Origin of the sequence: Streptomyces sp. NPDC053750 (genome assembly GCF_044544295.1) — a bacterium.
Classification (GTDB): Bacteria; Actinomycetota; Actinomycetes; order Streptomycetales; family Streptomycetaceae; genus Streptomyces.
In genome coordinates this window covers 1-41,868 of record NZ_JBITXB010000031.1, presented here as the reverse complement: position 1 = coordinate 41,868, position 41,868 = coordinate 1, and the positions used below count along the sequence as shown (strand labels likewise).

47 protein-coding genes and 6 pseudogenes are annotated in these 41,868 nt (G+C 69.8%); 28 read left to right on the top strand and 25 right to left on the bottom strand.

The annotated features are described in order from the left end of the window. Positions 1–412: YeeE/YedE thiosulfate transporter family protein (locus ACIGO6_RS39295; protein ID WP_399885207.1), on the top strand; the 412-nt coding region annotated here is incomplete at its 5' end. A gap of 495 nt (positions 413–907) precedes the next feature. Then, positions 908–1,555, top strand: coding sequence for a pyroglutamyl-peptidase I (pcp, locus tag ACIGO6_RS39290; RefSeq protein WP_399885205.1), 648 nt, complete (start codon positions 908–910; stop codon positions 1,553–1,555). 203 nt (positions 1,556–1,758) lie between these two features. Here the strand turns inward: pcp and ACIGO6_RS39285 are convergent, their stop codons facing one another. After that, complete coding sequence (locus ACIGO6_RS39285; protein WP_399885203.1) at positions 1,759–2,286, bottom strand: RICIN domain-containing protein; 528 nt, start codon at positions 2,284–2,286, stop codon at positions 1,759–1,761. Positions 2,287–2,881: 595 nt separating this feature from the next. Beyond that, positions 2,882–3,088: pseudogene (locus tag ACIGO6_RS39280) on the bottom strand (IS701 family transposase); the annotation flags it as partial. Positions 3,089–3,243: 155 nt separating this feature from the next. Here ACIGO6_RS39280 and ACIGO6_RS39275 point away from each other — a divergent pair. The 5 genes and pseudogenes from ACIGO6_RS39275 to ACIGO6_RS39255 form a co-directional block, all read left to right on the top strand. After that, positions 3,244–3,648, top strand: coding sequence for a type II toxin-antitoxin system PemK/MazF family toxin (locus ACIGO6_RS39275; RefSeq protein WP_399885201.1), 405 nt, complete (start codon positions 3,244–3,246; stop codon positions 3,646–3,648). Positions 3,649–3,832: 184 nt separating this feature from the next. Next, positions 3,833–4,087: a transposase gene (locus tag ACIGO6_RS39270; protein WP_399885199.1), complete on the top strand. Its 255-nt coding sequence runs from the start codon at positions 3,833–3,835 to the stop codon at positions 4,085–4,087. Then, positions 4,075–4,434: a transposase gene (locus tag ACIGO6_RS39265; protein ID WP_399885197.1), complete on the top strand. Its 360-nt coding sequence runs from the start codon at positions 4,075–4,077 to the stop codon at positions 4,432–4,434. Before ACIGO6_RS39270 ends, ACIGO6_RS39265 begins: the two co-directional genes overlap by 13 nt. Positions 4,435–4,469: 35 nt before the next feature. Continuing rightward, positions 4,470–5,676, top strand: a pseudogene (locus ACIGO6_RS39260) (IS3 family transposase). A 43-nt stretch (positions 5,677–5,719) separates the two neighbouring features. Next, positions 5,720–5,821, top strand: a pseudogene (locus tag ACIGO6_RS39255) (IS5/IS1182 family transposase); the annotation flags it as partial. Positions 5,822–5,831: 10 nt separating this feature from the next. On the opposite strand, the gene ACIGO6_RS39250 reads toward ACIGO6_RS39255, so the two are convergent. From ACIGO6_RS39250 to ACIGO6_RS39220, 7 genes are all read right to left on the bottom strand, one after another. Continuing rightward, positions 5,832–6,329: a hypothetical protein gene (locus ACIGO6_RS39250; RefSeq protein ID WP_399885195.1), complete on the bottom strand. Its 498-nt coding sequence runs from the start codon at positions 6,327–6,329 to the stop codon at positions 5,832–5,834. A 949-nt stretch (positions 6,330–7,278) separates the two neighbouring features. Then, the gene (locus ACIGO6_RS39245) at positions 7,279–7,608 is read right to left on the bottom strand and encodes a hypothetical protein (RefSeq protein ID WP_399885193.1); all 330 of its coding nucleotides are present in this window, start codon (positions 7,606–7,608) and stop codon (positions 7,279–7,281) included. A gap of 277 nt (positions 7,609–7,885) precedes the next feature. Beyond that, positions 7,886–8,698, bottom strand: coding sequence for a GvpL/GvpF family gas vesicle protein (locus ACIGO6_RS39240; RefSeq protein WP_399885191.1), 813 nt, complete (start codon positions 8,696–8,698; stop codon positions 7,886–7,888). Then, positions 8,695–9,009: a gas vesicle protein K gene (locus tag ACIGO6_RS39235; RefSeq protein ID WP_399885189.1), complete on the bottom strand. Its 315-nt coding sequence runs from the start codon at positions 9,007–9,009 to the stop codon at positions 8,695–8,697. Before ACIGO6_RS39235 ends, ACIGO6_RS39240 begins: the two co-directional genes overlap by 4 nt. A gap of 76 nt (positions 9,010–9,085) precedes the next feature. Beyond that, positions 9,086–9,973 carry a gas vesicle protein gene (locus ACIGO6_RS39230; RefSeq protein ID WP_399885187.1) on the bottom strand — a complete coding sequence of 296 codons (888 nt, stop codon included), beginning with the start codon at positions 9,971–9,973 and terminating at the stop codon, positions 9,086–9,088. A gap of 34 nt (positions 9,974–10,007) precedes the next feature. Beyond that, complete coding sequence (locus ACIGO6_RS39225; protein ID WP_399885185.1) at positions 10,008–10,571, bottom strand: gas vesicle protein; 564 nt, start codon at positions 10,569–10,571, stop codon at positions 10,008–10,010. A 28-nt stretch (positions 10,572–10,599) separates the two neighbouring features. Beyond that, positions 10,600–10,920 carry a hypothetical protein gene (locus ACIGO6_RS39220; RefSeq protein WP_399885183.1) on the bottom strand — a complete coding sequence of 107 codons (321 nt, stop codon included), beginning with the start codon at positions 10,918–10,920 and terminating at the stop codon, positions 10,600–10,602. A gap of 44 nt (positions 10,921–10,964) precedes the next feature. On the opposite strand from ACIGO6_RS39220, the gene ACIGO6_RS39215 reads away from it, so the two are divergent. Next, on the top strand, positions 10,965–11,213 hold the full coding sequence (locus tag ACIGO6_RS39215) for a hypothetical protein (RefSeq protein WP_399885181.1): 249 nt from the start codon (positions 10,965–10,967) through the stop codon (positions 11,211–11,213). Between the two features lie 23 nt (positions 11,214–11,236). Here ACIGO6_RS39215 and ACIGO6_RS39210 read toward each other — a convergent pair whose 3' ends face one another. Beyond that, positions 11,237–12,430 (bottom strand): acyl-CoA dehydrogenase family protein, encoded by a 1,194-nt coding sequence (locus tag ACIGO6_RS39210; RefSeq protein WP_399885179.1) that lies wholly within the window; start codon positions 12,428–12,430, stop codon positions 11,237–11,239. Between the two features lie 152 nt (positions 12,431–12,582). Between ACIGO6_RS39210 and ACIGO6_RS39205 the strand changes: the two genes are divergently transcribed. Further along, positions 12,583–13,005, top strand: coding sequence for a DUF6003 family protein (locus ACIGO6_RS39205; protein ID WP_399885177.1), 423 nt, complete (start codon positions 12,583–12,585; stop codon positions 13,003–13,005). A gap of 230 nt (positions 13,006–13,235) precedes the next feature. On the opposite strand, the pseudogene ACIGO6_RS39200 reads toward ACIGO6_RS39205, so the two are convergent. Together ACIGO6_RS39200 and ACIGO6_RS39195 are read right to left on the bottom strand one after the other, a co-directional pair. Then, positions 13,236–13,969 (bottom strand): annotated as a pseudogene (locus tag ACIGO6_RS39200) (DUF1838 family protein). 181 nt (positions 13,970–14,150) lie between these two features. After that, the gene (locus ACIGO6_RS39195; protein ID WP_399885175.1) at positions 14,151–14,378 is read right to left on the bottom strand and encodes a hypothetical protein; all 228 of its coding nucleotides are present in this window, start codon (positions 14,376–14,378) and stop codon (positions 14,151–14,153) included. Positions 14,379–14,546: 168 nt separating this feature from the next. Here ACIGO6_RS39195 and lanKC point away from each other — a divergent pair, with 168 nt between their 5' ends. The 4 genes from lanKC to ACIGO6_RS39175 all read left to right on the top strand — a co-directional run bounded on the left by lanKC (position 14,547) and on the right by ACIGO6_RS39175 (position 20,977). After that, positions 14,547–17,129, top strand: a complete 2,583-nt coding sequence (gene lanKC, locus ACIGO6_RS39190) for a class III lanthionine synthetase LanKC (protein WP_399885173.1) — start codon at positions 14,547–14,549, stop codon at positions 17,127–17,129. A 52-nt stretch (positions 17,130–17,181) separates the two neighbouring features. Continuing rightward, the gene (locus tag ACIGO6_RS39185) at positions 17,182–17,310 is read left to right on the top strand and encodes a SapB/AmfS family lanthipeptide (RefSeq protein WP_018849360.1); all 129 of its coding nucleotides are present in this window, start codon (positions 17,182–17,184) and stop codon (positions 17,308–17,310) included. Between the two features lie 80 nt (positions 17,311–17,390). Continuing rightward, positions 17,391–19,181 (top strand): ABC transporter ATP-binding protein, encoded by a 1,791-nt coding sequence (locus ACIGO6_RS39180; RefSeq protein WP_399885171.1) that lies wholly within the window; start codon positions 17,391–17,393, stop codon positions 19,179–19,181. Further along, positions 19,178–20,977, top strand: coding sequence for an ATP-binding cassette domain-containing protein (locus tag ACIGO6_RS39175; RefSeq protein WP_399885168.1), 1,800 nt, complete (start codon positions 19,178–19,180; stop codon positions 20,975–20,977). Before ACIGO6_RS39180 ends, ACIGO6_RS39175 begins: the two co-directional genes overlap by 4 nt. Before the next feature lie 45 nt (positions 20,978–21,022). Here the strand turns inward: ACIGO6_RS39175 and ACIGO6_RS39170 are convergent, their stop codons facing one another. Continuing rightward, positions 21,023–21,622 carry a LuxR C-terminal-related transcriptional regulator gene (locus ACIGO6_RS39170; RefSeq protein ID WP_399885166.1) on the bottom strand — a complete coding sequence of 200 codons (600 nt, stop codon included), beginning with the start codon at positions 21,620–21,622 and terminating at the stop codon, positions 21,023–21,025. Positions 21,623–22,443: 821 nt separating this feature from the next. On the opposite strand from ACIGO6_RS39170, the gene ACIGO6_RS39165 reads away from it, so the two are divergent. The 3 genes from ACIGO6_RS39165 to ACIGO6_RS39155 all read left to right on the top strand — a co-directional run bounded on the left by ACIGO6_RS39165 (position 22,444) and on the right by ACIGO6_RS39155 (position 24,242). Further along, positions 22,444–22,968: a hypothetical protein gene (locus ACIGO6_RS39165; RefSeq protein WP_399885164.1), complete on the top strand. Its 525-nt coding sequence runs from the start codon at positions 22,444–22,446 to the stop codon at positions 22,966–22,968. A 335-nt stretch (positions 22,969–23,303) separates the two neighbouring features. After that, on the top strand, positions 23,304–23,762 hold the full coding sequence (locus ACIGO6_RS39160; RefSeq protein ID WP_399885162.1) for a Mu transposase domain-containing protein: 459 nt from the start codon (positions 23,304–23,306) through the stop codon (positions 23,760–23,762). Positions 23,763–23,891: 129 nt separating this feature from the next. Further along, entirely contained in the window at positions 23,892–24,242 is a 351-nt protein-coding gene (locus tag ACIGO6_RS39155) for an ATP-binding protein (RefSeq protein WP_399885160.1), read from the top strand. A 319-nt stretch (positions 24,243–24,561) separates the two neighbouring features. Here ACIGO6_RS39155 and ACIGO6_RS39150 read toward each other — a convergent pair whose 3' ends face one another. Together ACIGO6_RS39150 and ACIGO6_RS39145 are read right to left on the bottom strand one after the other, a co-directional pair. Next, entirely contained in the window at positions 24,562–25,041 is a 480-nt protein-coding gene (locus tag ACIGO6_RS39150) for an HIT family protein (RefSeq protein ID WP_399885158.1), read from the bottom strand. 121 nt (positions 25,042–25,162) lie between these two features. Then, a pseudogene (locus tag ACIGO6_RS39145) lies at positions 25,163–25,343 on the bottom strand (transposase family protein); the annotation flags it as partial. On the opposite strand from ACIGO6_RS39145, the gene ACIGO6_RS39140 reads away from it, so the two are divergent. After that, the gene (locus tag ACIGO6_RS39140; protein WP_399885211.1) at positions 25,314–25,829 is read left to right on the top strand and encodes a hypothetical protein; all 516 of its coding nucleotides are present in this window, start codon (positions 25,314–25,316) and stop codon (positions 25,827–25,829) included. The pseudogene ACIGO6_RS39145 and the gene ACIGO6_RS39140 overlap by 30 nt on opposite strands. A 649-nt stretch (positions 25,830–26,478) precedes the next feature. Here ACIGO6_RS39140 and ACIGO6_RS39135 read toward each other — a convergent pair. Then, entirely contained in the window at positions 26,479–27,285 is an 807-nt protein-coding gene (locus tag ACIGO6_RS39135; RefSeq protein ID WP_399885156.1) for a ribonuclease BN, read from the bottom strand. A 242-nt stretch (positions 27,286–27,527) separates the two neighbouring features. Between ACIGO6_RS39135 and ACIGO6_RS39130 the strand changes: the two genes are divergently transcribed. The 6 genes from ACIGO6_RS39130 (at position 27,528) to ACIGO6_RS39105 (ending at position 31,160) form a co-directional block, all read left to right on the top strand. Next, positions 27,528–28,169 carry a tetrahydrofolate dehydrogenase/cyclohydrolase catalytic domain-containing protein gene (locus tag ACIGO6_RS39130; protein ID WP_399885154.1) on the top strand — a complete coding sequence of 214 codons (642 nt, stop codon included), beginning with the start codon at positions 27,528–27,530 and terminating at the stop codon, positions 28,167–28,169. Continuing rightward, a complete protein-coding gene (locus ACIGO6_RS39125; RefSeq protein WP_399885152.1) occupies positions 28,129–28,365 on the top strand; it encodes a hypothetical protein in 237 nt (78 codons plus the stop codon). Before ACIGO6_RS39130 ends, ACIGO6_RS39125 begins: the two co-directional genes overlap by 41 nt. A gap of 39 nt (positions 28,366–28,404) precedes the next feature. Further along, positions 28,405–29,001 carry a hypothetical protein gene (locus ACIGO6_RS39120; protein WP_399885150.1) on the top strand — a complete coding sequence of 199 codons (597 nt, stop codon included), beginning with the start codon at positions 28,405–28,407 and terminating at the stop codon, positions 28,999–29,001. Positions 29,002–29,347: 346 nt separating this feature from the next. Then, on the top strand, positions 29,348–29,500 hold the full coding sequence (locus tag ACIGO6_RS39115; RefSeq protein WP_399885148.1) for a hypothetical protein: 153 nt from the start codon (positions 29,348–29,350) through the stop codon (positions 29,498–29,500). Between the two features lie 220 nt (positions 29,501–29,720). After that, positions 29,721–29,924: a hypothetical protein gene (locus ACIGO6_RS39110; protein ID WP_399885146.1), complete on the top strand. Its 204-nt coding sequence runs from the start codon at positions 29,721–29,723 to the stop codon at positions 29,922–29,924. Positions 29,925–30,113: 189 nt separating this feature from the next. Further along, the gene (locus ACIGO6_RS39105) at positions 30,114–31,160 is read left to right on the top strand and encodes an LD-carboxypeptidase (protein WP_399885144.1); all 1,047 of its coding nucleotides are present in this window, start codon (positions 30,114–30,116) and stop codon (positions 31,158–31,160) included. A gap of 13 nt (positions 31,161–31,173) precedes the next feature. Here the strand turns inward: ACIGO6_RS39105 and ACIGO6_RS39100 are convergent. Beyond that, positions 31,174–31,272: pseudogene (locus tag ACIGO6_RS39100) on the bottom strand (IS5/IS1182 family transposase); the annotation flags it as partial. A 47-nt stretch (positions 31,273–31,319) separates the two neighbouring features. Between ACIGO6_RS39100 and ACIGO6_RS39095 the strand changes: the two are divergent. Then, positions 31,320–31,883: a cysteine hydrolase family protein gene (locus ACIGO6_RS39095; RefSeq protein WP_399885142.1), complete on the top strand. Its 564-nt coding sequence runs from the start codon at positions 31,320–31,322 to the stop codon at positions 31,881–31,883. A 65-nt stretch (positions 31,884–31,948) separates the two neighbouring features. Here the strand turns inward: ACIGO6_RS39095 and ACIGO6_RS39090 are convergent, their stop codons facing one another. Continuing rightward, complete coding sequence (locus tag ACIGO6_RS39090) at positions 31,949–32,320, bottom strand: hypothetical protein (protein WP_399885140.1); 372 nt, start codon at positions 32,318–32,320, stop codon at positions 31,949–31,951. A 270-nt stretch (positions 32,321–32,590) separates the two neighbouring features. On the opposite strand from ACIGO6_RS39090, the gene ACIGO6_RS39085 reads away from it, so the two are divergent. Beyond that, positions 32,591–33,943 (top strand): DEAD/DEAH box helicase, encoded by a 1,353-nt coding sequence (locus ACIGO6_RS39085; RefSeq protein WP_399885138.1) that lies wholly within the window; start codon positions 32,591–32,593, stop codon positions 33,941–33,943. A gap of 517 nt (positions 33,944–34,460) precedes the next feature. Then, positions 34,461–34,949 (top strand): GNAT family N-acetyltransferase, encoded by a 489-nt coding sequence (locus ACIGO6_RS39080; protein ID WP_399885136.1) that lies wholly within the window; start codon positions 34,461–34,463, stop codon positions 34,947–34,949. 340 nt (positions 34,950–35,289) lie between these two features. Here ACIGO6_RS39080 and ACIGO6_RS39075 read toward each other — a convergent pair whose 3' ends face one another. From ACIGO6_RS39075 to ACIGO6_RS39065, 3 genes are all read right to left on the bottom strand, one after another. After that, the gene (locus tag ACIGO6_RS39075; protein WP_399885134.1) at positions 35,290–35,571 is read right to left on the bottom strand and encodes a hypothetical protein; all 282 of its coding nucleotides are present in this window, start codon (positions 35,569–35,571) and stop codon (positions 35,290–35,292) included. A gap of 344 nt (positions 35,572–35,915) precedes the next feature. Then, complete coding sequence (locus tag ACIGO6_RS39070) at positions 35,916–36,758, bottom strand: NAD(P)H-binding protein (protein WP_399885132.1); 843 nt, start codon at positions 36,756–36,758, stop codon at positions 35,916–35,918. Beyond that, positions 36,758–37,165 carry a nuclear transport factor 2 family protein gene (locus ACIGO6_RS39065; protein WP_399885130.1) on the bottom strand — a complete coding sequence of 136 codons (408 nt, stop codon included), beginning with the start codon at positions 37,163–37,165 and terminating at the stop codon, positions 36,758–36,760. The genes ACIGO6_RS39070 and ACIGO6_RS39065 overlap by 1 nt, the downstream gene beginning before the upstream one ends. A gap of 162 nt (positions 37,166–37,327) precedes the next feature. Between ACIGO6_RS39065 and ACIGO6_RS39060 the strand changes: the two genes are divergently transcribed. Then, on the top strand, positions 37,328–38,155 hold the full coding sequence (locus ACIGO6_RS39060) for a helix-turn-helix transcriptional regulator (protein ID WP_399885128.1): 828 nt from the start codon (positions 37,328–37,330) through the stop codon (positions 38,153–38,155). A gap of 186 nt (positions 38,156–38,341) precedes the next feature. On the opposite strand, the gene ACIGO6_RS39055 is transcribed toward ACIGO6_RS39060, so the two are convergent. Then, positions 38,342–38,902 (bottom strand): Tn3 family transposase, encoded by a 561-nt coding sequence (locus ACIGO6_RS39055; RefSeq protein ID WP_399885209.1) that lies wholly within the window; start codon positions 38,900–38,902, stop codon positions 38,342–38,344. A 70-nt stretch (positions 38,903–38,972) separates the two neighbouring features. Here ACIGO6_RS39055 and ACIGO6_RS39050 point away from each other — a divergent pair, with 70 nt between their 5' ends. Continuing rightward, positions 38,973–39,179 (top strand): hypothetical protein, encoded by a 207-nt coding sequence (locus ACIGO6_RS39050; protein WP_399885126.1) that lies wholly within the window; start codon positions 38,973–38,975, stop codon positions 39,177–39,179. 3 nt (positions 39,180–39,182) lie between these two features. Here the strand turns inward: ACIGO6_RS39050 and ACIGO6_RS39045 are convergent, their stop codons facing one another. From ACIGO6_RS39045 to ACIGO6_RS39035, 3 genes are read right to left on the bottom strand one after another with little or no spacing between them, the layout of a single operon-like run. Then, entirely contained in the window at positions 39,183–39,773 is a 591-nt protein-coding gene (locus ACIGO6_RS39045) for a TetR/AcrR family transcriptional regulator (protein ID WP_399885124.1), read from the bottom strand. Between the two features lie 5 nt (positions 39,774–39,778). Next, a complete protein-coding gene (locus ACIGO6_RS39040; protein WP_399885122.1) occupies positions 39,779–40,597 on the bottom strand; it encodes an ABC transporter permease in 819 nt (272 codons plus the stop codon). Continuing rightward, the gene (locus ACIGO6_RS39035; RefSeq protein ID WP_399885120.1) at positions 40,594–41,556 is read right to left on the bottom strand and encodes an ATP-binding cassette domain-containing protein; all 963 of its coding nucleotides are present in this window, start codon (positions 41,554–41,556) and stop codon (positions 40,594–40,596) included. Before ACIGO6_RS39035 ends, ACIGO6_RS39040 begins: the two co-directional genes overlap by 4 nt. Positions 41,557–41,868 lie beyond the last annotated feature (312 nt).

Below are 41,868 nucleotides of genomic sequence, written 5' to 3'. Positions count from 1 at the left end.
CTCCGAGCTGGTGGGCGCGCTCGGCGGTCACCCGGAGAACTGGACCTGGTGGCAGCGGCCCGGCAACGCCGAGATGCTGGCGGGTCCCGTGCTCGGCGACAAGACCAGCCTCACCGACATCGGCATCATGATCGGCGCGGCCGTCGCCGCCTCGCTCGGGGGCACCTGGGCGCTGCACCGCGGCATCCCCTGGCGCACGACGGTCGCGGCGGTGCTCGGCGGTGTGCTGATGGGCATCGGCGCCCGCCTGGCCGGCGGCTGCAACATCGGCGCCTACCTGGCGGGCATCGCCTCGGGCAGCCTCAGCGGCTGGCTGTGGGGCGCCTTCGCGCTGGCCGGCACCTGGGTGGGCCTCAAGCTGCGCCCCCTGTTCGGCCTGGGCAACCCCAAGCCGGGCGACGGCGTCTGCTGACGAGGATGCCCGTGCGGCGCAGGGGGCAGACCTGTGCCGCACGGACCGCCAGGGGGTGTCGGTTCCGTGGGCTGCGGGCCGGTCCGTGGTGGTGACCCGGGCGATGGCCTCCAGGGTGAGAGCCCGGCCATGCCGCTCACGGGCCAGAGCACGCTGCAGCGTCAGGCCTGCGATGAAGGCTTCGAACTGGCGGGCCATGCCCGGATCGATGCGCTCTCCAGGTGGACGCGGCTGCGGCGCATCCACTCGGGTGCGGCAGTCTTGAGGTCCTAGGAGCAGAGCGTTGGCTCTCTCGGCGTAGTCCGGCACGCGGGTGGTGTCATGCCGGAGTAGTTTCCTGTCCTGAGGGCTTCGCATGGGGCGAGTTTCCTCGTCCCTGTCGGTCTGGCGACCGAGGCGGGGCACCCGCCCGTGGTGTGGCTCGTAGCCTGCTGGGCAGCACGTGGCGCTCAGCCCAGGGATGACAGCTTCTTCACATGAAAGGGTTCCTTCGCCATGTCTCGTGTCCTTCTCACCGGATTCGAGCCGTTCCAGCAGGATACGTACAACCCGTCCTGGGCCGCGGCCCAACTCGTGCAGGAAAAACCCCCGTCGGGTCTGGAGGTCACCGCAGTCCGACTGCCCTGCACCTTCACGAAGTCAATTCCGGCGCTGCGCGAGGCCGTACTGGACACCGACCCCGACCTCGTGGTGTGTCTGGGCCTGTCCCCCCGACGAGGCATCTCGATCGAGCGTGTCGCGATCAACGTGGACGACAGTCCCGGGCTCGACAACGACGGTCGGCAGCCCGTCGACGAGCCGATCGTGCCCGACGGGCCCGCCGCGTACTTCTCCACCCTCCCCATCAAGCGCTGCGCCGCGGCCGTGCAGCAGGCCGGGATCTTTGCCGAGATCTCCCTGTCTGCCGGCACCTTTGTGTGCAACCACGTCTTCTACGGGCTGATGCATCTGCTCGAGACCGAGGCCAAGCAACGCCGCGGAGGGTTCATCCACGTCCCTCACACTCCCGAGATGCCCGCGGTCTCGGCGTACGGCGTTGCCTCCATGCCGGTGGACACCACTGCTGAAGGACTGCGCATCGTCCTGGCCACGGCCGCTGCGCACGACAGCGACATCAAGGTGCCCTGGGGCGCCACAAGCTGACTCGATTCAGACCCGGCGCAGGAACCGTGAGCTTGAGTCGATGGCCTGGTTCGGCGGCTTGCGGGCCAGGTGGACTTGTTGCGCACATACACGTGTCCGGGGTGGTTCCGGTCGGGCGTGTGGTGGTCACGTACCCCTGCGCCCGGCCGTGGCGGATCCGCACGGCCGGGCGCAGGGGGAGAGGAGGCGTGACTGATGCGAAGTCAGAAGCCGGTGAGGGACCACCAGTTCTTGGCATCGTTGCTGTCGGTTTCCAGGACGACGACCTGGTTGGGGCCGTTGAGGTAGGGAGTCAGGGCCTCATGGCTGGCACGGTTGACGATCTTGTAAAGGCCGGTGAAGGGGGACCGCTCCAGCCACCACTGGGACTCGAAGCTGTCGTTGCAGTTGCCCTGGGTGACGTAGGTCTTGCCGCCGTAGGTGTAGGGGGCGGGCTTGAGGCACTTACGGGTGACGTTGTTGCGGATGAGGTAGTAGCCGCCGGCCCGCTCCTCGAAGGTCCACTGGTCACTGCCGTAAGTGGGGCCGTTCCAGGCCCACATCCAGATGTCGTCGTTGTGGTTCGCGCCGAGGTCGTTGGGCACGAGGTGACCGCTGGTCGCGCCGTTGACGATGACGACGGGGCTGTACTGATCGCCTGGGGCCGCGCTGGCCGGGACCGCGGTGGCCCCCAGCAACGCGGCGATCAACGCGAACAGCATGGCCACGCGCGTCAGGAAGGTTCGGTGCACGGAAGTGGTCCTCCTTACAAGGATGGCCGTTCGGCATGCCGTGGGTGTCGCGAGCCCTTGGGCGATGCTGCAGCCTTGGGCCAGCTCTCCTGGAGCCGAAAGGCCAGGACGGTCTCGCACGGTAAGTGTCGGCAGACGGGGACCTGTGGAGGTGTTCTCAGCGCAGGAATCACTACATGAGGTGCAATGGGCTGCATAAACAAGAAACAGTGTTTTTGGCGCGTTTCCTGATGCCGGACGGCGGCGTGTTCTGCCGGCCCTGCCGGTTGCATCTGGCGCCCTGGCGTCCTGAGCAGGCGGTCCGGAAAAGCCGGCCACGGGAACGGGCGGGAGAGCCCAGCAGCGAAGTCCGGCCACCACTTCCCTCTTGCCGGCCACGTGGCCAGAAGGCCTGCTGGGCGTGCACCGCTGGTGGGTTCCCTCCCGCGCACGACGCGCACACTTCCATGTCCGTGGGCGCTTCAGACTCATCCGTTCAGCGCGTTTCAGCACAGGTGGGCATCAACCCGGTGGAGTAGGGCGTGTCCCGCTTACCGTCCCTGACAAAGCCGTTGCACGTGGCGGTATGTGATCACGCAGACGGCGAGACCGAGGAATGCTTCGTGGATGTCGTCGTCGCGTCTCCCCCGGTCTCGGCGATGCTCCAGCAGTTCTTGCGCGACAGGTCCGACAGCAGCCCCAGCACCAAGTCCCGTACCCGACGCCGGGGTTCAACCCGTGCGAACCGGCCCGCTGTCCGGGACATCAGGGCCTCGAACGCCTCCTGCCGGCGGGCAGGGTCTACGCTGTGACTCGCGGCCACCGCATGATCTTCAGTCTTCACACGCCGGTGATCAACGGTGGCCGCGCCCGTCTTCACCGCCCCTCGGTCACGACGTGCGAAGACGGGGCTGCATCCCTTCCGTGTCCCGCACAGGGCACGCAGCGTTCGCCCACCGTCTCGCGCCAGGAGGACACATGCAACGCGGTGAAGTCTGGTGGGGCGACTTCGATGAGCGACGCCCGGTCGTGCTGCTCTCGGACGAGGAGTCATCCGGGCTTCAGGCGATGCAGATCGTTGCGCCAGCGGGCTTCGACATCAGCGGCCTGGGCGTTGAAGTGGCCGTAGGACCCTCGGAAGGATTGCCCTTCGAAGGCGTGCTGCGGTTCGCGTTCCCGCGTTCAGGCTTTACTCCGTGCACATGGCTGACCACCGTGGCCCGGGACGACCTGATCGAGCGGGCGGGCGTATTGTCCTCCGTGAAGCTCAGCGAGGTTGGAGCAGCCCTCCGTATCGCTGGAGAGAGGAGGGAGTGGACCCCGATGACGGCTGCCAGGACAAGCGAGATCAAAGATGCCCGCCGTCTCGAAGGACTCGAGTAGCGGACGCGTGTGCTGCCCAGCTCGATCTCGTCGACGACTGACCGCCGCCCCCCTCTCCACCGCACTCCAGCAACAAGATCACGATCTACGGCTGGAGCACCAGGCCGTGTATCGAAAGTGGATCTTGGGCCGCGAATGATCACGGCTCACGGGTCGGGGAGATCTCACGGACGAGCAGTGGGCGGTGCTGGAGCCGTTGTTGCCGAAGGGGACGAAGGCGGGGCGACCGCCTGTCTGGCCTCGGCGGCAGCTGATCGACGGCATACGGTTTCGGGCCCGTACCGGTGTTCCGTGGCGGGACGTGCCTGTCGAGTACGGGCCGTGGGGCCGGGTCTACGACCTGTTCCGCCGGTGGCAGCGGAACGGCACCTGGCATCGGATCCTCACCCGTGTCCAGTCCTTGGCCGATGCGGAAGGTGTGCGACCGTGTGGGACCTGAGCGTCGACTCCACGGTCTGCCGCGCCCATCAGCATGCGGCCGGGGCTCGCAAGCAGGGTGATCTGCAGAAGGAACCGCCGGGTGGGGTGTTCACCGAGCCTCGTGATCACGGGTTGGGACGCTCGCGCGGCGGGTTCACTACCAAGCTGCACCTGGCCGTCGAGCAAGGTCAGAAGCCCATGGCCATCGTGGTCACGGCAGGGCAGCGTGGGGACTCGCCGCAGTTCGAACCCGTGCCGGCAAAGGTTCGCGTGCCCCGCATCGGGCCGGGCCGGCCACGCGTTCGTCCCGATCGGGTGCGGGCGGACAAGGCGTATGAGGCTGATCCTTCGGAGTGGACACCCTGACAATGGATCTTGATGGTCTAGGGAGGGATGTCCACGTGGGACGCAAGTCTCCGTATACGGAGGAGTTCAGGAAGGACGCGGTCGCGCTCTACCGTGCCGCGGCCGGGAAGCGGACGTACGCGGCGGTGGCCGCGGATCTCGCATCACCGCGGAGTCGCTGCGGACGTGGGTGCGCAAGGACGAGAACCAGGCCGTGCCCGGACGCCGTGACACGGGCGGCGAGGTGGATGAGCTGGCCCGGCTGCGGGCGGAGAACGCCCGGCTGCTGAAGGCTGAGAAAGAGTGGCACCTCGAGCGCGAGATCCTGCGCCGGGCGGCCGCGTATTTCGCTCGGGAGGTGAAGTGAGCCCTCGCCGCTGGGACTTCATCTCCGACCACCGCGCCGATTTCGGCGTCAAGCGGATCTGCCGGGTGCTCGGTGTGTCCCGCGCCGGTTACTACCGCCATCTGGCCACCGGGCAGGCCCGCGCCGAACGCCAGGCCGAGGAGAAGCGGACCGTGAGCGAGATCCGCGCCATCCACGCCGAGCACGATGGCGCCTATGGTGCCCCGCGCGTCCATGCCGAGCTGCGGACGAGGGGACGGCGGATCAACCGCAAGCGCGTGACCCGGCTGATGCGGGTCAACGACATCGTCGGCCGGCACCTGCGGAAGAAGAAGCGGACGACGATCGCGGACAGGACCGCGCCGCCCGTGCCGGACCTGGTGATGCGCGACTTCACCGCGGACACCCTGAACACCAGGTGGTGCGGTGACATCACCTACGTCACCGTCGGCACGACCTGGCTCTACCTCGCCACGGTGATCGACATCTGCTCGCGGCGCGTGGTGGGCTGGTCGATCGGCGACCATATGCGGACCTCGCTGGTCACCGACGCGATCGAGATGGCCGTGGCCGCCCGCGGCGGTCAGGTGAACGGCGTCGTTTTCCACACCGACAGGGGCGCCCAGTACAGCGCGGCCGCCTTCGCCGATGTCTGCCGCCGGCACGGCATCCGCCGAAGCATGGGCCGGGTGGGCTCGAGCTACGACAACGCACTGGCCGAATCGTTCTTCCAGAGCCTCAAACGAGAACTGCTTCACGGACGCCGCTGGACCTCGAAGGCACAGACCCGACTCGAGCTGGTCCGCTGGCTCTCGTACTACAACAGGCGCCGTCGGCATTCCGCCCTCGGCTACCTCACACCGGCCGAGTTCGAACAACGACTGATCACGTCACGTACTCTGTCACTCGCCGCATGAAACCCGGTGTCCACTCCCGGGGATCAACCTCAAGTGCGGGATCAACCGCCTCAAGAGACACCGGGCAGTCGCCACACGCTACGACAAGCTCGCCGTCCGCTACGAGGCGACCGTCCTCGCCGCTGCCATCAACGAGTGGCTGTGACCCGCGGTCATCACGCGGTGGGATCCACGTTCCACGCCGCGGGCAGATCGCTGCCACAGAAGACACAGACGAAGTCGTCCTCGCGCACGATGTTGTGCTCCTGGCAGTCGGGGCACCGCCGGAACACCACTTCGTGAGTAAAGCCGGAGGGCCGCCGGAGCCCTACAGCGTCCAGAGCACGAGCGACCTCCGCCCAGGAGGTGACGTCGGGGCAGTACCCGGTGGACTGGTTGCTGACCTCGCTGACAACCCACCGGTCCGCCTCGCGCACGAGGCTGATCTCGCCGGCACAGGCCACGTGCTCGCTTCGCCGCGGCGCCAGCCGAAGCACACCGTCCATACCGACCACGAAGGTGAACGGTTCGGCCAGCTCCGCCGCCGATTGCTCCACGAACCAGCCACCGAAGTCAGCCGCCGAGCCGATCCGACGCCCGCCGTCACCAGGCCGGACCGCAGCCTTCAGCTCGACCGGCCCGACATATCGATAACTCCGCCCCCGCCCACTCACGTCAGCCAACCTAGAGCACTTCCGACACACGCCCTAGGTGTCGTCCGATCCTCGCCTTCTGCTGTCACCTCGAAATGAGGACCATGCAGCGCGCAGCGCGTTGGCCAGTTCGGGCATCTGCTTCGCGAGGGACGTAAGCATGGTCACGGCAAGGCTCAGAATGCCGAATGCCCCGAGGACATAGAGGGTGATGGAGTTCCAATCCACCTGTTGAGTGCCTCCAGCTCCATGGGTCGAACTGGAAGCAGGCAGCCTCAGTCCGACCACTGACTTAGTGGTTGGTTCTGAGAGACTGCCGACGCGTGCAATCATCCGAAAGGGCGTTGCCGCGCCCGTTCCTTCAGCTCCCGTCAGTCCTTGGTCTGAGTGCCCTCAACAAAGTGAGTCAGGAACCAGGCCAGCTGCGCGCGTCTCGCGCCAGCCCGTTAGCTGACTCACGTAATAGCCGACCTCAACTGTCAGTCGGGCGGGGGTCACGGCGAAGTTGCCGTTGTATCCGCATGGGAAACGCTACACGAAAGCCGTCAAGGTCACGGGAGTTGAGGTGATTTGCTGCCTGGCCCGTACCAGACCGTGGCGTGGGACTCCTCGAAGGAGTCCGGGCAGGACGGAAAGCGACTCGACCCAGTTGCTCCAGACCGTCTGCAGCGCCTTCGAGTGGCTCCTCGTGGTCAAGGGTGATCCGCGCCGCGTGCGTATCGAGCTGCACGAGCCCGAGCCCGAGGAGCAGTCCGCGGCCGTGCTCGCCGTCGCCGACTACAAGAAGGGCCCCGGAGGCCTGAAGTGCCCGAAGAGAAGCCTGACGAAAGACCGACCGAGGAGAAGCCCGGTGAGACTCCGCCCGGCGACGAGAAGCCGGCAACACGGCCATCGCCAGCGGCAAGTCGGGAGACGAGCTGCCCGACTGGGCCCGCAAGGTACTCGGGAAGGTCCGCAAGGAGGCGTTCGGTTACCGCACTCGACGGCGGGACGCCGAGACGAAGCTGTCCGAGGCCACGGGTGTGGAGGCGAGTTCGGCGAGCGTACGGCGCACCCGGGCCTCGTCCGCCCGGGCGCCCTCCAGCACCCGGGGGGGCGCGCGGAGCTCCTCGTACAGCAGCCGGGGCGGCTCGGATGGCAGGGCGAGGGTCAGCGGAGGGCTGGCCGGGCAGTCGACGTCCCGGGGTTCCTCCCGCCACTCCGACGTGGGCGACACCCGCACCGTGAAACGGCGCTGAACGGCGACCTCTTGAGGATCGATCCAACCGCTGTACGCGGAGCTGGACGCGCGGACGACCACGTCGACGCCGTCCCCTTCGTGTGTCTCGAGGTATCCGTCGCCCGCAGCATCTCCACGCCGTCGATACCGGAAGCGGAGGACCCCACCTCCTCCGCCGTGCACGGACGCCGACCGTAGATGCGCTCGTCCGCAGCCGACGGTGAACAGCAGCAGCGGAGCGAGTGGACCCGGTCCGGTACTCGTATCGCACGGATGACCGTAGTCAGGGCGGCGGGCGGCGACCGGTCGTGGGCGCGCCCTCTCCATGCGGTTTCCGGTGGCGGACAGCGTGAGGCCGTCAGCCCGCCCCGTGCTCCGCCGGTTGCCGAGGTCGGGTCTCGGTGAAGGAGTACGGCGGCCAGGGACCGAGGAAGCGGATGCGCAGCGCGGTCTCGCCCGCCTGCGCCTCGCTCAGGACGGCGCCGACTGCGTCGACGTCCTGGTTCCGGACGAGCAGGGCCGCGGACAGGACGTCCGTCTCTCCGGGGACACGGTGGGCCGGTCCGCGGTCGCGAAGGTCCTCGGCGACCGCGAGCAGACGACGCCGGAGGCCGGCGTGGAGCGTGTCCGCGAGTCGTCCGGCCGTGTTCTTCTCCCGCTGCTCGCGCTGTTTGGCGAGCAGGCGCCGCATGCCGGGCGACCGGTCGCCCGCCTCCGTCCGCTCCGGAGCCGACGACGCTTCGCCGGCCGTGACGGCGGCCGCACGGTCCAGGACAACTTCCACGCGCAGCTCGCACCTGTCGGCGAGTGCCCTCAACTGGCCGGTGATATCGGCGTGCTGCTCTGCGACCCACTCCCCCAGTCGCTGCTCCGCGCTCCGTCCGGCCTCGGTGTCGTCGGCCACCAGAACGTTGAAAGTCATCGGCAGCAGGCTGCCGACGCGTTCCCAGACCGTGGTGACGGCCTCGTTCTGTTCCGCCACCCATCGCCGTACCTCGGCGTCGCCGCCTTGGTAGGGGGCAGGCCTCGCGTCGTGCACCAGTGCGGCGACGTCGGTGCCCGGGACTCTCGCGAGACGCAAGGGACGCCCGTCGAGCCCGGTGACGCCGTCGGCGGCGCCCTGCCGGTCGGGCAGCAGGGCATACACGTACAGTGCGGTGTTCTCGGTCATCGCCCGGCGTCCTCCGCCCAGCGCTGCGGGTTGATCAGTTTGTCCACGACGTCGTCGACCACGTCGTCGAGCCCTCGGTGCAGGTCGGCGACCGAGGCGACGATGCCGTGGTCCTCCTTGATCTGTTCCATCGCCTCGTCCAGTTCCAGCAGGGCGTCGGCGAGGCGTTCGGCCTCCTCCGGATCGAGGTCCCCGCCGTCAATGCGGCGCATGGCCTGGCGGTCCAAGGCCTCCTGGATCACCTCGACCAGGGTCACGACGAGGGACAGCACGCCGTGCTTGAGGCTCTTCTCGTCGACGGTCAACGGCATGTCGTCTTCTCCTCTTTCCGCTCTTTCCGCTCTCTCCACACTTCTCGCTGTGCTGTCCGGCCTGCTTCCGGGCCGCTCACGCGAGGGCCGCCGCGGGGCTCGTCGACGTGAGCCGCCGGGCCCAGCGGCCCGGGTCGTCGGCGGCGAGCCGGATCTCTTCGCCCGTGGTGGTGTCCAGCACCAGGACGCTCCCCTCGCCGCCGGGACCGTACCCGGGCACACGTCGCACCCCGGCCAGGTCCGTCAGGGGCAGCACCAGTGCGGGCCGCGCGTCCACGGGCGACTTCCAGGTCAGCCGGCCGGCCGTGAGCCGTGCCTGTCCGCCGCGCCACAACGGCCCGGACCTGCGCGGTTCCTCGTACCACACGTGTCCCTCGGCGATCGGCGGCTCCTCTTCGGGGGCGGCCCCGGGCGGGAGGGCGGGTGCGAGCCGTCCGGCGCGGACACGGCCGAGCAGGTCGTGCAGTGTCTCCGGCTCCCATGCGGAGAGCAACTCCCGGCGTCCGTCGGCCAGCGACACCTCCAGGCGCAGGCGTTCCTCGCCGCCGACCGTCCGCTCCGGTGCGAGACGCACGTCGCGTACGGTGTCGAGATCGGTCTCCCAGAGCATTTCCCGGGGTTCCCCGCGCAGGACGACGAGGCGCTGGTCGGTGAGGTACACGGTCCCGGGACGCCAGCCGTGGTACACGCCCTCGGTGAGCAAGTGCCCCCCGCTCATCCGGCGGATGATGCTCTCGCCCTCACGCAGGTCGAGGGCGCGCTGCACCGTGGAGCGCTCGGCCCACGCGCGCGTTGCCTCGTCCCAGTGGCGCATCATGCCGTATTCCAGCATCGTCTCCATCCCGGCGACGGCCGCGCGAACCGAGACACCGATCAGCGGGATGTCGGCGACGGCGACGATGAGGTCCAGGTGCAGGACCGCGCCCTTGTTGAGCAGGACCTCCACCAGGTCGTCCAAGGTCACCCGGGGTTCCCGCGTGGGCCGCATCGGAGTCCGGTCAGTCTCCACGCCGCTCGGCCTCCCGATCGGCGGCACCCTGGTCGTGAGCGCCGTCCGCCTCACCGTTCGCCTGATCGTCGGCCGCGCGGTGGGCCGTCAGGGCGGCCTGCCCGGAGTCGTCCTGCAAGCGGGACTGGGCGCTGCGCCAGCCGCACCACGGGCACCACTGGTTGAGCAGTTGCCCGACCAGGACGCGTTTGCCGCATGCCGGGCAGGTCTCCCTCTCCTCCCGGGTCTCCCGCCAGGCAGCGGTCTCCGTGTCCGTGCCGGAGGGGAACTCGAGTCCGTATCGGGCGGCCGTCTCGAAGGAGGCGAGGGCCGCGCGCAGCCGGATGCCCAGCAGTTCGACCCCGGCGACCGACACCATGATGTCGGCGTTCAGCACCAAGCCCTTGTCCAGCAGCGTCTCCACGACGTGCGCGAGGCTTCCCTCGCCGTCCCGCCGGGGCTGCATGGGGGCCGCGCCGACCGACGGCACCGTGCGCGCTGCCCGCTCGTGTCCGGGGGCGGTCGCCGGGAACCGGCCCTCGCTCGGAGTGGTCCTTCCGATAGAGCTGCTCATCCCAGCCGCCTTACCGGTCTTCCATCATTCACACACCGCGAAGTGGCACGCTGGGCGAGCGGTCGTGCTGCTCGATCGCCGGGTGTACGACGATGGCCGCGCACGGAACGCGTGCCCCTCGGTGCCCCCGGCCCCCATCCATGTGGACGGTCTTCCGGAGGTGCAGGCGGGCTCCGGCGGTGCTGGTCGGGCGGTGGATGATCAGAAGGGCGGACAGGCCCGAGGGGTCCATCGACGTCACTTCGGCGAAGTCGAAGCGGACTTCCGTCAGGTCCGGGTTCGACGCCAGGGAACCACTCACGGCGCCGACCAGGTCGCCGCTCGTGCAGTAGTTGCTGTCGCCCGCCACCTCCGGCGACGCAAGTCGTGCTCCCCGCCGGGTAGTCGGATTCCATGAGACGATCCAAGCCTCTCAAGTACGGGCTCCTCGTGGTCGTTCTGTACGCGGTGACGGTCGCGTACCTGAGGTTCGGTGCGTCCGACCGGGCCGGCTGGGGTTCGGCCTGCCTGCTCGCGCTGCTGGTCACGCCCGTCGTCCTTGCGTGGTGGCGGGTTCGCGAATGGCTGATGGGACGTGCTCGGGAGGCGGGCGAGGGTATGCGCGAGGCCCGGCGGGAGCGGCGGGCCCGCGGCCCGCGGTGAGCCCTCCCGCCGGGTCGGCGGGGTCAGACGAAGGCGCTCTGACCGGTGATCGCCTTGCCGACGATCAGGGTGTTCATCTCCCTGGTCCCCTCGAAGGAATAGATGGCCTCCGCGTCCGCGAAGAAGCGCGCGACGTCGTACTCCAGGACGATGCCGTTGCCTCCGAAGATCTCCCGCGCCCAGGCCACGACCTCCCTCATCCGAGCCGTGACGTGCGCCTTGGCGAGCGAGGAGTGCTCGTCCCGGAACACGCCGGCGTCCTGCAGCCGAGCGAGCCGGAGCAGCATGCCCCAGCTGGAGGTGATGTTCCCCAGGCTCTTGACCAGCAGATCCTGCACCAGCTGGAACCCGGCGAGCGGACGTCCGAACTGCTCCCGTTCGGTCGCGTAGCGCAGCGCCAGTTCGTAGGCGCCGATCATGACGCCCAGGGCCTGCCAGGCCACCCCGCTGCGCGTGTCGCGCAGGATCTGCGCGACATCGCGGAAGGAGGAGACGTTCTGCAGCCGGTCGGACTCCGGCACCCGTACGCCGTTCAGCGTGATGTCCGCGTTCTCCACTATGCGCAGCGATGTCTTGTGGGCGATGCGTTCCGCGCTGAAGCCCGGAGCACCGCGGTCGATCACGAATCCCTTGACCTGGTCGTCGGCCACGTCCCGGGCCCACACGACGACGTGGTCGGCGAAGGTGGCGTTGCCGATCCAGCGCTTGGCCCCGTCGATCACCCAGTCATCGCCCTCGCGACGGGCCGTGGTCCGCATGCCGGCCGCGATGTCGGAGCCGTCGAGCGGTTCCGTCAGCGCGAACGCACCCACGGTCTCCATCCTCGCCATGGCCGGAAGCCAGCGGTCGCGCTGCTCCTGGTCACCACCCGCCTGAATGGCGTACATCGCCAGTCCGTTGTGAACGCCGAAGAAGGTGGCCACGGACGCGTCGACGCGGCTCATCTCCATGGCCATCATCCCGGTCAGCAGATGACTGGCTGCTGGCCCTGGCTCGCCGTAGCCCTCGTACGGCAGCCCCACGAGTCCGCTCTCCCGGAAACGGGCGACCAGTTGCCGCGGGAACGTGCCCTCGGCCCAGTGCTCGGCCACCAGCGGCCGGACCTCGTCGCGCATGAACGTCCGTGTCCTGGCGAGGACCTTGCGCTCCTCCTCCGTCAGCGCGGACTCGAATTCGTAGAAGTCGGCGACGTTGTGCTGTTCCGTGAGTGCAGTCATGGGGCCCTTCTTCCACGGTCGCGCCGTGGGATGCCTGAGCGGCTGGCAAGCCGGACAGGGGCTCGGACGTCCAGGGGCCGGAGCGGTGAGAGGGGCGGCGGCGGGTATGGGGAGGCCGTCAGGACACGAACTTCGCCTGTGAGGAATTGGGGATGACCGACGACGCCTACCTCGTCCTACTGACCGAATCGGCCGCACCGCTCGGCACGCCGCTCGCGGCCGTGGGGGACGTGGCCTGTATGGACACCCCCGCGGTCCGCGGGTGGCTCGACGCGCAGGGAGTGACCGCGTCGTCTCCGGGGCTCCGTCTGGTGCCGCCGGAGGAGACGGCGGCCATCCCCGAGCACGCTGAGCGGCTCCCGGTCCCCCTCGGCGAGGAGGAGCTCAGTCGCCTGCGGCACACGGTCGCGCCGGAGAGCGTCGCCCGGCTGGAGGAGGAGCTGCTGGCGTACCGTTCCTGTGCGGACGGCCGTGAAGCACTGCTGGCCCGTGCGCTCGCGGCCGGTGTGCCGGCGCACCGCATCGCGGAACTGACGGGCGAGGAACTGAGCAGCGTCAAGGCCGCCGTCCGGTGAATGTCGGTTCGAAGAGCGTCTCGCCCCGTCGGTGGCCCGCGTCATCATGACGCGCGCGCCTGGATTCTGCCCGCGCCGCTCGTGCTGTGCGGCTCGCTGCTCGTGGCCGCGCTGGTCGCCGAGGGCGGACCCGTCGGGGCCGCGGCACTCGGCCGACCGCACACCGCCCCGACCCCCTCTGGGTACCCGAACGGTTTTCCCGCTCTGTGTGAGCGGCAGCGGACGGGCCGCTACTTCGGCGGGTGGAGCTTGCGGAAGTAGGTCCAGCTGGTCTCGTTCGGCTCGGTCCACGTCTCCGGGGCATGGGCGAGTTGCGTATGGTGGTCGGCGACGTATGCGCGGGTGCGCTCGGGGCACTTCGGCGTACGAGCCGAGCTTGCGGCCCCGGCAGTGGAACGTGAGACCGCCGGGCCGCTGCCCGCGCGCCATCCACGGGGACATCCGGGTCCACGACATGTTGGCCGGTACGCTGGGCCCCCCGCCAGGTCCGAACGGCGGGCGAAGAACTGGAAGCACTCCAGCGCCTTGTACGTGTCGCCGGACGAGTGGACGGGATACTCGGCGACCGGCAGCGGCGAGGGGTAGACGAGCGGGATCTCCAGGCTGAAACAGACCTGGTCACCGAGTTCGGCGAGCGGCACCGGGAAGGGACGCCACTTCTGGTTCGCCGGATCGTTCCACACGTGTAACTGGCCGGCCCCGCCAGGTTTCCAGGATCTCGCGGCTAGCGGGGTCCAGGTGGAAGGCGGCCTCGCGGGTGAGCAGCCGGTAGGCGCCCTGACCGTCCTCGGGGTCCTGGACGAGGCGGGCGACGTTGAGCCCTTCGAACCCGAAGACGCGCTCGTATGGCTCGTCGGGTGCCCAGGAGTACACGTCTCCGGTCCACCAGTACGTGACCTCCTCCCCGTCGAGCGAGGCCCTGGTGCGAGGCGACAGAACGGAGCGTTTCCGCGGGTGTCGTCATGTACGTGCCCTCCCAGTACCCGGGCTGCGATGCACCGTGGACCGTCTGGAGTCCTGGTGACATGGTGCTCACCCTGGCGATGTCGTACCCGCACCGCGACCCCGTCGACAGGATCCGTCCAGGGACGGGCCCCACATGTTGGGCTCCTTCTCGGTGGCCCGCCGGGCGGTCGGCGGCGCGGTCACGGACTGGACCTGAGCGGGGGGCGGCGGTCACGCCCGGTCCGCGGCACACGCCGTTCACCGCTCGAATGTCGGCGGGCGCGCAGGGCGCGGACCGCGGTGCGCACGCGTACCGCGGTGAACAGGAGGAACACCGCGGCGAAGCCGGCCGCGATCGCATCCTCGTCGTGGACAGCGAGATACGCGATGCGCGCACCGAGCAGGACCTGTTGCATGCGCCCCGTCAAGATCACCTCCGCTGTGACGGAAGCCGTAGTTCCGCCATCGCGCCGTGGAGGTGGGCGCCCAAGTTACCTGTGCGTTCCGCACGTCGGAGAAGTGACAGCTGTGACTGTCGCCGGTGACGCGGCCCGTGACAGCGTCTTACCCGTCACCGACCGGTGGAGGGAGAAGGCGTGAACAAGGGCTACGCCGTGTACTGCGACGCAGACCCGCACTTCTACGACGCGCCGCACCGTGCCGCTCCCGGTACGGCGACCGCCGGCACCCGCTACGCGGTCGCCGACCTGCCGGTGCCGCCGGGATGGCGGCGCACCGAGATCGGCGACTGGCTCGCACTGCGTCCCGTGGACGCCGTACTGCCGGCGCAGGGCTGGAAGATCCACCTGTCCGCCTGCCTGGACAACGCCGAGTCCGTCCTGGCGCGGGTACGCGAGTACTGCCTCGACCGCGCCGTCGCCTTCAAGTTCGTCCCGAGCCGCTACCTGCTGCACCAGCGCAACGCCAAGTACGCGGACCGGTCGGGCAGCGGGAAGTTCGTCACGGTGTACCCGGCGGACGAGACACTGTTCGAGCAGGTCGTGGGCGAGCTGGCGGCCCTGCTGGACGGCGAGCCCGGGCCGCAGATCCTGAGCGACCTGCGGATCGGCGGCGGCCCGGTGCATGTGCGCTACGGCAGCTTCACCCGCCGCGACTGCTACGACGAACAGGGGGAACTGCGGCCCGCCATCGCGGATCCCTCCGGCGAGCTGGTGCCCGACGTCCGCGGACCGGTGTTCCGCGTACCCGACTGGGTGAGTGTCCCCGGCTTCCTCAAGCCGCACCTCGACGCACGGGCGACGGTCACGATGACCGACGTCCCGTACACCGTCGAGTCGGCCATCCACTTCTCGAACGGCGGTGGCGTCTACCGTGCCCGTGACAGCCGCACCGGCGAGACGGTCGTCCTGAAGGAAGCCCGTCCGCACGCCGGACTGGCGGCCGACGGCGCGGACGCGGTGGCACGGCTGGACCGTGAACACCGGGCGCTCGAGCGGTTGTCGGGGCTGGCCTGCACGCCCGAGGTGCGGGACCGCTTCGCGGTGGGCGAGCACCACTTCCTGGTCCTCGAGCACCTGGACGGCAAGCCCCTCAACACCTTCTTCGCCCGGCGCCATCCGCTCATCGAGGCGGCACCGGACGACCGTCGGCTGGCCGAGTACACCGAGTGGGCGCTCGACGTCCACAGCCAGGTGGAGCGAGCCGTGTCGGAGGTGCACGCCCGGGGCGTCGTCTTCAACGACCTGCACCTGTTCAACATCATGGTCCGCGACGACGGACGGGTGGCCCTGCTGGACTTCGAGGCCGCGCACCACGTCGACGAGCCGGGGCGCCAGACGGTCGCCCACCCCGGGTTCGTGGCTCCTCCCGGTCGGCGGGGCACCGCCGTGGACCGGTACGCACTGGCCTGTCTGCGCCTCGCTCTCTTCCTGCCGCTGACGAGCCTGCTGGTCCTGGACCGGCGCAAGGCGGAGCACCTCGCCGACCTGATCGCCCGGCAGTTCCCCGTGCCCCGAGCGTTCCTGGACGAGGCGGTCGACGAGATCACCGGCGCATCCCCCAGGACACCGGTCGTCCGCCGCACCGGCCGGCGCTTCGTCCCGGTCCCGCCCGGCGACTGGCCCCGCAGCCGGGACTCGATGACGGCGGCCATCCGCGCCTCTGCCACCCCCTCGCGCGAGGACCGTCTCTTCCCCGGAGACGTCGCCCAGTTCGCCACCGCGGGCGGCGGGCTCTCGTTCGGCCACGGAGCGGCCGGGGTGCTGTACGCCCTGGCCGAGAGCGGTGCGGAGCGCGACGAGACCGCGGAACAGTGGCTGCTCGACCGGACGGCTCAGCCGCCCTCGGGGATGCCGCTCGGCTTCCACGACGGGATCGCCGGCACCGCCTGGGTCCTCGACCGCCTCGGTCACCGGGACCGGTCGACGGACCTGGCACGGATCCTGGTCGGGCAGCCGCTCGACCGGCTCACCACGGACCTCCACAGCGGGACGGCCGGGATCGGGCTCGCCCTGGACTGTCTGGCCGCCCGCACCGGCGACACCGCCTTGCGCGACGCGGTGATGCGGTGCGCCGAGCTGAGCACCCGCCACCCGGCCGAGGACGCGCCGGGCCGCCGCGGCCGGGCCGGACTGCTGTACGGCGCGACGGGCAGTGCCCTGCTGTTCCTGCGCCTGTACGAGCGCACGGGCGACGCCGGCCTGCTCGACCTCGCGCGCGACGCGCTGCGCCGGGACCTCTCGCACTGCGTGCGCGGCGCGGGGGGAGCTCTCCAGGTGGACGAGGGCTGGCGCACCATGCCGTACCTGGGCGCCGGGAGCGTGGGCATCGGCATGGTGCTCGACGACTACCTCGCGCACCGCGCCGACGAGCAGTTCCAGCGGGCGCGGACCGAGATCGTACGCGCGGCGCAGGCCATGTTCTACGCCCAGCCGGGGTTGTACCGGGGGGTGGCCGGCATGGTGCTCTTCCTCGGGCGCACGACCGCCACCGGTCCGGGAACCGGCTCCGCGGCGATCCGACGGCAGATCGACGCGCTGACTTGGCACGCCATGTCGTACCGCGGTCACCTCGCCTTCCCCGGTGAGCAGATGATGCGTCTGTCCATGGACCTGTCCACCGGAACGGCCGGGTGCCTGCTGGCCGTCGCCTCCGTGCACGGCGACCGGCCCGCCGGTCTGCCGTTCCTCCCCGCGCCGCGAACCCAGCGGCGCCCCTGAGCCGGCCCCGTCGGGGCCGTGAAGAGAACCCGTCGTACGGAAGGAAGATCACATGAACCTGTTCGAGCTGCAGTCGCTGGAGACCCCGAAGGAAGAGGCCATGGGCGACGTGGAGACCGGCAGCCGCGCGAGCCTGCTGCTCTGCGGCGACAGCAGCCTCAGCGTGACGACGTGTAACTGACGTCGTCCGGATCGGCCGGCACGGTGGACGCGACACACCGCGTCCACCGTGCCGGCGCCTACCACGAGAGGGGCAGACCGGTGGGAATCGCTCCGGTCCCGGGGCGGACGCCTCCGGTGGCCAAGCCGCCCGGCACCGGCCCGGGGCGCGCGCCGGAACTGCTGGTACTGGGGTGTTCGGTCACCGCGGCCGCCGCCGCCGTCGCCCAGCCCTTCGTCCTGGGCCGCACCCTCGACCTGCTGCTGGGCGGGCACGACGCCGGTCCCTGGCTCGCGGCGAGCGTCGCCCTCCTCGTCGGCGAGATCCTGCTCGACGGCCTCACCGCGTTCCTGTCCGGCCGGTGCACCGCCGACTGGACCGCCGCCATCCGCTCCCGCGCCCTGCGGGGCCTGCTGCACGCCGTGCCCGAGGCCGTCCGCGCGCACTCCCCCGGTGACGTCGCGACCCGGCTCACCCTGAACGCCTCGGACGCGGGCGCCGCGCCGACCGCCAGGGCCGCCCTCGCGGCCTCGCTCGTCACGCCGGCCGGCGCCCTGGTCGCCCTGGCCGTCGTCGATGTGTGGGTCGCCGCCTGCGTCCTCGTCGGACTGCCGGCCCTGGCGTCGGTACTACGGGCGTTCGCACGGGACACGGGGACTTCGGTCGGGGCCTACCAGCGGGTGCAGTCGGACATCGCGTCCCGGCTGCTGGAGGCCGTCGAGGGCGCGGAAACCGTCGCCGCCGCCGGCACCGCCGCCCGTGAACGCGAGCGCGTACTGCGGCCGTTGCCGGAACTGGGCAGGCTCGGTGAGCGCATGTGGAGACTGCACGGGCGGGCGCTGGCCACCGGCGGCGTGCTCGTTCCGCTGCTGACCGTGGCCGCCACCGCCGTGGGCGGGCTCAGGCTCGGAGCGGGTGCCCTCACCGCCGGCGAGTTGCTGGCAGTCATCCGGTACGCGCAACTGGCCGCCGGGATCGGTGGCGCCGCCACGCTGGTCGGTGCGGTGGCCCGGGGTCGCGCGGCCCGGGAGCGCACCCGCGGTCTCGAGGGACTGCCCGCCCTCTCCTACGGGCCCGGGACGCTTGCTCCGGGAGGGCCGGGCACGCTCGAGTTGCGCGGGGTACGGGTCTCGCGCGACGGTGCGGAAGTCCTGCGGGCGGACCTGCTGACGGTACCGGGCGGCCGGACCACCGCGGTCGTGGGGCGCAGCGGCTCCGGCAAGTCCGTCCTGGCCGCCGTCGCCGGCCGACTGCTCGACCCCGACCGGGGGCAGGTCCTGCTGGACGGAACACCCCTTACTTCGCTGACCCGGCCGTGCCTGCGCGCCGAGGTGGGGTTCGCCTTCGCGCGTCCGGAACTGGGCGAGTGCACGGTCGCGGAGGCGGTGGCCGCCGGCCCTCGCGCCGTCTCCGGCCACCAGGTCAGGTCGGCCGTCCGCCTCGCCGGTGCCGACGCCTTCGTGCACCGGCTGCCGCGGGGGTACGACACACCGCTCGCCGACGCTCCGCTGTCCGGCGGTGAGTACCAGCGGCTGGGGCTGGCCCGGGCGTTCGCGCACACGGGCCGGCTGCTGGTCATGGACGACGCGACCTCCAGCCTGGACACCGCCACGGAGCACGCGGTGGAGCGGGCACAGCGGCGCTCCCCCTCCGTCGTCACCCGTCTGGTCGTGACGCACCGGCCATCGGTGGCCGCACGGGCCGATCTGGTCGTCTGGCTGGAGGACGGCCGGGTCCGGGCGGTGGGCCCCCATCGGCTGCTGTGGCAGGAGGCCGCCTACCGGGCGGTGTTCGGTGCCCAGGAAGAAGATGCCGGAGCACCCTGTCACGACCGCGACGACGAGACCGCCACGGGGCGGGCCGGCTCGCTGTGGAGGGAGGCACGGCCGTGACCCCCGCGGAGGAGGACCGGCGAGGCACAGCGGACACCCACCGCCGATCGGGCGCCGGGCACCGGCTCAGGCCGTCCGCCCGTCGTTTCCTCGCCGAACGCAAGGCTGTGCTCGCACGGCTCGCGGCATGGTCGGTGGCCGAGTCGGTCCAGACCTTCCTGGTCGGCTACGGCGTGGCCCAGGCCCTCGACCAGGGATTCCTCGCCGGTGACACCGCGGCGGGGCTCGGCTGGCTCGCCGTGGCGGCCTGTGCGGTGCTGCTGGGAGCGCCGGTGATCAGAGGGGTCTTCGCCGAGCTGGCCGGGTTGACGGAACCGCTGCGTGACCGTCTCGTGCACCGGGCGGTGGACGGGTCCCTGGCCCGCGCCCTGGCCCGGCCCGGCGGCGGGGACAGGGCGGCCGTCTCACGGCTCACCAACCAGGTGGAGATGGTGCGGGACAGTTTCGCCGGGCTGGTGCTCACCCTGCGCTCGTTCGTCTTCACGGCGGCCGGTGCACTGGCCGGCCTGCTGTCGCTGCACCCGGCTCTCCTCCTGGTCGTCGTACCACCGCTGGCCGGGGGCACGGCGCTGTTCCTGCTGACGCTGCGTCCGATGGCGGCGGCCCAGCGGCGGGCCCTCGCGGCGGACGAGGCGCTGGGCGACCACGCCGCGCGGGTCCGGAGGTCGCTGCGCGACATCACCGCGTGCGGTACTCAGCAGGACGTGTCGAGGGACGGAGAACGCCTCGTCGCGAGTGCCGCGGCGACCTCCCGTGTCCTCGCCCGCTGGGCCGCGGTACGCGCCGTGTCCCTCGGGATCTCGGCCCAGCTGCCCGTGCTGCTCCTGCTGGTGACCGTGCCCTGGCTGCGCGCACGGGGTGTCACCACGGGCGCCCTGCTGGGGGCGTTCACCTACCTCGCGCAGGCGCTGCTGCCGGCGCTGCACACCCTCATGACCGCCATCGGCGCGGCGGGGAGCCGGCTGCTCGTCGTCCTGGAACGGTTCACGGCCCCGGCGACGAGCCCGTCCGTCACCGGCGCGTCCCCGCTCGCGTGGCGGGCGGCCATCCCCAGCCCGCCGGCTCCGGCCCGATCGCGGGCGGCTCCCGCGCTGGAGCTGTGCGGGGTGACCCTCCGGTACGGGGCCCGGGCGGAGCCGGTTCTCGACGCCCTGGACCTGCGTGTCGAGGACGGCGAGCACGTGGCCGTCGTGGGCCCCAGCGGCATCGGCAAGTCGACCCTCACCCGGATCGTCGCCGGCCTGTGCACACCGCAGACCGGTACCGTGCGGGTCGCCGGCCGGGAGGTCACCGGCCGCCTCCCGGCGGAGCTCCGCGCGCTGCGGGCCCTGGCCCCCCAGCAGGCGTACGTGTTCACCGGGACGGTCCGCGACAATCTGACATACCTGCGCCCCGACGCCTCCCGGGCCGCCGTCGAGGCCGCCGTCCTGGAGCTGGGCGCGGCGCCCCTCGTCGAGCGGCTGGGCGGGCTCGACGCGACCCTGCGGCCCGGTGCGCTGTCCCAGGGCGAGCGCCAGCTGATCGTGCTGACGCGCACGTATTTGTCCCCGGCCCGGCTGCTCCTGCTCGACGAGGCGACCTGCCACCTGGACGCCGCGTCGGAGGAGCGCGCCGAGGAGGCACTGGCCAGGCGTCCGGGAACACTGCTGGTCGTGGCCCACCGCATGTCCTCGGCGGTCCGGGCCGACCGGGTACTGCTGCTGGACGGCCGCCGGGCGGCGTACGGCACACATGAGGAACTGCTCGAACGCTCCTCCCTCTACCGCGACCTGGTGGGGCACTGGAGCCGTACCTGAGGGTGCGAGGTTCGCGAGCCGGGAGCCCGTACGCCTCGGCCGTCCTCACAACCAGCCGGCGTTCTGGACGATGCGGATCGCGTCCACGCGGTTGCGTGCCCCGACCTTCCGGATCGCGCTGGCCAAGTAGTTGCGGACCGTCCCCCGGGACAGGTGCAGGCCGACGGCGATCTCGGCGACGGACGAGCCCCGTGAGGCTTCGGAAAGGACGCTCAGCTCGCGGGCCGTCAGTGGCATCTCCGAAGCCCGCAACAGCGCGACCGTGAGCCGCTCGTCGAGGAAGCGCTCTCCTTTGGCCACCATGTGCACGGCGTCGATCAGCCGCCGCGCGGGCGCGTCCTTGTCCAGGAACCCGAGCACGCCGGCGTCGAAGGCCCTGCGCAACACCCCCGGCCGCTCGGGTGCCGCGAGGACGACCAACCGCGTCCCGCACCGGTCCCAGAAGGACGCTCGGGCCACTTCGTCCCGCGGGCCCTCCAGACAGTGCCCGTCGACCACGCACACGTCCACGGGTAAGTCGTGGTCGTCCGGCTCGTCACCCCGGGCCGGCATGGACGACACCTCGAGTCCGTCGGCGGACCGCAGCAGTTGTACCAACGCCGACCGCAACAGCGCGGCGTCGTGCACCACGAGAACACGGACCATGTGCAACCCCCTGCCTTCCCCGGTCGTCCCCACGGACCACCGGGCTCGTCCCCCAGTCCCCAAGCCGTCTGCCCCTGGGCGCCGCCCGAGAAGCACGCAGCGCGGTCTGACGGGGGCGAAGCGATGCCAACACGCCGTTCTGGACGCCCGGAACGCGGCCCCTGGCGATGCGGGATCAGGCCGGAACACGTCCGTCGCGCACCGGGGCACCGCGATGCCCGCGAGACGCGGGGTGCGCCTTGGCTGCTCCCGGGGAGGCCGTGAAGGCGGAGGCGCGACGGACGGGGCGGCACTTGCCGGAGCGGGCCGGTGTCGCCGGAGCGTCACAGACTCAAAACAGGCGAAGTGAATGTGGCTCGATCGGTCCGTCCGTTCCATCTCCCGGGCCATGCGCCGGTAGAGAGCCCGGCGGAGCACACCGGCGTACCGACGGTCGCCGCCGGGACAGCGGTCGTACGCCGCGGTACGGCGACAACGGCCCCGTCACTCGATCAGCGCCTCCATGGCGACGACGGCGAGCCCGATCAGCGGCCACTTCGGCGGCTGTGTCCTCGCTCCACCAGTGCGCCGGTGTGCCGCGCAGGATCAGCACGGTGGGAAGTACGGCGGCCGGCGACCACTCGTCGAGCACCGCCCCCGTGCAGACCTGTCGGCGCGAGCTGTTGGCCCGTATCGGTCCGGGCTCACGTGGTGGGGCGGCGTCAGCCCGGGCCCGCCGCCGTCGGTGAGCGCGCCCGCACACGGCCTCGATGAGTGGGAGAAAGCGGGGTAACCGGGAGGCGACGACACTGTCCCCACTCCCCTTCGAGGAGGCCTGCGCCGTGCTCTCGCTCAAGCGCTTACTCGACCGCAGTCTGACCGCGCAGGCGGCCCTCGTCTTCCTGCTGGTACTCGGCATCACAGCCCTGATCCGCAAGGACCAGCATCCGGCTGTCTGGGTGTTCCAGAGTGCTCTCTACACCGGGGTCGCCGTCGTGGTCCTGGCCGTCCAGCGCCGCCGGGCCGCCCGAGCCGCGGGCACCGACGCAGGTGGACTCGCCGAGCTGAACCGGAAGATCCGGCACCATGAGGTGCCGAAGACCCCCGAGGAGCAGGCGGTCATGCGACGGCTGGTCGCCGAGCAACTGGGCCAGATGGAGCGGGCGGGCAAGTGGCTGCCGTACTGGCTCGGCGCCATGGGCCTCGTCGCGGTCGGCATGCTCGTCCTCGGGGCCGTCACCGGGTCTTTGGCCTTCCCCCTTCTCTTCACGGCCGGCATGGTCGCGCTGTGCTCCTGGGTCCCGTGGATGCGCCGGCGCTCCCTGGACCGCCTCCGCCGGATGCGCGAGGCCCTGCGACTGGAGTAGGCGGCCGGGAAAGGCGGGCCCCGTACACCTCCGCACCGACATCCGTCGAACAGATCGGCCGAGTGGCCTTGCGCAACTGGCCCGCAACCACGTGCCCTGGGCAAGTTCACGGAGGAGAGCCTGGTCCTCCAGGACCTGGTGGCCCTGAGCGACAAACTGGGACCGCCCCGTTGTGCACGTGAGCACCCGGGTCAAACTGGCACGCAGCCTCCGCGGCCTCGGCGCCACCTTCGCCGGCACGGATCGGACACTCGGCGTGATCCACAACTCCACACCGTCGATTCGCCTCCCTCTGCCCCAGCGTGATCACACCTAACGGCCGCTACAAGGAGTCTGTGACGGCCGAGCTGGAGGTCGAGCGCACCGTCAGCCCGCAGAGCCTGGTCGCCCTCGACGGCAACTTCTACTCCGTTCCGCCCGGCCTGCCCGGCGTCACGGTCAAGGTCCTGTACCGGCTCTGCGAGGACGACCTGCGGATCGTCACCGCTGGCCGGGCCGTCGTCACCTGCCATCGCCGGGCCCCACGAGGCGCCGGGCAGACCGTCCGGGACGACGGACACGTCATCGCGCTGGAGAGGGCGGTGCTGTCCTCGTTCTCCGACCGGGCTCCCTGCAAGACCAAGGTCCGTAAACCGCCGTCAGCCGCAGCTCTGGCGGAAGCCGAGCGTCTGCGCGAAGGGCCGGCCGCTGGCAGTTCGGCCGAACGGGTTGAGATCGACCTGACCCACTATGCCGCCGTGGCCGACCGGCTGCGGAGTGTCCCCTCACCGAAGCAGGAGGAGAGTTCGGAGTGAGTGCGTCACCGATGCAGGTGAGCGAAGCCCGCCGATTCCAGCAGCTCAGAGGCCATCTGTCCTACCTCAAACTCAACGACGCAGCTGAGGCGTTGAACAGGGTCCTGGAGCAGGCGCGCACCCGAGCGGATGTCACTGACCGCAGCCCTGGAACGACTTCTGGAGATCGAGGTCGAAGCCACCGAAGCCCGCAAACTCGCCGCCCGGGGACGGTTCGCCTGCCTGCCCGAGCCGTGGACCCTGGCCGACTTCGACTTCGCCGCCCAGCCCGGCGTCGATGAGAAGCTGATCCGCGACCTGGCTACCTTGCGCTTCCTCGACGAAGCCTCCAACGTGCTGTTCGTCGGCCCTCCCGGCGTGGGCAAGACCATGCTGTCCGTCGCCCTCGGACGAGCGGCCGTCGACGCCGGCCACCGCGTCTACTTCACCACCACCCTCTCGACTCCGCCAGATCTACTGCTCGCCCGAATGCCGTCGTGAGTCGGAAAGACAACGCAACCGGACCCGCGACGAAGAACGGGCACGACGCCTCGGCGAGCATCCCCGAACCCTTCCGCCCGCTTGGCAGCCGACGGCCCCCGGGACCATCGACCCTCTGGCACCAACGGCCGTCCGGAACTGCCCGCACTGCGACCAGCCCGTCACGATCGTCGCCCTGCTCGCACCCCAGGAAGCCGCCCGCCCCACGATTACCAACCGCGTCACCGACATCGTCCCGCTCAGACGCCTCCAGTGAGCTTCGGCTGACCGTCACCGATCAACGGGCCCGCTGACCTGGCGGTCGGCGGGCCCGCAACACTCAGGTCACCGAGCGCAGTTGGTCCAGTTCACTGCTGATCGCATCCCGCAGCACGTCATGCTGCGGACCGAGCCTGAACTGCTCGTCACTCCAACGGTCACGCGGATAGAGCCACACTGGCTTGCCCACGACATCGGCCGGCTCCCACTCGAACCGCGGCCAGACATGCGCATGCAAGAACGGGTCCGTGTTCCCCAGGATCTCCAGGTTGACCCGGCGGAAAGCCGGGTCCAGCCGCCGACAGGCACGCTCGACCGCCTCACCGAGCTGGTCCATGTCAGACAGGAACGACAGCCGCGTCGCCCTCGGCAGGTCCGACAGCCGCTGCACATCCGGCTCGTCCACGAGCAGAACCGAGTAACCCGGCAGGAACTGCACATCCCCGATCACCGCGAACCCCGACGTCAGCCGTCGCAGCACGGTCGGGTTCTCCCCTCTCAGCGCAGTCCTGATCCGGTCCATCCGCCAGTCATCACTCATGGCCAGAACCTACATTTTGGTGATCAAGGACCGCTCTTCAATCCCCACCTTCCTCACACAGGTCAAGGACCAAGCAAGTGGGGCGAGGAGCGGCCCCGGCCGTTTTCAAAGATCCTCATCAGCATGTGGCGCCAGCGTCCGTGAGTGTGCGGACGACGCCGTGTTCACGGGCGGCCCGGACGTCGTGGACGGCACCGGGCAGAGCCGAAGAGGCCCACAGCAGCAGGCCGGACGGATCGGCCAGGACCTGTACGTTCATCCCGTGCTTTCTTGTGCTCGCCGGAGTAGAAGGGGCGGTCCGCGCGGCCTACTGCCTCTACCTGCACCACCTCGCGCTGGGGGAACGGAACACGGCCGAGTGGTGGCACCGGCAAACCGACGACGTCCAGCCCGCACCCGAGCCCCCGGCCTGGGACGACGGCACCTGTTGGAATCCCGCGGACCACCGGATCACCAGTGCCTCCACCACCCAGTTCATGCGCATCCTGCGCCACCTCGCCAAGCAGACCGTGCGGTCGCGGCCCGCCGCGGTCAGCAAACTGATGGCCTACCTGCCCGCCGCCGTCACGGCCGGCTACCTCCGAGAACCGGACACCGAGCTTCCTTTGCTCGGAGACGAATTCGCCCACCGCATCAATCGCCTGCTCGCAGCGACAGACCGTCCACACACCTGGCAGAGACGGCCCAAGCAACCGACTGCAGACCACTGCGAGCCCACCACCACAGAGCCTGTCGAACGTGCCTACCTGCAGACCGTTCCCGAACAGATGGGCACCGCCAGACGCTGAACACCGTGCAGGCCGCCCGCGGCAGACGGCGCGGCCCGCAGCCGTTAGGGCGCCCGCGCGAGTCCGAGGGCCGCCAACGCTTGGTGTTCTCCACTGCGAGCCGTGGCACCTTGCGGGCGGACCGGCCGCCGGCCAGGCACCCCTTGCCGCAGGAGCCCCTGGACGGGTGGGCTTCAGCGCGACTGCCGCCAGGTCCAGGTGCGTCGTGCCGGTAATGGAAGCGGCCGACGAGGTACACGTGTCCGAACCCGGGCTGGTCGTGGTCGCGCGGTGGGCAACGAGGTCTGTGGAGCGCAGCCCTCGCCGTCCGGCATCTGACAGCGACTCTGATCACCTCGCCATCGTCCTGTACCGACACGACCCGCCAGGAAGAGCAGCCCTTCCAGCCGGAGCAGTGCCCCGCGCACAGCCCAGAACCATCAGCCGAACGCGGTCGGCACCGGCAGTTTCCAGATTTCGCGACACCTACCAGCAAACCCGGCAGCAGGGAGCATGCACATCACAAAAGCCGGACGAGAACCCTTCTCGTGCAGCTCCCTGGCGGCAGCAACCCCAGTCGTCCTGCCCTGCCGCGTGCCACAGCGGTGCGGCCGTCGCCGGATGGCCGCACCGCTCAACTACCGGGAAGGGCCGGCCCTGCCGCCGGGGCTCAGCTCAGCTCGCGTCCCACGACTGCCCCCAGGTGGATGACCACGCCGACCGCCACCAGCCACGACAGGATGACCATGACGACACCGATGGGGCCGTAGTCCTGTTCGTTCGCCACGATCGTCGCGGAGAAGTAGTGGGCGGAGAACACCCCGAGGCCGGTCCAGCACACGCTGGTGATCAGGGCTGGAGCAAAGAGGGCTCGCCGGGGCACCGCCCCGGCGAGCAGTACGTACATGCTTCCCCACCAGAAGACGACCGCCCAGAGGAAGCCGGTCAGGCTGAGCAGCAGCCACCCGTCGAACACACGGCCGAACGCGGCCTGCGCGGCGGCGTAGACAAGCAGCCCCGCAAGCCAGGTGAGTCGGGCCGCGGTGTTCCGCCATCCGCCTCCAGGAACGTCGAACAGCAATCGGTACCAGCTCTGGAGGGTGCCGGCCACGGCCACGGCTCCGAGCAGGAGCAGGACGACGCTCGCCATGGTGAGGGTGTACGAGCCAGTCGCGGGGGCGAACAGGGATGCCACGGCCTGGGCCGCCTGCTGATCCAGCCCCAGCCAGCCCGCGACGACTGCGGCGGCGTCACGGTCCGCTGCCGCGGTGATGACGATCAGGAACGGAAAGAAGCACAGGAACGCGAGCGAGGCCAGCTGAAAGGAGTGCCCGAAGAAGTCGACCGCCGAGAGCCGGCCCCACAGCCGGCCCACCCCGCTCTCCTCGAACCGACGGACCGTGGCCCGCCACCGCCGGCGCACGCACCCCTGGTGCGTGGGCCGGCGCCGGTGGGATGTGTTCTGACCATCGTCCATGCAATGAAGTGAACCCTGCCGCCGCGCACGGCGAAGGCTTGTGGGCGCGCTGCGGCGGCGGGCGCCACCGCGACGGCGGAGCGGTGGGACGGCCGGTGGATGATCACCAAGTCGACACGCAAGGGGGCGGTGCATGCTGAGGCGCGCTGCGGCGGCGGCTGCCGTGCTTCTGGCGGCAGCAGCCGTCCCCGCCCACGCCGACGGCGACGGTGACGGCCGCGGCGACTCAGACGGCCCGGCTCATGGACGGCATTGGCCTCGCCCGACGCATCGTCGACGAGGCTGCTGCCAGGGCGGCGGAGATCTCACGACGCACGGGGACCAGTCCTTGTCTGGCGACGGTGCTGGTGGGAGAGGATCCCGCGTCGGCCACGTACGTCCGCATGAACGGGCGCGGTGCGCGAAGGCAGGCATCCAGTCCCGGCATATCGGTCCTGCCCGCCACGACCACGACCACGACCACCGAACTGATCGACACCCTCGCCGACCTGTCCCCAGATCCGGAAGTGCACGGCATCCTGCTCCAGCACCCGTGCGGCCGGCACATCGACGAGCGGGCAGCGTTCGAGGCCATCGCTCCGCAGAAGGATGTCGACGGCGTCACCATGCGTTCCTTCGCCGCGATGAGCTTCGGCCTGCCGGGCTTCGTGTCCTGCACTCCGAACGGGATCCAGCGGCTGCTGGAGTCCTACGACGTCGACCTCGCCGGCAAGCACGCCGTCGTGGTGGGACGCAGCGCGATCCTCGGCAAGCCGGCCGGGATGCTCCTGCTGGCCAAGGACGCAACGGTGACCTACTGCCACTCCCGGAGACCTGTCGGCGGTCGTCCGGGAAGCGGACATCGTGGTAGCGGCTGTGGGGCGGCCCCGGCTGATCCGCGGTGAGGACATCAAGCCCGGCGCGGTCGTGATCGACGCCGGATACAGCCCGAGCAACGTCGGCGACGTCGACTTCGACACCGCCCTGGCCCGGCCTGGTCTGATCACTCCGGTGCCCGGCACTTCGTCGGCCGTCAGACGGAGCCGAGTCAGCTCTCAGAGCGATGCTCAGGGCCCCCGTGACTGGGATCTTCATCACTGAACGGGCTGACCAGCAGTTCACCGAAGCCGAGGACCGCCCATGCCGCAGCTCCAGCACGCCAAAGAACCCACCACCGTCCATCCCGGACGACTACGCGCCGCATGGCGGGCGGCCCATGAGCCCGTTGCCGGAGTGTCACGACGGATGCGGATGGTGGCCTACGCCGTTCCGCTGACCGTCCTTCCTTCCGGTATCTGGCGGCTTCCGGCCGCGTTCGGCGACGGTCTCGGACTCGGCGAACGAGCCTATGTCGTCTTCCTGTCGGTCCTGTCCGAAGTCTTCGCGTTCACCGCGATCGGTCTGATCGCCCGCTGGGGTGAGGTGTTCCCGCAGAGGATCCCGTTCCTCCGAAGCCGCCGGGTCCCGCGAAGGGCAGCCGTTGTCCCGGCCACCATCGGAGCTGCGGGCCTCACTCTCCTGTTCACCCTCTTGTTCATCACCTCCGAGCTCGAGGGCACCACTATTCGAGGCGGCGACCTGCCGGCCGACTACCCAAGCCAAGCCGGCGGCTGGGAAGCTGCCTGGTTCTATGTCTGCTACGGGCCGCTGACTCTGTGGGGGCCGCTGCTGGGCGTGCTGACCGTCGCGTACTGGAAACGCCGTTCCGCGGCCGAGAGGACACCTGCGACGGCGTGAGATCGCCCTCGGCTTCTGATGCTCGCGCCGGAGAACAGGGCCATAGGCGAGCAGTGCCGAGGACTCGCTTCGGAAAGCAGCCTCTGCCGGCGGATCACTTGTTCCCCGGCCGCCCTGGGCATGACATCCGATGACCGCCGCCAGCCAGCCTGACGGGCGGCCGGCTGTCCCGCTTCCGCAGCCACGACAGTGCCGTCGTTTGTCCTCGACATTCATGATCTCGCTGATCACCAATTGACTCCGGAACCCGTCGACAAGCGCTGCTTCCAAAGATGATCGAAGCCACACGTACTGCCCGTCGGGCAGCCACAGGGCTGGCTTCGTGTGCTGGCGCGCCACAGCCCGCATGCTCGGCTTCACCCGCGACCGGCACCTGCCCCAGCCGGGCCGCCCCACCGCCCAACTCGCCGAAGGCTTTGCCGCCACCGTTCCCTGGGGATCCGAGCTGGGCGCCTTCATGACCACCAACCACCTCCCCAGAGACCTCCTGACCCGCTGACCCACCCCGTCCCGGCCGTCCCTGTGCGGCGTACCGAGAGGAAACTCGAGGACGGCCGGCTCGCTGCCGACGGTGGGGAGACTGCAGGCAGCGCCCGGCTGCCGGATGACCAGTGGGAGCAGTACTGGCGGCTGCTGGACGCGCCGGAGCAGGTGCAGCACAGGGAGGTGACGAGCGAGCGGCGTAGGATCCCGGGGCGGCACACGCGTTTGAAGATCTCGTGGAGCTGGAGCGGCAGGCCGAGGCGGCGCGCGCCCGCTGCGTGGAATCCCCCGACGGTGAGACGCGCGCGGCCTGGCGGGACGTGGCCGACGTCTTCCAGACTGCCGTCACCGAGTACGCGGCAGCCGAAGGGGAGAGCCGCATCGACGTGGGGATGGCCGCGAAGAAGACCGTCTGGCATCCGCAGGCCGAAGCCGCCTGAAGACAGCGCGCCCGTCTGCGTGATCAGACGGAGGGTCTGGCTTCGTAACTGACGGGCGACACCGCTTGTCACTGAGTTTGGACAGCGCTTGGTGATCACAGGGCAAGAAAATGAGCCCTTTCCAACCTGGGGTGGGAGCCGATCGGTGAATGTGTCGTGCGTCGTTGCAGGCACCGGGATACTTCCTCGGTGACTTTCACCGCACTGCCCCAGCCGTCCCAACTGCTGCGGCCTCGGGCCCTCATGCCCGGAGACCTTGTCGTCGTCGCGGCGCTGTCCGGGCCGCTCGATGCCAGATACGCGCCCGCTCTCGAACGGGCCGTGGCCGAGATCGAACGGATGGGATTCCGTGTGCGTCTCGCGCCGCTCCTCGAAGCTGGACGGCACCACTGGTGGAGCGCGGCGCGGCCGGACGAGATCGCCAAGGAGTTCAACAGTCTGCTGCGTGACCCCGAGGTGCGCGCGATCGTCGCGCACGATGGTGGCCAGACAGTATTCGGATACCTCGACCTGATCGACTTCGACGCGATCAGGGCCGACCCCAAACCGATCCTCGGCTACAGCGACATCTCCCTGCTGCACCTGGTGCTCTACGCGCGCACGGGCCTGGTCGGATTCCATGCCGACATGGCCACGCCCGGTCTCGGCGGGCACTGGCAAGGAGCGTCCGCGGCCCGCCGGACGGAGTTGGGGAGGCTGTACGCGACGCTGCTGACCGACACGGAGCCGATCGGTGCGCTGCCTGCCAGTCCGTCGTGGGAATGCTGGCGTGCCGGGCGTGCCGAAGGTCCGCTGATCGGCGGGGTCATCAACCGCATCGTGCTGGCGCAGGCGACGCCCTCCGCACTGTCGTTCGAATGCCTCGACGGCGCGGTCCTGTTCTGGGAGGAGGCGGGCGGCCAGGCATCGTACGTGTGGAACTACCTCCAGGTACTGCGGCACAGCGGCATCCTCGATCGAATCGCCGGCATGGTCGTGGGAGTTCCGGAGGCGATCGATGGGCTCGACTCACCAGACGGCTCCCCGACCCTGGCCGAGATCCTCCTCGACGTCCTCGGAGACCGCGACATCCCCATCCTGGGCAACTTCGAGGTCGGGCACGCAGGCCCGAATCTGTTGATGCCGGTCGGCATCCGCGTCGCCCTCGACGCGGAGGAGAGGACGTTGTCGCTTCTCGAACCGGTAGTACATGCTCGTGGCCACGGAACCGGTCGGTTGAGCAACGCGGATCAGTGAGAATCTTGCATCCTCAGGCTGGGCCGGTCAGCTCCAAGGTGAGGGCGGCCTTGACCAGGTCGGTGATGCGGGTGGTGCTGCACCGGAGCTTGCGCAGGAGCCGCCAGGCTCGGTTGCTCCACCAGACTTGCTTTTCCCAACGGAGAAGGGACGGCAGGCATGGCGAACAGCGCACTTCTGGTGATGGACGTCCAACGCGACGTCGTGGCCATCGCCGACGACGGTTCCGGATATCTGCCGCGGTTGCGCCGGGCGATCGACGGTGCCCGGGCTGCCAGCATCCCCGTGATCTACGTGGTGATGGGGTTACGGCCGGGCGACCCGGAAATCAGCCCTCGCAACAAGGTGATGACCAATGTCGTGCGGGCCGGCCTGTTCACCGAGGGGGCCCCTGGCACCGAGATTCATCCTGATGTTGCGCCCCAGCAGGGCGACGTGGTGGTTACCAAGAGGCGTGGGAGCGCGTTCTCGGGCAGCGACCTCGACTTGGTACTCAGGGCTCGCGATATCGACAGCCTTGTTCTCACTGGCATCGCCACTAGCGCTGTAGTGCTGTCCACCCTGTGGCGCGCCATCGACCTGGACTTCGGCCTCACCGTCCTGGCGGATGCCTGCCTCGACACCGACCCCGAGGTGCACCGGGTCCTCACCGAAAAGCTGTTCCCGCAGTGGGCAGATGTCGTCGCCGTCGAGGACTGGCTCAAAGCCATCGCACCGCAATAGCAGGAGGCAGTCCGGGCCCTCGCGAGCGGGGCAGGACGGCATCGCCTTCCGCCGGCCGGGTGAGGTCAGTCGGCGGCGTTCTGTGCTGCTGCCCGGGCCTGGGTGAGGGCCAGGCGGTAGGAGTCGGTGCCGGTCTCGAGCCAAGGGTCTGGGCTCGGTGCCGGCCAGGGCTGATGCGGGTACGGGTCTACGAGGGCCGCTGACAGGGCCGGGGCGGCGCGTCGACAGGACGTAGGGTCCCGGGCCCGTTGTGCGGCGGGGGCCGGGGGCAGGAGGTGGGCGGGGATCTGGTTGCCGTGGCGGCGCATGATCTGCCGCTTGGCGCGGCTCTGGAGTGAAGTCGCCCAAGAAGAAGTGAAGTTGGTCCGCTCCTGGTCCGGATCTTGGTGGCGGGGACCGCGGTGGGCGTCGATGCTGTGGGGGTGTCCTTGGATCACCACATGGCTCCGCACACGCAGGTCCGGCTGTCGTCCCTCGGCTGAGCGGTGCGGCGCGGGAGGCTCCGGAGGGCGTGCCCCGTGCTAACGTTGTGCTTTTGCTGTGTCGCTGCTCGGTGCTCCGTTGGGTATCTCTGATCGGCGGCCGCTACCCTGCCGCGCCTTCCTCGGTACGGTCCCTTCGGAGGAAGGCTTTCTGTGAGCGAATCAGCACGTGCCGGTGCTTGGCAGCAGGACTGTGTGTCCGAGGCGTCGGGCGCAACTTCGGCGATGCCCGCCGTGGCTTCCTTCGCACCGCTGGGACTGCCGACCGAGGTTCTGCAGGTGCTCGACGAGCATGGTGTCACTGTGCCCTTCCCCGTCCAGGCGGCGGCGCTGCCGAATGCGCTCGCGGGACGGGACGTCCTGGGCCGGGGCCGCACGGGATCCGGCAAGACGCTCGCCTTCGGCCTGGGGATGCTCGCCCGGACGGCCGGGCGGCGCGCGCAGCCCAAGGAGCCGCTGGCGCTCGTTCTGGTGCCCACCAGGGAGCTGGCGCAGCAGGTCGGTGAGGCGCTCACCCCGTACGCCGAGGCGCTGCGGCTGCGGCTCGCGACCGTGGTGGGCGGCGTGTCCATCGGACGGCAGGCCGCCGTGCTGAGGGATGGCGCCGAGATCGTCGTCGCCACGCCCGGTCGGCTGCATGACCTCATCGAGCGCAAAGCCTGCCGAGTGGGACGGGTGCGCATCACGGTCCTGGACGAGGCCGACCAGATGTGTGACATGGGGTTCCTGCCGCAGGTCACAGAGATCCTGGACCAGGTGCGTCCCGACGGGCAGCGCATGCTGTTCTCCGCCACCCTCGACCGCGACGTCGACCAGCTGGTGCAGTGCTACCTGCGCGAGCCCGCCGTCCACTCCGTGGACCCCTCGTCCAGCGCGGTCTCCTCGATCGAGCACCACGTCTTCGTCGTGCACGGCCCGGACCGGTACGCCCTGACCACGGAGATCGCCGCCCGGGACGGCCGCGTCCTGCTGTTCCTGGACACCAAGCACGGCGTCGACCAGCTCACCCGGCATCTGCGGGCCAGCGGCGTGGCCGCCGCCGCCCTGCACAGCGGGAAGTCCCAGCCGCAGCGCACCCGGACCCTGGCCCAGTTCAAGAACGGGCAGATCACCGCGCTGGTAGCGACGAACGTCGCCGCACGCGGCCTGCACGTCGACGACCTCGACCTCGTGGTCAACGTCGACCCGGCCACCGACCCGAAGGACTATCTGCACCGCGCGGGCCGCACGGCCCGGGCCGGACGCTCCGGCACCGTCGTGACACTCGTCGTCTCGGGACAGCGTCGCGAGACGAGCCAGGTCGTGGCGGACGCCGGCGTCGCCCCCAAGGTCACGAAAGTGCGGTCCGGAGAGGCGGAGCTGAGTCGGATCACCGGCGCCAAGGCCCCCTCCGGAAAGCCTCTCGACGGCGGGTCGGCCGTACCGCGCCCCAAGAACCACAACGTGCCGTTCGGCGGCCTGGGCAGTACCAAGGACGCGAAGAGCGGTTCCGGTGGCAGGTCGTCGTCCCGCAAGAGCAGCGAGGCCCGCAAGCTCGCGGAGGCCCGCAAGGCGGCCCGGGTGCGGCGCGGCGGCTGAGACCGGCTTCCCGGGACTGCCTGGCGGTGTCTTCGTCTACGTTGCTGGACGGATACGCGAGAGCGGAGCTCGGCCGGGGTGCACCGGACGGCGTCACGTACGAGTGACCGCGCGCAGGGGGAGGCGTGCAGCGATGGTGAACGGCGCGGACCTGCCACGGGGATCGCCGTCTACACCCGATGTCCCGGGCCCCGGGGACGGCGAGGGTGTGGCTCACGCCGCCGGGGCCGGCGAACAGGTCGAGGATGATCCGCCTCATGAAGCTGGCTCGAAACTTTCCTGTGCTGGCTCGGCTTCGCCACGGCAGGCCCGGGGAGAGCAGCCGTCGACCACACCGTTCTCCAGCTCCTCCGCGCCGATTCGTGCGTCCAGCGGCTGCTTGGGGGCGGCCGATTCGGCGACAGTGACGTGGCCGCTCAGGGCCCGGGCAAGCGGTTACCGGGAGCGGTGCAGGAACGCCTGCCCGAGCAGTCGACCCGCCGCACGAAGACACTCCCCGGTGCGAAATACTCTCCCGATGAGTTCACGCACATCCCCGATCAGCCAGCCGATCACGATACGGAGGGCCGTCGCGCGGGATGCCAAACGGCTCACGCGGCTTGTGCGCGGCTCAGGCGCCTACGAGGGTAAGTACGCAGCCGCAGTGGCGGGCTACCGGGTCGGTCCTGATTACATCGAGGCCCACCGCGTCTTTGTGGCCGTCGCCGCCGACGAGCATGGAGGCCGGGTCCTCGGGTTCTACTCGCTCGTCCTCGCTCCACCGGAGCTCGATCTGCTGTTCGTCGCCGACGAAGCGCAAGGACGGGGTATTGGACGGCTGCTCGTGGCGCACATGCAGTCCGAGGCCCGTGCCGCCGGGCTCGACCGTCTCAAGGTCGTGTCGCATCTTCCCGCCGAGGACTTCTACCACCGTGTTGGTGCGGTGCGGACCGGGACCGCGTTCGCGAACCCACCCGCCGTGCCGTGGGACCGTCCCGAATTCGAGTTTCGCATTCCTTCGGCATGACGCGGTGTGCCGGTCCGCAGGGCACCGGCTTCGCCTGCATGGTGACCGCATGCAGGAGCCGCTGGACGCCACGCGCTTGGTGTGTGTCGTCCCCTCTGCCCTGGCGGGGTGATCGCTTGCGCGAGCGGCCTCCCGTGGCTGCTTCCTTGCCTCCGGCACTCCCTCGAACACGGCAGCCAGGGCGTCCGACGCCGCGTCCACCTCCTGCGCGGACAGAGCACTGTCGACGAAGCGGAGCGCTATCGCATCCGGGTTCTTCGCTACACGTGCCTTCCAGGCAGCCACGAGCGAATCGTGCACCGCAGCCGTTCCCGCACCGGACCCGGCGAGGGACGCCACGTCACGCCAGGGTTTCTCGTCCACCGTCATGTGCTGTCCTTCCCGTCCGCATCGACTCGGACGCATAGAACGCACGCCGGGTGCAGGGGAAGGCCAACGGCGCCCGGCCGCGTATGGACAGTGCGCGGTTGACGGTGGCGACGTCCATCTCGTCTGACCGCGCTGCCGCCAGCTCGGCCAGGGCCTCCGGCAGTGTCGGGTCGTCGATCGCGGTGACGGGGAAGACGGGCGGCTCCGCGCCTCGGCGGGCGGGTCCGGTCGGCGCGGGTTCGCCGGTGAGCATCCATACCCATGTCGTCAGCGAGATCCGGTAGATCCGTGCGGAGGACTTCGCGATGCCCGCGCCCGTGAGGTACCGCTCGACCGCTGCGGTGTACGACGTACGGGGCGGGCAGGGGCATCACCCGGGCGTGCGGCAGCCGGAGCGCACCCCCCGCTCCCGGGCTCGGTCACCGGTTCGATCGTCACGTTCGTCCCGCCTCTCCGGCTCTGCCGCAGTAAATCCGGCATTTACTGCGGCAGGCACAGGCGGGCCGTCTCCAATCCGATGGAGCGTCAAATCATGTGACGCCAAACTGCACTCTCTGCGTGGTTCCTACTCGACCGCACATCGCTGCTGTTCAGGCACTACTGCGTCCACTCGTACGCGTGATCGGAGACGAATTCGGCAAAGGCGCGCGGCGGACGGCCGGTCAGTTCGAGCACCGCAGTGCTGACCTGGTCTTCGCGTCCCTCCTCGATTCCGCTCTCGACGGCGGCAAGGGCGTCTGCGAACTCGGTCGGCATGCCGGAGGCACGGTAGGCGGCTGCCTGTTCCTCCTCCGTAATACGCTCCACCCGAACCTGTCTGCCGGTCTGCGCGGTGATGATTTGCGCGGCCTGTGGATAGCTCATCCCGTGCGGCCCGGTGATCAGGTAGTCGCTTCGAGCGTCCACCTCCAGGTCAGCCAATAGCGCGGCAGCACTGGCCGCGATGTCCCGCGCATCGACCCACCCCAGTTTGCCGTCACCGGCTGCGGTGCGGATCTCACCGTGTCGATGGATGTGCTCGGCCAGTGGGTGCGGGCGCAGGAAGTTCTGCATGAAGCCGGACGCGCGGAGTACGACACCTCCGGGATGAGCCTGGACCTGAGCGGCCATTTCCACAGCGCTGTGCGCGTTCGGCAGCACAATCGCGGAGCCGAGCATCACGAGGCGCTGGATACCGGCCCGCTGTGCTTGGCGCAGGAAGGGCTCGACGAGCGGCAGCGGGTCCACACTCTCCACCGGGGGAAGCAGGAAGACCCGGTCCATCCCGTCGAGCGCACGTCCATATGTGGTCGGGTCGCTCCAGTCGAAGCGGATCGCATCAGGATCGGCTGCGGCCGGGTTCCGGCTGGCGACCCGAGCCTGCACACCTGCGCTGCGGAGCACTTGCACCAGCGTCTTACCGGTCTTGCCGGTCCCTCCGGTCACGAGCACTCCGGACATCAGGCGTCCTTCCTTTCAAGCGAGTCGATCAGCCCGGCGAGACCCCCGGCAGCGGCGGCCGCCGCCAGCGGGCTCCAGTAATCCCGGAACAGAGCGATCAGCCCGTCGCGGACCGTGAGAACCACGATGTAGTCCAGGAGGTAGGGCTGGGAGGTGGCCACGGTGCGGCCGGTGGCCGTCCACTCCACCACGACGGTGTCCGTTTCATCCGTGGGCCGCACGGTAAGCGCGGCCACCTCCCTCATGTCCATCAGCTCCGGATAGTGAGCGAGATAGGCGCGTACCTCCTCACGTCCGCGGAGAACGCGAGGGGAGCCCCCGGATGCGAAAGGGAATTCCGCAATTCCGTCAGGCGCCCACAGATCTGCCACGGCATTCATGTCTTTGGCCAGCATCAGGTCGATCATGCGGCGAAAAGTCTCCTCAGGAGTGCTATACACCATTCCTCCTCGTAGTCAACAAACCGACCGGACCACCATGCACAGCAGATTTGTGGGCGCGGAACGGACAACTAAGCCCCGGACCAACAGTACGAGGCTCAGCTGTCCCTCCTGTGACAGCATGGAGGAGTGAGCAGCCAGGAACTCGCAGACTTTCTCCGCCGCCGCCGCGAGGACCTGCGACCAGAAGATGTGCCGGCCGAAGCGACGCTTCCACCAAGCCGGCGCGCCCGTCGCACACCCGGACTGCGCCGCGAAGAGGTAGCCGCCCTGGCACAGGTGTCGGTGAGCTACTACGAACGACTGGAACAGGCACGGGCACCCAGGCCCTCACCGCAGGTGCTGTCTGCACTGGCGACGGCTCTTCAGCTCACTGAAGCAGAGCGTGACCATCTGGCCCGCCTGGCCGGACAAGTGCTGCCGGCAGAGAACGTCGGCACGCCAGAGCACGTACCCAAGGATGCCCAACATCTACTCGGCAGACTTGACGGCATCCCTGCCTACATCGTCAACCACCGGCAAGACATCGTCGCCTGGAACGCAGCAGCCGCAGCTCTGATTACAGACTTCTCCCGTCTCTCGCCTGACGAGCGCAACCTCACGCGCATCTCGACGAGATTCCGTGACACCCTCTGCACCGGCGCACCCGGTTCGGAGTCCGATTTCTCTCAGCAGACATCCGCTCAATTGCGCGCAGCCAGCGTTCTGTATCCGACAGATAACGTGCTCGCAGAGCTAATCAACGAGTTCGCAACGCACGATCCGGATTTTGCGAGCAGCTGGCGCAATCACGCTGTGCGCCCCATACCCAGCGTGCGAAAAAACCTACATCACCCCACACTAGGCGAGCTCGAAATCGACCGGCACACCCTCAGCCTGCCCGGCTCAGGTTTCTCCTTGGTGATGTACACGGCAGAGGCTGGCAGCCCCAGCGCCGCTGCACTGAAGAGCCTCTGACCGCTGCCACCACGGAAGCCACCGTGTCCGCCGAGGTCGGGCCGCGCGGGAGGAACCGTAGCCTCGGGACGGAGAACTGCCCACTCTGGAACTTCACGCACCTGTTTCGAGTAGGCCCAGGGCAGCCGCGTGCCGGTGCCGCGCCACGCTGGCGCGGTCCGATCGACGTGCCGTACCTGCGCAGGTTCATACTTTCTCCACGGTGGAACGTACAGCCTTGCCGTCTGCGGCCCGAGGGCCGGGAACTGTCGCCGCGGTGAGGTTGAGGCGGGTGCCCATGTCGAGGTTCACCTCACCGTAGCGTCGGACGTGCGACCAGAACAGCGGGGCCGGGCCGCGCCGGTCGGCGGGTGTGAGGAGGTCCTCCCACTCTGGTTCGCCGAGGACGTCCTGGAGCATCAGGGTGTTCACGTAGACCAGGGCGAAGTGCAGGATGCGCAGGCACAGGACGAATATCTGCTGCTCGTCGCATCGATCTCTCCTCCCCTGCCGTAGGCGATCACGGAAGTTGGCGCCGTTGGAGGACTCCATGACATTCAGGCCCTCCTCGATCTCCCGCTGGAGGTCCCGATGCCACAGGTAGCGGGCCACGAAGATGGCCTTCTGCGCGCGGCCGACCTCCAGCATGGCTGCGTAGGTGAGGTGGGAGGCGTTGCGGGTGAAGCGGCGCAGAATCGCCTCGGTCGACGCGGTCCTGGTACGGATCGCGGTGGCGTACTTGCTCATCTGGTCGTACTGCCGGGCGATGAGTTCCCAGCTGATCGCGCGGGTCAGCGCCAGGGTGAGCTGCGGGTAGGCGTCCGGGTCGCCGGAGCTGATGGAGCTGACTGTCGGCTGTCATCGGGCCAGCACAGACGACGGCACCGGCCTGGTCCACCACCGCTTGGTGAGCAAGGTCATCAAGGCCCGCCGCTGGGGCGGCGAGGTCGGCCGTCGCGGCGTAATCGATCAGGCGACGGCCGCACTTCCCCTGGGCGACCTCAGCTCTTCAAGCACGCGGCCTGGCCGGATGCTTGAGGGCTGAGGTTCAGGTCAGGGGGTCTGGGCCAGCCCCTCGCAGGAAGAGGTCGACGACGTCCTGGGCCAGGCGGTCGGCGGACGCCTGAGTGCAGTCGTCCTGCAGGGGATGAACAGTGGCGGCGAGCTCCATGAAGGCGGTGGCGAGGAATCCTGGGTCGGCTTGCCGTAGTTCGCCCGTGGCCACCGCCTGGGCCATGAGGTCGGTGACGGGCTGGATGAGGCCGCGCACGTACGCGTGGGAGACCTCGGCGCGCTGGTCCTCCTCGAGATGGCGGGAGGCGTAGTAGATCTGGTTGCTGAGCGCGGAGTTGTAGGTGCCTTGGGCGTAGGAGGCGGCGAGGGCGAGGAGCTTGTCGCGCAGGGCGCCGGGAGTAGCGAGTGCGCTCTGGAGGAGTGCCGAGGCTTCCTTGGTGTAGTGGTCGGCCACCTCCATGAACAGGGCGGGCTTTCCGCCGGGGAAGTGGTGGTAGAGGCTGGCCTTCTTCACGTCGACTGCTTTGGCGATGTCGTCGAGGGAGACGCCGAGGTAGCCGTAGTCGGCGAGTCGGCGGGCGAATTCGTCGCGGGCACGGGTGCGGGTGTCGCTCTGGCGGGGCATGGTGGTCAGACTCCTGTACGGGTACGGCGGGTCAGGGTGAGGTGGGCCGCGGCGGCGCCCGCCACCAGGAGGGCGAGAGCGACGAGGGTGCCCGGCAGCAGGTTCTGCTCGTTCCAGGGTGCCGTGAGCAGGCTGCGCATGGCTTCCAGCGGCGGGGTGAGCGGGTTGATGTCGGCAGCGTGGGCCATCCAGCCGCCGAGTTGGTCACGCGGGACGAAGGTGGCGGTGAAGAAGGAGAGCGGGAAGAAGACCAGGGTCACGGAGCCGACTGCCGAGCTGTTGCCGGTGTGGAGGCCGACCGCGGCGGCCAACAGCAGGAACCCTGCCCCCAGCAGGACGGTGGCGCCGATGAGCGCCAGGACGGCGGGGGTCCCGGAGACGGGGTTCAGGCCGAGCAGCAGGCCGAGTCCGGTGAGCGCGGCGGCCTGAGCGGTCAGGACGACGACGCCTGCCAGGACGGGGGCGCTGATGAGGGTCCAGCGTCCGACGGGGGTGAGCCAGAGCCGTGCGTGGTAGCCCGAGCCAATGTCGCTAACGAGCAGTTGCCCCGCGGTGGCGCCGCCGGTGAAGGCGGTGGTGAGCAGACACAGCGGCAGGACCACGTCGATGTAGCGACCGCCGGGAGTGGCCGCGGCCGTGACCGAGGACAGCTGCCCCTCATAGATGATCATGAAGAACGCGCTCGTGAGCAGCGGCGAGAGAAGCAGCGAGGGCGTGCGGAGGCAGGACTTGAGCGAGCGGGCGGTCAGTGGTCCCAGGGCCGCCAACGACTTCGGTGCTGCGGGCGGGCCTGCGGGGCCGGCGGCGGTGGTGATCGTGCTCATGCGGCGATGCCTTCCGGGGTGAGGGCCAGGCGGAGGAAGACGTCCTCCAGGCTGGGTTCGTCGACGGTCAGGGATTCGGCGTGCAGGCCGGCGCAGGCAAGGGTGAGCAGCGTCTCCCCGTCGACTCCAGGGCGGGCGAGCCGGATGCTCACCGCGTGAGGGGCGGTTTCGGCCGTGTGGAGCTGCTCTCCCTTGGCGGCGAGCAGCTCCCGGGCCTGGCCGGCGGCGGAGGCATCGCGGAATCGCAGGGTGAGGACACGGTCGCCGACTTCGTCCTTGAGGACGTGCGGGGCGGCGGAGGCGATGAGGCGTCCGGCGCGGAGGATGCCGACGCGGTCGCAGAGCTGGTCGGCCTCTTCCAGGTACTGGGTGGTCAGCAGGACGGTGACGCCGTGGCTGGCGGCCAGTGCGCGGATCTCGTCCCACAGGTCCCGGCGGCTGGCCGGGTCGAGCCCTGTGGTGGGTTCGTCGAGGAAGAGGACGTCCGGGCGCTGGACCAGAGCGACGGCGAGGTCGACACGGCGGCGCTGGCCCCCGCTGAGCTTGCCGACCGGGGTGTCCGCGAAGTCCTGTGCGTCGAAGGCGGTGAGGAGCTCGGCGCAGCGTGCGCGTGCCTGCCGGGCGGTGAGCGACTGGAGCTGTCCTTGCAGGCGCAGCAGTTCGCGGGCGGACATCAGAGGGTCGAGGGCAGTGCCCTGGAGGACGACTCCGGTGCGGCGGCGGACCGTTCCAGGGTCACGGGAGACGTCGGCTCCGGCGACCTGGGCGGCGCCCCGGGAGGGGCGGAGCATGGTGGTGAGCATCCGGACGGTAGTGCTCTTGCCTGAGCCGTTGGGGCCGAGCAGGCCGTAGACCTCTCCGGGTTTCACCTCCAGGTCGAGCCGGTGCACCGCGGTCTGCTCGGCGAAGTCCCGGCCGAGCCCGATGGCACGGATGGATGGGCTGGCGACGCTGTCCATACTTGAAACCTACCTATCGATAGGTAGGTTAGCAAACACGAGTCCCTCAGCCACCGGGACTCCGGTCATCAGATGCATCCGCAGCGGTGTGCCGAGTCGTTCTGACGGCCATACCCCGAGCTTCCCCGGTCCGGAAGAAGGTCAGGGCATGCGCGGAGGCGGAGGGTGTCGGCTCGCCCTTGCCGTCGGCTTGATCGCCGTCATGATGAAGTGTCCCGAGTGGGGGGCCGGGGGGGGGGGGGGCCGGGCCCCCCCCCGCCCGGGGGGGGCGCCCCGGCCGAGTCCGGACACCACCCCCCCCCAGGACAAAAC

What these genes read in the sequence shown, in the direction of transcription:
- pcp (WP_399885205.1), top strand. Translation starts at nt 908, where the DNA reads ATGTCTCGTGTCCTTCTCACCGGATTCGAGCCGTTCCAGCAGGATACG.
- ACIGO6_RS39275 (WP_399885201.1), top strand. Translation starts at nt 3,244, where the DNA reads ATGCAACGCGGTGAAGTCTGGTGGGGCGACTTCGATGAGCGACGCCCG.
- ACIGO6_RS39240 (WP_399885191.1), bottom strand. Translation starts at nt 8,698, where the DNA reads ATGACCGAGAACACCGCACTGTACGTGTATGCCCTGCTGCCCGACCGG.
- ACIGO6_RS39235 (WP_399885189.1), bottom strand. Translation starts at nt 9,009, where the DNA reads ATGCCGTTGACCGTCGACGAGAAGAGCCTCAAGCACGGCGTGCTGTCC.
- ACIGO6_RS39225 (WP_399885185.1), bottom strand. Translation starts at nt 10,571, where the DNA reads ATGAGCAGCTCTATCGGAAGGACCACTCCGAGCGAGGGCCGGTTCCCG.
- ACIGO6_RS39215 (WP_399885181.1), top strand. Translation starts at nt 10,965, where the DNA reads ATGAGACGATCCAAGCCTCTCAAGTACGGGCTCCTCGTGGTCGTTCTG.
- ACIGO6_RS39210 (WP_399885179.1), bottom strand. Translation starts at nt 12,430, where the DNA reads ATGACTGCACTCACGGAACAGCACAACGTCGCCGACTTCTACGAATTC.
- ACIGO6_RS39205 (WP_399885177.1), top strand. Translation starts at nt 12,583, where the DNA reads ATGACCGACGACGCCTACCTCGTCCTACTGACCGAATCGGCCGCACCG.
- ACIGO6_RS39185 (WP_018849360.1), top strand. Translation starts at nt 17,182, where the DNA reads ATGAACCTGTTCGAGCTGCAGTCGCTGGAGACCCCGAAGGAAGAGGCC.
- ACIGO6_RS39170 (WP_399885166.1), bottom strand. Translation starts at nt 21,622, where the DNA reads ATGGTCCGTGTTCTCGTGGTGCACGACGCCGCGCTGTTGCGGTCGGCG.
- ACIGO6_RS39155 (WP_399885160.1), top strand. Translation starts at nt 23,892, where the DNA reads ATGTCACTGACCGCAGCCCTGGAACGACTTCTGGAGATCGAGGTCGAA.
- ACIGO6_RS39150 (WP_399885158.1), bottom strand. Translation starts at nt 25,041, where the DNA reads ATGAGTGATGACTGGCGGATGGACCGGATCAGGACTGCGCTGAGAGGG.
- ACIGO6_RS39135 (WP_399885156.1), bottom strand. Translation starts at nt 27,285, where the DNA reads ATGGACGATGGTCAGAACACATCCCACCGGCGCCGGCCCACGCACCAG.
- ACIGO6_RS39130 (WP_399885154.1), top strand. Translation starts at nt 27,528, where the DNA reads ATGGACGGCATTGGCCTCGCCCGACGCATCGTCGACGAGGCTGCTGCC.
- ACIGO6_RS39120 (WP_399885150.1), top strand. Translation starts at nt 28,405, where the DNA reads ATGCCGCAGCTCCAGCACGCCAAAGAACCCACCACCGTCCATCCCGGA.
- ACIGO6_RS39115 (WP_399885148.1), top strand. Translation starts at nt 29,348, where the DNA reads ATGCTCGGCTTCACCCGCGACCGGCACCTGCCCCAGCCGGGCCGCCCC.
- ACIGO6_RS39095 (WP_399885142.1), top strand. Translation starts at nt 31,320, where the DNA reads ATGGCGAACAGCGCACTTCTGGTGATGGACGTCCAACGCGACGTCGTG.
- ACIGO6_RS39085 (WP_399885138.1), top strand. Translation starts at nt 32,591, where the DNA reads ATGCCCGCCGTGGCTTCCTTCGCACCGCTGGGACTGCCGACCGAGGTT.
- ACIGO6_RS39080 (WP_399885136.1), top strand. Translation starts at nt 34,461, where the DNA reads ATGAGTTCACGCACATCCCCGATCAGCCAGCCGATCACGATACGGAGG.
- ACIGO6_RS39075 (WP_399885134.1), bottom strand. Translation starts at nt 35,571, where the DNA reads ATGCTCACCGGCGAACCCGCGCCGACCGGACCCGCCCGCCGAGGCGCG.
- ACIGO6_RS39070 (WP_399885132.1), bottom strand. Translation starts at nt 36,758, where the DNA reads ATGTCCGGAGTGCTCGTGACCGGAGGGACCGGCAAGACCGGTAAGACG.
- ACIGO6_RS39065 (WP_399885130.1), bottom strand. Translation starts at nt 37,165, where the DNA reads ATGATCGACCTGATGCTGGCCAAAGACATGAATGCCGTGGCAGATCTG.
- ACIGO6_RS39050 (WP_399885126.1), top strand. Translation starts at nt 38,973, where the DNA reads ATGGAGCTGACTGTCGGCTGTCATCGGGCCAGCACAGACGACGGCACC.
- ACIGO6_RS39045 (WP_399885124.1), bottom strand. Translation starts at nt 39,773, where the DNA reads ATGCCCCGCCAGAGCGACACCCGCACCCGTGCCCGCGACGAATTCGCC.
- ACIGO6_RS39040 (WP_399885122.1), bottom strand. Translation starts at nt 40,597, where the DNA reads ATGAGCACGATCACCACCGCCGCCGGCCCCGCAGGCCCGCCCGCAGCA.
- ACIGO6_RS39035 (WP_399885120.1), bottom strand. Translation starts at nt 41,556, where the DNA reads ATGGACAGCGTCGCCAGCCCATCCATCCGTGCCATCGGGCTCGGCCGG.